Here is a 57671-nt window from a genome sequence, read left to right on the forward strand (position 1 = left end):
AGCGCAATTTTCGAAATCCTTTGTATGACGACAAGCGTGCATCGTGCAATATCTATCTCGACAACAAGTCCGGCTGCTACCGAATGAAGGATTTTGGCAATGAAGCCTATTCGGGGGACTGTTTTTGGTTTGCAGCCACAATGCTCGGACTGGACGTGAGGAAAGACTTTGTTAAGGTGCTTGAAACCATAAATCGGGACTTGCAGCTGAATATTTGCATTGAAAGGAAAGAACATAGTAATCCCCACACAATGATGATGAAGCCTTGTAAACCAACCTTAGTACAACCACCTAACCAGCTCAAGAAGATGGAAGGTAAAAAGTGGTACAAGCTAATTGAGCAATCTTTCAATGTCAAAGAACTAGACTATTGGGAGCAATATGGTATTGATACTAAGACTCTGCAACGTTTTTATGTAAAGTCGCTTGCTCGCTATGAATCTGTCTCCAATCAGGGTAAGCCGTTTACACTTGGTTCAACACATGAAGATCCGATGTTTGCATACAGTATGGGGAAGTTTGTAAAAGTCTATCGCCCTAAGAGTAAGCTGCGCTTTCTTTATGGGGGTGAGAAAGTGAACGACTATGTTTTTGGCTTCCAGCAGCTGCCCAGCAAAGGGGATGTTGTTTTCATCACAGGTGGGGAGAAAGACGTGCTTTCACTTTCGGCTCATGGTTTCAACGCCATCAGTTTCAACAGTGAGACGGCACAGATTCCTGAGAATATCATCGAAGGATTGCAGCTCCGCTTTCGCCACATTATTATATTGTACGACTCTGATGAGACAGGCATAAGAGAAGCTAAACGGCAGACAGATGCACTTGCTCAATACAAGGTGTTGAGTCTGACCTTACCATTGCAAGGGGGTAAGTCGGAGAAGGATATATCGGATTTCTTTGCCTTGGGCAATGAAGCAAAGGACTTGAAAGTGCTTCTTAATGATATGTTCACCAATATGTATGCACAGACGATGATGATATTGCAATCTTGTGAGATAGACTACGATAATCCGCCAGACGCTTCAAAGTCGGTGGTGGCAGTAAATGGTGTTCCTCTTGGAACGCAGGACAATCTGTTTTGTATCACAGGTGGAGAAGGAACAGGCAAAAGCAACTACATTGCCGCCATCCTTGCCGGCACTCTTGGGAGAGAACGATTAAAGGCAGAGCAAACCTTGGGATTGGAAGTAACTGCCAACCCCAAAGGATTGGCTGTACTTCACTACGATACAGAGCAATCGGAGGCACAACTCTATAAGAACTTGGAGAAGACACTTCGCAGGGCTGGTATCAAGTCCGTGCCAGAGTTTTATCATTCCCTCTATCTAGCATCGCTATCACGCAAGGACAGACTGAAAATCATTCGTGAGAGTATGGACTTGTTTCATCACAAACACAGTGGAATTCATCTTGTGGTCATTGACGGTATAGCAGACCTGATACGCTCCGCCAACGACGAAACAGAGAGTATAGCCATCGTGGACGAACTCTATCGATTGGCAGGAATTTACAATACTTGTATCATTTGCGTACTCCATTTTGTACCCAACGGCATCAAACTCAGAGGACATATAGGGTCTGAACTGCAACGCAAGGCTGCGGGCATTCTCTCCATCGAGAAAGATGACAATCCCGAATACTCGGTCGTCAAGGCATTGAAAGTGCGTGATGGAAGCCCGCTAGATGTGCCGATAATGCTTTTTGGATGGGACAAGGAAGCCGATATGCACGTTTATCGTGGAGAAAAGTCGAAAGAGGATAAGGAAAAACGCAAGACCGATGAACTGTTGGCTGTCGTAAAGTCTGCATTCCGTGCCAAACTAAAGCTATCATATCAAGAGTTGTGCGATGTGTTGATGCGTGAAATGGAAATCAAGGATCGAACGGCAAAGAAGTACATTGCCTATATGAAAGAGCAGCGTATCTTGTCGCAAGACACAAGTGGTAACTATCAAAAAGGAGAATTATGCCATACATAGAACATACTTCAGAAAAGGATTGGTGCAAGCGATTGTTTGACAGATTGAAAACTGTCGAGAATAAACTCGATCAACTGCTTGTACTGAAAGAGCAGTCTGTTGATACAACTACCCATCCGCCTCTTAAACCAGAGTATCTTGACATCATCGACGTATCGAAAATTCTCAAAGTGGAGCAAAAAACCATCTACAACTGGGTTTGGGCCCATAAGATACCATACCTAAAAGCTAACGGAAGACTTCTTTTTCTTCGTGAAGAGATAGACGAAATGCTACGCAAGCGTGATGAATGGTAATCATCTTTCACGATATGAATATGTATTTTGTTATGTAAATGCTTGCGTTTACATAACAAAATGTGTATCTTTGCACAAAGATTGAATTGTATGACAAGCAAGGGTATTAAGAAGAAAATATCAGAATTCGAAATGGGAAAAGTCTTTAAGTTAGAAGACTTAGGGCTTTTGCACACCGAGCATCAAGCAGCAGTGATGACTTTACGAAGACTTGTGGAAAAAGGAGAAATAGAGCGGCTCAGTCCGGGTCTCTACTATAAACCTAAAATAACACCTTTCGGAGAAGTCGGACCTACTATGGAAGAAAGATTTCGGGATTTATTATACAAAGATAACCGCCCTGTAGGTTATCTGACAGGATTCTACGCTTTCAACTTATTGGGACTTACCACACAGCAATCTACCACCCTCGAAATTGGGACAAACTTCCCTCGTCGAAATAGAAAACGAGGTATGTATGCAGTTCGGTTTGTAATACAAAAGAATGAGATAAACAAGGAGGTTATTGATATGCTACGCCTGTTGGATTGCCTTAAATGGATAAAAAAGATACCCGATACGACTGTTGACCAATCCTATTCTCGTTTGAAGAATTTAATAAATGCCTATTCTAAAAAAGAACAGGAGCGGATAGTGGAACTTTCGATGAAATACTCTCCTTTAACTCGTGCCCTGCTGGGTTCGATGCTTTCTGACAAATCATTGACAGATAAATTATATCAATCGCTTAGTCCGCTAACGCAATTTAGGATTGGACTTTCACCATCACTCGCAAAAAAACAATGGAACATACAATAGCCAAACAACTGCATTTGGAAAAAGAAAATTTCAGAGACCTGCTTCATGCCGCTTCTGAGGAGCTCACCATCCCTATCCAACTGGTAGAGAAGGATTACTACATATCGTCCATACTTCGTGCTCTTTCTGAAAGTAGTTATACCGAACAGATAGTATTCAAAGGTGGTACGTCCTTGTCTAAGGCTTATCAACTGATAAACAGATTTTCCGAAGATGTAGATTTTGCCGTCATAAGCGAACACATGAGTGGTAATCAAGTAAAAATGCTACTTTCGCACCTCATGAAAGAAGTTACAGCTAATTTTAAAGAGGATTTAGATTTCAGCGATATTTCCAAAGGATCAAAATATAGAAAACAAGCTTTTCTCTATAATACTCAAGTAGGATTGGATGAATTATCCAACCCTGTACCAGCAAGAATTATAGTGGAAATCAGTGCATTTGCCAATCCATTTCCCCATGAAATACGAATAATTGAGCCATTTGTAACTACATTTCTAAGAAAGAAGGGAATGAGTTCCTTTATAGAACTGTATAATCTTACACCCTTTGAGTTAAATGTGTTGTCACTCAGACAAACTTTATGTGAGAAAGTCGTATCGCTTATTCGTTTTTCAATGAGCGACACTCCATTGGCATCATTGACATCCAAAGTACGTCACTTCTATGATTTGGATGCACTCCTAAGCATAGAACAATTACAAAACTATATTTCCAGCGATGCGTTTGTGTCAGATTTGACAACACTGATAAAACACGATCAGCAAGCCTTTGATGAGCCAAGAGGCTGGAAACTTTTGGATAACCTAAATCAATCTCCCTTGATAAAAGACTTTGAAAATATATGGAGTTCTCTGACACCGAAATATATTGAGAATTTATCTAAAATCGCATACCGTAAGATACCATCACCAGACAATATAAAATCCTCTTTCACCAAGATTCTCCACTCGATAGAAAATATTGATTTAGGACGGCAAGAGAATTAAACATTTAGGAAAGAACGAATATTCATAAAGAAAATCTCTTTTGTTTTACAGAAAGACCCCAAAAGTTAGAAACAAAACTTTTGGGGTACATTATTTCGGAATTAGATGTTTTAATGCCGCCATTTCGGACGAAAACTCTGTGAGCGATTATCTGCTTCTTGTGTCTGTTCATTGCCTATTTTTATTGATATAGAAGTCTCATTTTCGGACAGACTATTTCCCTGTTCTTCTTTATCTTCTTTGTCCGCTGAAAGCGTTAATGCAATCTTCCTATCCAACTCTGCCACCTGCCCTTTGAGCGAGCGAAGTTCGTCCTCTTTCTTCCACGTCCCATTAGCAATAGCAGTATAGATTTCCTTATTGGCTGCAACCTTTTCTTTCTCCTTCTCATGCGATTCTATCACCTTGGGGATACGCCCCAGCGCACCCAAGAAGTTCTCACACGCAAGTTTCGGGTCGGTAGCCAACTTACCATTATTATAGGTATAGTAGATACTCTCCTGCCCTTTGACAAAGAAACGATTCATGGAGCAGTCAAACAAATCCTTTGAGGTACTTTCCGTTTTCACCATGATTGAAAAACCATAAATCTCACCGATTTTATTGTACTCGCCTTTGGTACGTGCCTTGTCGTTAATTTCTTTCAGGCGTGCGGCAATGACCTTGATGTCTGTGCTGTCTTCCACGCCCTTTATGACCAGTTTGTTGATAGGATTGCCGTCCTTATCACGCTCCACACGCTTCTCAAAGCACGCCAAGTCTGCCTTGGCTTCCTTGATCTTGTCTGAATGGAAAGACACGGAGCTGTCAATCTCTGCCAACTTTCCCGTTGCGGCATCACGTTCACGGAGGAAGTTCTTACGCTCGGATTCCAGCGTGGCAATCTTCTTGTCGAGTTTGGCTTTCTCTAACAAGTCCGTATTACCAGATAGCACGGCAACATACTCTGAAAAGTTCATACCGCTATCCTCGTCCATCGAACCCTCGTCAATGGTACGACTACCGAGCGTATTGGTCTTCAACTGATTGATAAACAATTGCTTGTTATGTAGTAGGTTGAACTTGTAACTGTCCAACGACCGCTCCACGGCATAGATAATCACATCAACTTTATTGTCCGCAAATTCTTTGGCAACCATATTGCCTTTACGGATTGCCCGACCATTGCGCTGTTCTAAATCTGAGGGTCGCCAGGGTGTATCAAGTTGATGCACCGCCACCGCACGCTGCTGGGCGTTGACACCCGTTCCAAGCATAGAAGTAGAACCGAAGATGATACGGATGTCTCCACGATTCATCGCTTCTACCATCGCTTTCTTGGCTTTCTCGTTCTTGCACTCCTGAATAAAGCGTATCTCGTAGGACGGGATATGATAATCTTCCACCAATTTACGCTTTACCTCCGAATAGATATTGAAATCTCCACCGGGCTTATACGTACCCAAATCGGAGAATACAAACTGGGTACCTTTCTGTGCATCATACTTCTGATAGTAGTCATTGAGTAATTTCGCACAATGGCTTGCCTTGTTGTCGATATGGTCTGAGTACCCATTTTCGTCTATCATGCGTAGATCCAAGCTCATCTTGCGGGCGTAGTCAGTTGCAATCAGCATCTTTGCCTTTTCCTCACTCTCGCTCAGTGGCGCACGCCCTAAAAGGGTGGCATCACCGTTTTTGGCAAACTCCATCAACTTGCCGATAAACTCCTCCTGTTCAGGTGTCGGCGGAATGTTATGGAGTATCTCGTTTTTTTCGGGACGATCGATGCCTATATCCTTTGCTGTGCGGAAATCGCAAATCTCCGCATAAAAGTAATGGGGGTGTGCTGCGTACCAATTGGGACAGGCGAAGAATACCCTGACGCATGTCCACAGGAGTGCAACAAACCCGAAAAACATTTGTTTCATTGAGTACAAACATAAGTTTTTCGGGCAAAGGTAGTAAAGCAAGAATGTTACACAAAGGCGGCTAATATTGGATGCTTACAATATTTCGGTTTCGTCTGTAAATATTATAGTCAATCAAGCAGCAACGAAAGGACACCAAAAGCGAAGTAAGGCAAATACTGCTAAGATAATGTCAGAGACGAGAATCCGTCTTATAAAACGAGAACGTGCAAAGGCTATTTTTGGTCTTAGTCAGGAAACAAAGATCAAAGTATTCCCTAATAAGCAGAAATATAGAGTACGAGATCGGCTGAAACGATGTCGATATGATGTTGAACGTAATAGCATAGATGTGTTTATTGATGATGAGACTCGTCGTCATAACAATATTGAGACTGAGGCACAGAAGTTAGGTTTTAACATTCTAACCCAAGTTTAACACCTATCATCGTAGAATCTTGCTATTATTATACTTTTTCAGTTTTGGCTATGGACTCTGTGTCCTACAAATTTTTATTTTTCTGAATGGTGCATATTTCAGTTTTAATTTATCGTATATAGCAGTTGCCTGCTTTGAGGGATTGCTGCATTGTCGCATCTGTACGATGTCTCCTAACGGGTTCCTACCTTCCGTGGTTACAAGTTTCTGGGTGCTCATCCTCCGCACGATTTCGGTCCAATAGCAGGATTCGCCTTCTCGCTTCAATTGGCAGCGGATGGTATTTACCACCCAGTAGGCAAGCAGACCGAAGAAAAGATGCGCATCGCTCCGGTCATCGGTCTGATGATATATAGGACGGAGGTTCAGGTCGGTCTTCAACTGCCTGTTGGTACATTCGATTTCTCGTATGAGGTTGTAATAGTCCCATGTGGTACGCTCGTCGAGTGTTTCTACATTGGTCCGTAGGAAGTATACGCCGTGTCCGGACTCGATGGCTGAGAGGTCTTTGAGCTTCCAGTCTACACGTAGCATTTCCTTTGGTTTTTCTTCGTTTCTAATGTAGTCTATCGCATAGTATCTTGCGATAGAAGGATATTTCTGTATGGCTCGTCCCGTACGCTCTACAACCTTCTCGTAGAGTTTCGTTCCACCTTTCTTTGCAATACCATCATTTATCTTCTTCAGCTCTGTCTCAAATCTTTCACGCCAAAGTTTGTTCATTGACGATTCGGTCATAGCCTTAGATGGAGAGGTTATCTCAAGATAGTAGTCCTCACCTTCGGTGTGTACCTTGTTGAGCGTTATCGTTTGCTTTCGGGCGTCTTTTACCATCACACTCTTATGGTCCTCACTGAGCGTGTAATCTTTCAGCTTGGTGCGGGATACGCAGAGATAGTTGTAACCCTTTGCCTTAATAAGATTTAGATTCTCTTCGGTTGCAATACCTGCATCCATCACAATAAGCGATTTTTCTTTTTGTACAGGATTCCTGTCTGCCAGCGTATCTATCATATCAGGCAGTGATTTAGGGTCAGCCGTATTGCCTTCCAGGATAGAAGAATAGCGTATGAAGCCCTCCTTATTGATACACAGGGCCAGGACGAGAAGTTTACAATCAGATCGCTTCTCTTTCGACCTACCAAACTGTGCCTTCTTGCTTTCACGCTTACTACCCTCAAAGTAGAAGTTTGTCAAGTCAAAGAGCATCAGCTTGTTATCTATATTAAAAAGGTTATCTGTTACATTGCACAAGTGACGTTCTATCTTCTCTTTAAGTTCATAGAGTTTGTCCGTTACCTTGTACAGGGCATTGATACCCGGAGTCCAGTCTTGCGACCCAGTGTAAAGTTCGGCGGCAGCCGAATTATCCCTGAGATAATAATACGAGGAACGTTCAGATACGGCATACACAGTCCGGATGATGAGCGCAGAGAGTGCGGTGTGGATAGAATGGTTGCTCCATCCTTGGTCACGCAGGAACTCTTCCAGCCCCAGCTTATCAATGGTCTGCTTACAGAGCCATTCTGCACCAACATTCCTTGCGTCAGTATGTTCTGCCGTAGCAAGATCGATATAACGTTCAGACTCCTTTCTTGCCTTCTGTTCCTTCTTATCGAATCTATCAATTCCACCTTCCTCTTTCATCCGTTGCCACCACTCATCCGCCTTAGCCTGTTCCAGTTCAGTAAGCCCCTCCAAATGCTTGCCAAATAAAGAATTAGTTCCTCTGTTCTTAAAACGCTCTGTAAGTGCAAAAGCAATTCTTCTCACCTGCAAGGCTGTGAGAGAAGGTTCAAAACCAATATTGAGTAGGATGAGCGAATGTACGTGTCCAACCACGTCACGATACGACTCTTTAAGTCTATAATAAAGAGCCTTTTCACCAGTTGCCGGATTAAAACGTGTCTGTACATTTGCGTGCATAGGTGCAAAGTAACAAAAAAAAATTGATATGCTAGTGTCCTACAAATCAGATTTAGCCCGTATTCAGAAAACGCTACGGCTGATTATTAAGTACTTAGCAAACCTGAAACCCTCAAAACACACTGAAAATTTATGAAAAATAATTATGCCCGTTAAACTTGGGCTAAAGCCCATTCAGAAGTTACCTATCCTTCTGTTGGTATCAGAAGAGCGCAACACAGGTAAAAGTACCTTCCTCAACTTCCTTAAAGCCATCTTTAAGGACAATGTAACCTTTAATACGAATGAGGATTTTCGCAGTCAGTTCAATGCTGACTGGGCAGGAAAGCTCATTATCGTAGTAGATGAAGTGCTGCTTAACCGTAGGGAAGACAGTGAACGACTAAAGAATCTAAGTACCACACATACCTACAAGGTGGAAGCCAAAGGAAAAGACCGCTCTGAAATAGCCTTCTTTTCCAAGTTTGTGCTCTGTTCCAACAACGAGTACCTCCCTCTTATCATAGATATGGGAGAAACCCGCTATTGGGTAAGAAAAATAGAAAAACTGCAATCTGATGATACAGATTTCCTCAAGAAGCTCAAAGAAGAAATACCTGCCTTTCTATTTTTTCTCCAGCATCGCACACTAAGTACCCAAGAAGAAAGCCGTATGTGGTTCAATCCTAAACTCACGGAAACACCAGCTTTAAAACGAATTATTAGGAGCAATCGTAACAAGTTGGAGATTGAAATGGCAGAACTTGCCATTGACATTATGCAACAGATGAATATCAGGGAATATTCCTTCTGTCTGAATGATATTGTTTCACTACTCAACTTCACACAGGTGAAAGCCGAAAAAGGGCAAGTGCGTAAAGTAGTACAGGATATTTGGAAGCTACAACCAGCAAGTAATACGCTTTGCTATACCACTTACCAGATAGATTACAACCGCCCCAACTATTATTCTGATGTCAGGCGCATGGGAAGGTACTATACGGTCACCCTCGAACAACTTTTAGCGTTATAACCCTTATTATTTTGATGAATTGATGAAAAGAGAATATAACTCACTGAACATAAGGGAAATAAATACTCATCAAAAAGACATCATAAATAAATCATTGATGAAGAGGTTATTGCTATCCAAAAGAGAAATTATCATGTATATACATGGTTCCTCTTTTGGTCAGCAGTAAATCCCGAACAAGTGAAGTCGCGATAATCCTACTTCGTGAAGTAGGCAGCACTTTTGTCCGCACAAAAGTACAACTTGCTACTCTAAAAAATATACTCTTCTTCTATGAAAAGACAAAATATCGAGATTGTGAAATATAGAAGTCATGATTATATGATAAAAAGATAATGGCTTTATATGATAAAAAGATATAGCGATGAGGATAATATGAAATCATCATATCCTAATCATGTCGTAAGGATAACAAGATATTAACATCTGTTTTCTTCATAAACTTACTAAACTATAGCAATAGGATTGTTCCAATAGTTCCTCTTCATTTCCCTCATGATAAATACTTTGATGAATAAATGATGAGTGGTACATTCTCTGAATATCAATCACTTATCCCCAAATTCATCAAATCATCAATTTTCTAACAACATCTAAACTGTACGAATATGAATATCGAAACCGCAAAACAGATAAAACTACAAGACTTTCTACAAGCGATAGGGCATACTCCTATCAAAGTAAGTGGTGAAAAGCTCTATTACAAATCACCCTTTAGGAATGAAACAGTAGCATCGTTCAAAGTCAATACAAAACTTAATCTTTGGTATGACTTCGGACTAGGCAAAGGAGGTAGCATCATCGCACTTGCAGAAGAGTTATACCATTCAAGAGATATTTCCTATTTGCTTGCACAAATAGCAAAATTAACTCTAGGTATATCAGCTATGAGCTATCATTCCTATCAACCTACAAAGACAGCGGTACCAGAAGAGTCTGCTTTTAAGGATATAAAAGTGTATGAACTATCTCACCCTGCTTTACTTCGTTATCTCTCTGAGCGCAAAGTGGATTTAGAGATCGCTCAAAAGGAATGTGTAGAACTTCATTTTACCCATAAAGATAAAACCTACTTCGCTATAGGTTTTGCTAACAAGGCTGGTGGCTACGAACTTCGCAACTCATTCTTCAAAGGCTGCATAGCACCTAAATCATTTACGATTATCAAATCGAAAGACCAAGCCAATAGCTGTCTGATATTTGAGGGATTTATGGACTATCTATCTTATATGGCCTTGCAAAAGCAAGGTAAGGGTATCTTAACCCTTAGTGATGACAAGTCAGTGGGAGTTTCGGATTATATCATCCTTAACTCCGTCACCAACTTGCAAAAGGCAAAGAGCCTTTTAACCTCCTACGGACACATCGTTTGTCTTTTCGACAACGATAGATCAGGCTGGACAGCTTATGTAGAACTCTCAAAAGAGTTAGGGTATAAGGTTAAAGATGGCGCACGAGCTTACTCAAAATATAAGGATATTAACGACCTACTTTGTGATAAACCTATCATCATTCAACAACAAAAGGGAAAAGGAAAGGGGCTATAAATCATCGCTTACTCCCCTATGGATATTTCATAAAGCGAAATACCATAGCTCATTAGGGCATTTTCTTTACGCAGCCGTTACACTCCTATGCTAAAAATGCCCAATGAGCAAAGGGGAATCCCCTTTTGAAACCCCGAAGAGAATCATCAACCTAAACGTAAAAACAAATAATGTAAGAGGACTATGGGATACGCAGTATTACATTTAGAGAAAGCAAAAGGAGCCGACACGGGTATGTCTGCTCATATCGAACGCACCATTCATCCTAAGAATGCAGATGAAAATCGCACTCACTTAAACAAAGAACTCATTGAGTTCCCTGATGGAATCCACTCCCGAAGTGAAGCAATAAGCCATCGCATCAATACGGCTGGTATCACTCGCAAGATTGGTAAGAATCAAGTACGAGCAATCCGGGTATTGCTCACAGGAACGCACGAGGAAATGAAGCAGGTAGAAGAAAGTGGACAACTTGGTAACTGGTGTCAAGATAACATTCAATGGTTACAAGAAACCTACGGCAAAGAGAACGTAGTGTCGGCTATTCTGCACATGGACGAACACACACCACATATCCATGCGACGATTATACCTATTGTTACCTGTGAGCAAAGGAAAGCAAAGAAAGAAGAAGAGAATGGTAAAAGGAAGTACCGAAAGAAGAAATCTGGTATAGTCAGACTATGTGCAGATGATGTCATGGCACGCAATAAGCTAAAGCATTATCAAGATAGCTATGCCCAACTTATGAACAAGTATGGATTACAACGTGGTATTGAGGGATCTGAAGCGAAACATATCTCTACTTCAGACTATTATAAGTCTCTCATTGGAGCAACAGAGAACTTACAAAGTGAGTTGCAAACACTTGAAACAAACAAGGAGCAACTACAGTCAGAACTCAGAGAAGTAAATCAAGACATTAAGATGGAGAAACTCAAAAACTCTGCCGTAAATGCAACAATAGCCATTACTGATAGTGTATCTTCTCTTTTCGGAAATAATAAGGTAAAGCGATTAGAAGAAGAAAACAAGCAGCTTAATGCAGACAAGGCTACTTTGGAGGGGAATATCTCTACGCTCAAAAGGCAAATGGAGACTTCTGAAATGATGTATCAGCAGCAAGTGGAAACAATAAAAGATGAGTTCACCCAATACTCGATTAGCAAACAAGAAGAGGAAAGAAAGTTGGACGAACTTATTCCTTATCTTGCCGATATTAAGGCTATCGTGTGTGAATGCTTGCAAATGGGCTTTACTCCTAATTTAATAAAGGCTATTGCATGCTTCAAGAAAGTTAACTTCCGTGGTTCGCTTTATTCTAAGCAGCATAATCGTAAGTTTGACACGGAGCAATCTGTTGCATACATTAAAAATGTTGTTCGACCTGAACAGAAAAACAAGTGGCAATTGTTTATTGATGATTTGCCTGTAGTTGAGTGGTTTAAGATGAAATATGAACAGTGGAGGGCGAAAAATGAGTATAAGATTTCTCAAAATAGAATTGGGAGAATGAAAATATAATATTACAACGAAAGCAACATTTTTACGTGGAAAAAGTGTTGTTATCAATATTTTTGCTTATATTTGCCAAATAATGACAAATCACAATGTGACAACTATGGTTTTTTCTGAAAGACTTAAAGAGTTGCGGGAACAAAAAGGATTACTTCAACGGCAATTAGCGTCTGCTTTGGAGATAGATACTCCTATGTATAGTCGAATTGAGCGAGGAGAGCGTAAAGCCAAGAGGGAACAAGTAATTTTACTTGCAAAACTTCTTGAAACAGATGAAAGAGAGTTAATCCAACTTTGGCTCGCAGATAAGGTTTATGATGTGCTTGCAGAAGAAGATTGTGCAAGTGGAGTGTTGAATATGGTTGCTGAAAGTATAAGAGAATATGGAAAATAACATTCAAGATTTTGTTAATAAGGTTATTGAAGATGATTGTCTGAAGGTTATGCCTAATATTCCAGACAAATCAGTAGATATGATTTTGTGCGATTTACCCTACGGAACAACACAAAATAAGTGGGATTCCGTCATTGACTTAGATAAGCTTTGGCAACAATATATGCGTATTATAAAAGATAATGGTGCTATTGTTCTAACTGCGCAAGGTCTTTTCACGGCAAAGCTGATTTTAAGCAATGAAGATTGGTTCAAATACAAAATAGTTTGGATAAAATCAAAATCAACAAATTTCTTAAATGCTAAGAAGCAACCTTTGAGAAAGCATGAAGATATTTGTGTGTTTTATAAACAGCAACCCACATACAATCCCCAAATGACAAAGGGAGAGAGCTATGATAAAGGTATTCGCAAAAATCAATATACAGGAAGTTATGGAGATTTCAAGCCACGACATGTTCAGAGTAACGGCATGCGTTATCCAAATGATGTCCTATGTATGGATGATAATGAAATTCCAATAGAAGATTTTTTATATGTAAAAACGGCAGAGTCAGAAGGAACTGTATATCATCCAACTCAAAAACCTGTTGAGCTTGGGCGATACTTAATAAGAACATTCTCTAACCCTGGCGATATTATTCTTGATAATGCTTGTGGCAGTGGTAGTTTCTTAGTTGCTGCTGCTATGGAGCATAGAAAGTATATCGGAATTGAGAAAAATCAGAATGTAATGCTACATAAGGTCAAAGAAATAGATTATATACAAGTATGTGCAGATCGCCTTGCAGAGGTTACTGCTAAGCAGCACAATGATAAAATGGAACCTGTCATACAAGGTCTTTTTGACAACAAAGTATATACCTCCGCTGCAAAGTAATAGTTATGGCAAAACTTGATATAAAGAGAAACGAACGAGATTGGGCTGGTCAACTTATTAGTTGGATAAAATCAGCTATTGACAGAAAGACTACTGTTTTTCAAGATGCAACTAATGATACAGGAGTAAAAATGAAATCGGGAAGAACTAAATTTCCTGATATTCTTCTTTTCGTTGATAAGACTTCTGGTGTAATATTCAATGGATGGGAATTGAAGTTTCCAGATACTGCCGTTGACGATACCGTTATGTTGGAGAATGCGCTGGAAAAGGCACATAAACTACTCTCTGATTCCTTTGTTACATGGAACGGTGCAGAAGCTATCATTTGGCATATAGACGATGAAGAATATACACTTGACAGCCTATCAAAGTTAAAAGTCTACCCAAAGGTTTCAACTATCAACAATCGTGAGGATTTAGCTGATCCTGTAAAGTTTGCACAGCACGAACCATTATTGAAAGAACGTACAGAGGAAATTCTGCATGATTTAGATTCTTTGTATCATAATGGAACTTTGAAACCTGCACTTGATATTTCAGGGAACATAATTGAAGCTGTACAACAAGCATCAGCAATTATTATCCCTCAATTTAAAGAAGCCATTATTAAGGAAAAGGGCAGTAATCGTGCGTTTAGAGATGAGTTTAATAAATGGAAAATTTATGAAAGTTCCACTTTGAGGATTTTAGAATCCTCATCAAGAAAGAGAGAATATGTCATACCAGAACAGGTTTTGGCGAAGTTTACGTTCTACAATTTAATAGGAAAAATAATTTTCTATTTGACCCTCTGTGAGAATTTAAGTGGAGAATTGGAACCAATTACTTTTGATGAAAGTGAGTCTGCTAAAGATTTGTTGAATAGCTATTTTGACGAAGCAAAGAAGATAGATTATCAAGCTATCTTTCAACCGTATTTTACAGATAGTATAGAATATTCTGATTTGACCGATAAAGCGATTTATGCCCTATTGAAAGTGCTTACTTCTTTCGATCTTAAGGTTTTACCAACGGAAGTTATTGGTCATATATTGGAGAATCTTGTACCTGATGATGAGAAGCAAAAGTTTGGTCAATATTTCACTAATGAATTATTGGCAAACCTTGTGGCATTCCCTGTTGTTAAAACTAATAAGGACGTATTGTTCGACCCTACTTGTGGGACTGGTACTTTTCTAAATTCTTTTTATGAGATTTTACGAGCTTTAGGTACAAAGGAGCATGGAGAACTACTAAAGCAGATTTGGGGCAATGATGTTTCCCACTTCCCTGCTATTTTATCTGTTATCAACCTATATAAGCAAGATGTGGTTGCAACCGATAATTTTCCTCGTGTTATGCGTGATGACTTCTTTAATTTGAAAGTTGGAAAAAAGGTCGTTTTCCCCGATTCGCATGATCACACAAAGCATATTGAGGTCTCAATACCTACTTTTGACGGTATTGCAAGTAATTTTCCGTTTATACAGCAAGAGGATATTCTAAACGAGAAGCTATCAGCTTTCTTTAGAGAACAATTTCAAAGCGAGCAGCAAGCATTTTTGAAAGATAATACTTTCAAAATCAACGAACGCTCAGATTATTTCACATATTGTGTTTACAATGCAGACCGATTCCTTAAACCCGACGGTTGCTTGTCTGCGATAACATCAAATGCATGGTTAGGTAAAGAGTATGGCTTCCAATTTAAAAAGTTCTTGTTAGACAATTTTCATATACGATATGTCGTAAAGAGCAATGCAGAACATTGGTTTAAGGATTCTCAGGTATCTACTATTTATTTTGTGTTGGATAAAACACAGAGTGACGAGCCTACAAGGTTTATCACTCTTAACCGCAAGCTTAATGAACTATTTGTTGCGGACTCTATTAGCGAGCAAATAAAGCAGATTGAAGACTTTTATAGCGACATTGATAATTGTAGCGACCCTTGTAATGATTTGTGGGAGAAGGACAACTTCTTTAATGACCTATATAAGCGTAAGGATGGAAGATTGTCAGTATGTTTAGCATCTAAAGAATGTTTATTGGGCAGTCTTGATAGTAAGACTAATTGGGGACAATTCTTCTTTTCTACCAACTTGTTTGGCAGCTTTGAAAATTGTTTGACTCAATATCATCCAAGCATAGTAAAAGTGTTCAGAGGTGAGCGAACAGGATGGAACCAAATGTTTGTTATCAAAGAAGAAAATGTAAGGACTTCACACATTGACGAAAAGTATTTGGTTCCGTATGTAAAGTCATCATCAGAACTCCAACAGATAGAGTTTGATGAAAAATACAAGTTCTGGCTATTTGTCTGTCAAGAAGAGAAAAAGGCAATAGATGAAGGGACAAAATCGTGGATTGATAAATTTGTGAATGTGCCAAACAGAAATGGCAGCCAAACCGTGTCAGAGGCGTGCGCAGGACACCGTCCTTTTTGGTATTCTCTAAATCCCAAAAGAGGACACATAATCACGGCAATTAATCCCTACGAACGCTTCTTCTTTACTTTTTCCAAAGAACCATTTGCTATTGATCAACGCTTGATAGCAATGCAGGTACAGGAAGGCTATGATGTGGAGCTAATAGCAGCTTTACTCAATTCTGTTATTACATTCTTAATACTTGAAATGCGTGGTACTTCACGTAATTTGGGTGCTTTAGATTTAAACGCTGACTTCCTTAAGCAGATTAAGATGCTAAATCCTAACTTATTGAGCAAAAAAGATGTAGATGCAATAATCGCAGCATTTCAACCATTAAAGAATCGATCTATTAATTCTGTGGTTGATGAAGTTACTCGCACGGATAGGCGTAATTTTGATGCGACAGTATTAAGATGTTTTGGCTTAGACGAGCAGCTGCTTGACAGTCTGTATAATATCCTTATTGGTGCAGTAAATGATAGAATATCTATGTCAAAAAGATAGTTCAAAATTTATTCTACAATTAATATATCAATTAGAGCAAAGATATAAAACACTATGGAGATGAACGAGTTTAAGCAAGTGCTTAAAAATAATGTTAGTGAGTTAATCGCATTACAAGAACAGTGTCAAAATACAGATGTTAAGTGTGCTCAAAGCATTCTTAACACTATCTTATGGATGAAAGAAATCAATGAAGATATAGAAGGGGGGATAATACCATCTTCTTATGATAATATACTAATAAATAGCTTTGACATTCTTTCTCCAATGATGGATGTAATAAGACAAAATATAAGTAATAACGCGATAGAGAATATTGCAAATCTTGATAATTTTTTTTTATCTCAAATAACTGCAAATATAGATAGTTACCACTTCTATAAGAGTTTAGGATTTGCACAAGAAAACACCGTGGTTGTAGGGGCTAATGGTTGTGGTAAAACAACCTTAGCTAATACGTTGCAGAAATCCTTAAATGTTAAAGATGGTATCGTTATCCCTGCTCAAAAACTACTTATCATACCAACATTTAGCAGTACACCTAATTATGCTGCTACTGCAGAGAGATATAATCAATACCAAAGAGAAATATTAGATGATAAGCAAACATTTAATGCTTCTAAAGATGATGATCTCCCATGGAATGTAACAAAACAATATGGATCGGAATTTAGATACGTTTTAGCTGCATTATATTCAGAAAGAATGGCGCGCAGAAATAAGTTTTGTGATGCCTATGAAAGAGGCGAAAGACCTTCGGAGCAACAATTACACAGCGTGTTAGATCGAACTGCCGGCATTTGGAATTTCTTAATTGAACACAGGACTTTACAATGTGACGATAGTAATAATTTGATTTTAACTGATGATACGGTAAAAGAGGCTTATCCTGCTTTTCAAATGAGTGATGGAGAACGTATTATTTTATATCTTGCCTTAATTCCGCAGTATTTTTTCTTGTGAGAAAATTTTATATGTTGAGATGTCTTTTTGGGGCTCTATATGTTGATATGAGGTGCTTCGGTGTTTTTGGGGTCTTTTCTAAGCATAAAATCCCCCACCCAAACCAATGGGGAAGTATGAAAAACCACAAAAAATGATGTTTATTCAATAAAGACCTCAGCGTAGTAGTTTTTATTTGTATATAGGTTCAGAACGTTCTGCCTTCCAGTGCGCACCCATTTTGCTGGTACGTTGACAAAATGGAGGATAAAGGCTTTCAGCCTGCTTGTCTTTTTCAACGGCTTGACCTTATCGCTGATATGACGGACGAGATAGAGATAGAAGTTCTTCAGCATGGCGGTAACCATCATAAAAACCATATTCTCAGCCATAAAGGAAAAGGGCAGATGTGACCATCCGAAGTCATTGTTCTGTATGTCGAAGTTCTTTTCGCTTGCTCCACGCTCATTATAAAATGTAATGATGTCTTTCTCGGTAGACATCCAGTTATTGGTGAGGATACAGCGGTATGTGTATATTACTCCGAACATATCTGTCTGTTGCTTGCCATCCTTGTCTTTCAAAGGACTACGCTGTACGACAAGCCTGTATGACTTTCCTTCTATTAAGTTGTCTATGCTGACGGAGGTGACATCGCATCTCTCATAATCAACCTCAACACTCTTCCATTCTTTCAGCTGGCGGAAGTCCTCGTGTCGGCTGCCGCAGTTGGCAGCACGTATATAGAACGTGTTGCAGCGCTGCTCTACGGTTTGGATAATTTCCTTTGAGAACGATCCGCAATCAGCACGGAAACGCTCTATTACCACACCAAGTTCTGAGGTTACACGGTCCATAATGCGACGGAGCGTGTCTTCTTGATGGAATCTCACATTGGTGTTTCCGTCACGATTCTCACCTCCGACTATGATTCCCCCAATGGAAGCCCAACCAGGGAAATAGCCAAAATCCTGCTTGTAAGAATATTTTGCATCGAACTTGTGGGCTGGAATAAACTGGTGATCAAAGTCTAAGTCAACATGACTGCCCACCTTTATAAGCCCCATTCTTCGTATCATCCGTAAAAGTAAGGTATTCAACTTTTCTGCTGTGTTGAAACTATACGACTTGTCGGAGGTCTTGCTCTTATAGACAATATTTTTCTCGGTAAGCTCCTTTAGTCCGCGCCCCACAGTGTCGGCACCGGGTAACAGCGTATCAGGTCTTTGCTTGAACTGCCCAATAAGCGCATTGATGTCCTCAAGGCATTCTCCACCACAAAGGTAACTGAAGAAGAGAGATCCAAAAATACTTCCATAACAGAATGCTTTGCCGCTACTTCCACGTTTGCCCAATACAGATTCGGTAAGTTTTTCAAAGCCCAACTTTGAGAAAACGTCCATAATATGATAAATTCCACCGAAAGAAGTGATATTCTCGTTTTTAATTGCTACCTTTGCCATATCAGTTTTTTTTGCTTACTTGTTATGTTTACAGCACCAAGATAGGTGAAATTTCTGACATATCCAAGTGTTTTGAGAACTTTGTTTCTCAGGCACTTGGAGTTCTTACAAGAATTTATGCTGCGGAATTAAGGTCTTGTAGGGAGGGTGTTATTAGCTCCAAAGAATTCTCTTATTATAATTGATGAGCCAGAAATGTATTTACACAAGACTATAGTTGATAAATTATGGAATAAATTAGAGTTGGAAAGACAGGATTGCACTTTTCTATATCTAACACATGATTTACAATTTGCAGCGAACCGTGATGCTCGAAAGGCTTGGATACGTTCCTTTGAATATCCTTCAAAATGGACTATAGATAACATTGAGGGAAATGAAATTCCTGAAGAATTATTATTAAAACTCTTAGGTAGCAGAAAGAAGATTCTATTTTGCGAAGGAAAGAGAAATAGTTTAGATTCGAAGATATTTGAATTATTGTTTGAGAATTATACTATAACCCCTGTTGAAACATGTAAAGATGTGATAAACTTTACAAAATCTTTTAATAAAATACCCAATACAGTTGCAAAAGCCTATGGAATAATTGATCATGACTTTCGTTCAAAAGAACAACTTGCAAAATTAGAGGAACAAAATGTATTTTCTTATGATGTGGCAGAAGTAGAAAATCTATTCTTATTGCCGGACATTATCATAGGATTTGCTAAGTACAAAAATGAAGAGTGTGATATTGATGAAATTAAAACACGTATTTTAAACCAGTTTGAAAAAGATAAGCAAGCGCAGGTATCTCAGTTTGTTTCATCTGCTATCAATGCTTATTTTAAATCATCCCATATCTCAGTTGGTAATAAGAAAGAAGAAGTAGAACAGAATTTTCAAAAGTTTATATCAGAAGTTGATATTAACAAGTTATTTAATGAACGAGAATCTTGTATAAATGGTGTAATAGCCAACAAAGAGTATGAAAGAGCTATCATGTTATACAATAATAAGGGGCTACATACTGTAATAGAGAAATATTTTAATATGGGAGATTATAGACATAAGGCTTTGGATTATTTGAGAAGAACAAAGGAAATAGAACCTATAAAAAGAGTTTTCCCTGACCAGTTATGGAATGGTGATTAATGCTGGTTGGGAACAATTTGGGAACATTTACAAAATAAGAAAAAGCTAAGTGTTGAATAATCAACCACTTAGCTTTTTGCTTGGTACCCAGACCCGGGCTCGAACCGGGATGGATTGCTCCACTGGTGTTTGAGACCAGCGCGTCTACCTATTCCGCCATCTGGGCTTTTAATTTGAGAATGTATAATTCTTTAAAAGCGGTGCAAAGGTATGAATATTTTTTGAGATGAGCAAATTTTTTGCTTAAAATATAACGAATATATTTCAAATATATTTCAAATATAATGTTTGATAGGCCCAGTACATAGCATTTCAAATGCAAAACATATATGTATGGGAGGCAACTAATCAAAGAAAAGGAGGAAAAATCGAAGTTGATGTAAATCGACTGATAATGAGGAGGAAACGGAACGGTTTGCATAAGACTGCACTGTTCGTAAAGGGCAGGAATATGCAGATTTAGGCAGAAGTTCAGTTACCAAACCGTTACCCAATTTTGCCATAGGTAACGATGGAGTAATATTTGGTAACTGAATTATTTTCGCACGTGTGAATGTTGCTACGGTCGGCAGTTTTCTGCATAAGTGATGAACGCTTTGAATTTGGTAATTTTGCCACAAAACATCAAAGCGTATGAAAACAGAAAAGATCACAAGTTCAACATAGAACTGCAATTTCAGGTGTAGGTTTAGCTTAATAATCTATACCAGAAAACACCGAGGGGTTTGGGGGCGAGCAGCCCCCATGAGTGGAAAATCAACAAGCAATGCTTAAAAAATAAAAAAGGGAGACCTCTGTCTCCCAAAGATTAATTAATTTTGCATTGTTATGTACAAACAATTAACCTCGGAGCAAAGGTACACAATTTCTGTGCTACTCCAAAATGGAATTAAATTAAAAGATATTGCGAAAGCGATAAAAGTATGTCCAAGTACAGTATCTCGTGAAATAAAACGTAATAGTGGGACCAAAGGACAGTATAATTGGGAAACTGCCCAAGCAAATGCAGCTCTCACAAAGCGAAAAAAGCCAGGCAATCATTCAATCAAAAAGGATGTTATGGATGAAGCGATACGTCTTCTTATTACAGAACAATGGTCTCCTGAACAAATATCTGGCGTGTTGGCTAAGGAAGGTAAACGTATTAGCCATGAAACCATATATCGTACGATACGTAAGGACAAGGCAAAAGGTGGAACACTATATAAACACTGTCGTCACAAGCTAAAGCATCGTGCCAAGCCTGTTGGTAGCAGACGTATATCCATACCCAATAGAACAAGTATCAGCGAGAGACCTACTGAAGTTGACGGAAAACGCTTTGGGGACTTCGAGATGGATACAATTGTTGGAAGAGGAAATCATGGTGCTATTGTGACACTGATAGAACGCAGTACAAATATGCTATTTATGAGAAAACTTAAAAAGGGAAAGAATGCCAAGGAGTTAGCACGCACTGTAATACATTTGCTATCTCCATTCAAAGAGTATGTCAAGTCTATTACAACGGACAACGGCACAGAATTCGCTTGCCATGAAATGATAAGCAAAAGCCTTGGTGTCACCGTCTATTTTGCTGACCCATACGCTTCATGGCAGAAAGGGGCTATAGAAAATGCTAACGGACTGATTAGACAATACGTGCCAAAAAAAGAAACGTTTGAACATGTCAGTCATCAACAAATAACAAAGTATTCAAAGAAAATTAACATGAGACCAAGAAAGAAATTAGAATTTAGAACACCATATGAGTGCTTTTACGAACTAATTAAGTAAATTTGCACTTGCTTGTTGAATTCACGCTTGAAGGTGTTGCTCTACCTCAAAAAGAGCGATCTGGACAAGTCGGGCAAGGCTCCGATTATGGGACGCATTACCATTGGGCGTTCTATCGCACAGTTCAGTTGCAAGCTCTCTTGCAATCCCGACTTGTGGAATCCTCGTGAGAGCAGAATGGGCGGCAAGAGTCGTGAGGCGGTGGAAGTGAATGACAGGTTGGAGAATTTGCTGCTGTTCATTCAGTCAGCCTATCAGTCTTTGCTTACAAGAGGTTGCCCATTTGACGCAACCGACGTGAAGGAACTGTTTCAAGGCAGTGTGCAGACGTAGTGTATGCTCATCGAGAGGCTTGATATGGTCATAAACCCAAATCGGGCATTAGCCCGCAAAGGCTTTTTAACGCATTTAGATGTTATGCTTTTTTCGTCTTTGCACCTTATTTTGGCTCTTTTCGTTTGTTTTTTCAGTTGTTTAGCTCGCTAAACGTCTTCAAAAACAACGTAAGCATCCAATATTAGCCGACTTTCACACCAACAAATAACCCTTATATGTCTGGCAGCATATAAGGGTTATTTGTTATTTGAAGTTTGAAGGTAGCATTTTAATGAGTTCCTCCTCCGTCATGTCCGGCAGGGGTCTTGAAAGAACTTCCTTCATCCATTTGTATGGCTCTNAAAACAACTATTGGTGTCCGCTAAAAACTGATTGAAAGTTCTACAAGCCTTTGTTTTTCGGCAATACAGGCACATTTAACCAGTGGGGGCTTACTTTTTGTTTCAAATAGTAACCGTTACTAAAAACTATTATTTGCATGAAATTTAGCCGGATATCAGAGAAAAATACCCCAAATGATACTTTTATAAGCATTCTTTATTACAACGAAGTGGAGAGGAAAGTTTTACCGGACAGCAATAAAAAACAACCAAAAATAGCTCAAAATAAGCTCGCAAATCTCGAAGAAGTCTAACGACTGATTTTGGTTGAATCGATTAACAAAGACTTTACAATTAAAAGTGCTGTATAGTAAAAACTAAACTTGAGTAAGAGTAGATGTAAAATATCCTATACGCTACGTATTAAATATTTAGCGTATAGGATATTGAGCTGATATACAAGGGCATTGTTGAGCAATTTATTTTGCTGCAATATATTCGTTTACTATATTGATGAATAGTTGATGAATATGGGTATCTTCGTTAAGTTCGGGGTGGAATGCTGTGACAAACTGATTGTTTTGGCGTGCAGCAACAATATGTCCTTTCACTTCAGCCAATACCTCTACACCTTCGCCTACCTTATTTATATAAGGGGCACGAATAAAGGTCATTGGAACTTTAGGTTCGATGCCTTTGAGTTGCTCTTCTATATAGAAACTTCCTAATTGGCGGCCGTATGCGTTGCGACAAGTGTCTATATCCATTGTACCGATACGGCTGAATGGGCTACGTGGGTCGTCCACCTTGCTTGAAAGGATAATAAGTCCTGCGCAAGTACCAAAAACAGGGAGCCCTGTCTCAATGTCTTTTTTTATTTTGTCGAATAAGTTTAGTTCGTGAAGGAGCTTTAGCATTACGGTGCTTTCTCCTCCTGGGATTATTACGCCGTCTTTTTCTTTTTCCCAATCAGCTTCTTGGCGTATTTCAAAACTTTCTACTCCCAATTTATCAAGCATTTGTTTGTGTTCAGCAAATGCTCCTTGAAGTGCTAAAATAGCAATTTTCATATAATGTTATGGTGTTTAAGAAGCCCCTTCATAGGCTATGAAGGGGCTTTTCTTTATATTAAATACGTTGTATATGGCTTGGTTTACTTACCTCTTTCAGCCATCAACAATGCGATTTCGCTTTCGTTGATACCTACCATAGCTTCGCCAAGGTCTTCGCTCAATTCTGCAAGTACCTTAGGATCGTTGTAGTTTGTAACAGCCTGAACGATAGCACGAGCACGCTTTTCAGGGTTGCCAGACTTGAAGATACCTGAACCTACGAATACACCTTCAGCACCCAACTGCATCATCAATGCAGCGTCAGCAGGAGTTGCTACACCACCAGCAGCGAAGTTTACTACAGGGAGCTTGCCGTTGTCGTGAACATACTTAACGAGTTCGTATGGTGAGCGGAGTTGCTTAGCTGCTTCGTAGAGTTCGTCTTCGTTGAGCGACTGTATGCGACGCATTTCAGACTGAATCATACGCATGTGGCGTACAGCCTGAATGATGTCACCTGTACCTGGCTCACCCTTTGTACGAATCATTGTTGCACCTTCAGAGATACGACGCAAAGCCTCGCCCAAGTCCTTAGCACCACATACGAAAGGTACTTCAAACTCGTTCTTGTCGATGTGGTAAATGTCGTCAGCAGGAGAAAGAACTTCGCTCTCGTCGATGTAGTCGATTTCGATTGCCTGAAGAATTTGTGCTTCAGCGAAGTGACCGATACGCACCTTTGCCATAACAGGAATACTTACAGCTTCCTGAATACCACGTATCATCTTCGGATCGCTCATACGAGATACACCGCCAGCAGCACGAATATCAGCAGGGATACGCTCCAATGCCATTACTGCACAAGCACCAGCTGCTTCAGCTATACGAGCTTGTTCTGGAGTTGTAACGTCCATAATCACACCACCTTTAAGCATCTGTGCAAGGTTGCGGTTTAGTTCTTTTCTATTCTCTTTCATAGTGTTATGTTTTTTATTTTTTAAATGTTCAACTTGTTTTATGATGTTATTAGAATGACTTCATAAATCGTTGGCAAAGGTATAATTTCTCTATAAATTATCCAAATGTTAGTTCGTTATTAGTAAACAATTGCGTACAAATAGTTAATCGAAGTTTGCAAAAAGGGGCTGCCACCTTTCTCGTATTATATAATATAAACTACAATAAAAAAGAGCCGGCTATCACAGCCAGCTCTTTTTGCCTTATGAGAGAGAAAGGTGGTAATTCTTGAATTTTAGATATTTTCTATGATTAATTAAAAAATGATTACCACCTTAAGTATTCACCTATTCTATGGTTATTGTCTTACAACTTTTCGTCTGTCAATGCACCATTGAAGTCCTTTTCGTTTTGTGGAATAACCCACGTCCACTTGTTCACTTCGTCAGGATTGATGGTTACAGCCACTGCAGGGTGAGCGTTTCCACCTTGTGCAAATGTTTTGCGAACGATAGGAAGGTTCCAGCGTTTGTAGTCGCTCCAACCAAAGCCTTCGCCCCAGAGTTCCACTTCACGATAGTCTTTTATTTCGTTAAAGAGGTCTTTGCCTGTCTTTGTGCAAGTGTAACTTTCGTTACGACCTGTACCAGCGTTTAGGTCTACCAATGCTTGTTGTGCAGCAGCTTCATTGCCGAGGAAGTAGTTGGCTTCAGCTTCAATGAGTTTCATTTCGCTTGTACGTATGAATGGCACGTAGCAAACACCTGGTTGAGCTGTTGTCCAGAACTTCATCTGACCATCAAGGTAGAACACGCCTGCTTGGTAAGGAGCTTCCAATCCCGGTAGGCTATGTGCCTTTACGATAGAGTCGGCTTGTGCATACACATTGTCGTCACCCATACCTAATATACCATAAGTTTGGTTCACTTGATCTTTGTTTGTGATGTCGATGTTTCTAAACTTATCGGCTGTGATAAACATCTGTTTGCGTGCATCGTTGTTAGGAATACGTGTAATGAGTTCATGGCCAATAGTTCCCGCACCACAGTCGGTATTGTTAGCATAGTAGCCATTGCAAGCATCTTGCACACCAAATGCCCAGTACCAGTTTTGTTCCTTATCGCTACCATAGCTACCCAATAGCCACTCTGATGAAGGCTTATAGAAACCTGCTGCATAGTCAGCACCGCTTACCATAGGATAGCCTTCCTCTGCCAACTTAGCCTGTGCAAGTGCTGTAGCATAGTCTTGCTTGTTGAGTGCCGCACGAGCGTGTACAGCGTGTGCCACGTTAGCTGTAGGAATCCATACTTCTGCCTCGTTACGCTTTACGCCACTCTCTGTAAATAGTTTTACAGCCTCTTCGCAGTCCTTATATATTTGAGCGTATGTTTCAGCCAAGGTCGATATTTTGAGGTCGCCATTGCTTGTGTCCAAGCGCAACGGCATACCACGTGTAGCACCATTGTTGCTGTCTTGCCAACGATAGCAATAGTAGCGAATGAGCTTTTCGTACGAATAAGCACGGAAGGTTAGTGCTGCCGCCTTGATAAACTTCTTCTGTTTTTCGTCCCCTGTTGCCTTGTCTATGGTTTCGATGATGCCGTTTGCACCTGTAATAACCTGATAGTAGTAAGCCCATGCGTACGAGTCGTACTTACGTGTGTTATCGGTGTGCAACATCTGGTTGTGTACCTGTGCCCATCCAGCTGCATAACGATTGTAGTTATAGTTTTGGCTTGGCATACTTTCGTATATTCTGTAAATAGCGTTTTCGCCCGAATATCCTTGTCCGTAAGGTGCTTGTTGTGTAGTCATACACTTTGCCACACCGTTGAGGGTGTTGTATGCATTTGTCACTGTTCCTACAGCATTTTCAGATTCTACCGACTCTGAAGGCGATGTGTTAAGATAATCTTCGCTGCACGATGCCAAGAGTGCTGAGGCTGCAACAAAGGTTCCTGCCATTATATAATTTATTATTCTTTTCATATCTGTCTTAGTTTAAAAGGTTTTACGATTAGAAATCTACTGCCAAACCGAAGTTGAATACACGTGCCGAAACGTATGTATCGTCGCTACCACCTGTGAAGCTGAACTGTGGGTTCAAGCCCTTGCGAGAGGTAAGTGTAAACAAGTTTTCAACACCAGCTCTTAGAGAAATGTTGGCAAGTCCGAGCTTGCTAACCCAAGTCTTAGGCAAGCGATAGCCTAAAGTGATGTTCTTAAAGATGAGGTACGAACCACTTGTGAGCCAACGGTCGCTTGTAGCATTGTTATAGTTGCTTCTGTTGAAGTCGATTACAGGAATTCCATTAGGATCGATGCGGTTTGCTGATGTTTCGGTCATACCTTCAGGTGCGCCTTCCCAAGAGTTGAGCACGTCTGTGTGCAATGCTGAAGCTGAAGAAGCTGAAGGAGTAGCCATCAATCTCATATAACCGCCATCAAAAATCTTACCACCAAGGCTGTAAGTGAACAGCATATTCAAGGTCAAGTCCTTCCAACGGAGGTTAGAACCGAACGAACCATAAACAGATGGGAGTGCTGTGCCTGCCCATTCTCGCTTAGCGTTTGCAGTAGCTGTGGTGTACTTGGTGCCGTTAATCTCAACCAATTGACCAGCTTGTGCAGCCAATTCTTCCTTTTCAGGGTCGAGTGTGTAGAGCGAGTTACCTGTCATTTGGTCAACACCTACAAAGTGGTATGTGTACCATTCGTAAGCCGAGTGACCTTCAGAGTATTGCTGTTGTCCGTGCAAGATGTCCTTACCGCCAGGGAGCTTAATTACTTTGTTCTTCAATGTTGTAGCATCGAAAGCAAGATTCCAAGTCCAATCCTTTGTGCGAACTACATCGCCATTCAATGAGATTTCGAGACCTCTGTTAGAGATTGTACCAATGTTTTGCCACTGTGCAAGGTTAGCCAAGTCGTCTTCAGGGAACGAACCAGCTGACAATGGTAGACGTACTTGGAACAACAAGTCCTTAGAACGCTTGTCGAAGTAGCCAATGCTGAAGTTCAATCGGTCGAACAAAGTACCTTCTACACCGAAGTCGATAGTCTGTGTGGTTTCCCACTTAATGTCCTTAGCAGCCAACTTTTGACGTATCAAAGCTGGGTTGCCACCATTCTTTGTGATGTAGTAAAGTGCCTGATAGCCATAGTAGTCAACAGCTGCGTCGTTACCTACTTCACCGTATGACAAGCGAGCACGCAAAGCGTCAACCCACTTTACATCCTTCAAGAAGTTTTCTTTCTTAACGTTCCAGTTCAAACCTGCAGAGAAGAAGTTACCCCAGCGGCTATCCTTGTGGAACTTAGAAGAACCATCGCGACGGAATGAGAGGTCAGCAAAATACTTTTCGTCAAAGTTGTAACGAGCACGTGCCAAGTAAGACTCGGTCTTGTAATCGTTGTTGTAACCCAATGTATAAGAGTTAGAGATAAAGTTGCTCAATACCAACAAGTCGTCAATAGCAGAAGTAGTGTTCATCAAGCTGCTGTAATAACGCTTCCAACTGTAATTTTCGTGACCGAGAAGAAGGTCGATGTGGTGAACTCCGAAGTTGCGATCCCAGTTCAAAAGTTCTTGACCAGTGTATGCTATATACTGATTTGTATGTTCGGTTAAGCGACCCTTATTTGTTGCACCGTCACCAATCAATGGGTTGTTGTAAGTCATGCGGTTAGAGTTAGCGTGGTTCACGTTAGCCTTTGCAGTCAATGTGAAGCCGTATGGCAACTTAATGTTGGTGTAAATCAAACCGTCCAATACGTTGCGGCGATTTTTATCCTTATCGGCTGTAATTTCGAAACAGATGTTACGGTTGCTGAGGTAAGGAGACTTTGTATCGTAAACACGTTGTCCGTTTTGGTCAAGTACGAACGAGCCATCAGCATTGTGCATATAGATGGGATATACAGGCGCCATATAACGAGCTGTATAGAAAGGATTTGCGAAGAGATTACCTGTAGCGTTTTCGTTGAAGCTATTGATAGATGATGTACCAGAAATATTCATTCCCAATTCCAACCACTTGTTGGCATTATAGCGAGTGTTGATACGACCTGTAAAGCGTTCGTAGCCAGAGTTTAGGGTGTAACCCTTTTCGTTCAAATAACCTGCAGAAGAGTAAATGTTGAACTTATCGCCAGAGATGGCAGCACTAACGTTGTACTCCTGACGATGACCAGTGCGCTCTACAGCGTCTTGCCAGTTAAGGTCGGTATAGTTAGGATTGATAGTTCCGATGAGCTTGCCATTAGCATCAAAGAGCTTGTCTTCAGGCTCATTATAAATGTTGCGTTGGACAAAGTCGGGCACTAAGTGTTCGGTTGCGTATGCAGCAGCTTCTGCAGCACTTAGACCTAACTTACCACTCATAGCAAAGTTGCGCATTGCTTTCCACGATGCTTCCATCCATTGGTTTGCACCCAAGCGGTCGTATTCAGGGATACCACGCTTGTAGAAACCTTGGTCTATTTTTACAGAGATATTAGGCTTTGATGCATACTTAGCACGCTTTGTGGTGATAAGAACTACACCATTAGCAGCACGGTTACCATAGAGTGCAGCCGAAGAAGCGTCCTTCAATACCGACATATTGTCAATATCGTTAGGGTTGAGCTCAGCAATGTTACCTTCAAATGGTGTACCATCAACGATGTAAAGAGGTTGGTCAGCACCGCTTACCAATGTTCCTACACCACGAATGTGAATTTTAGGAGCAGCACCAGGTTCACCATACGAGTTGTTAACCTGTACACCAGGAGCAGAACCTTCCAAAGCACCAGTTACTGAACTACCGATGCGGTCTGAAATTTTCTTAGAGTCTACTACTGCTACCGAACCTGTGATAGACTGTCGTTTTGCTGTACCATAAGCTACAACTACTACTTCGTCCATAGTTTTGTTGTCAGGGTCGAGGACAATTTTCATACTCCTTGATGCCTTAACAACTTTGGTTAACATACCTATTGATGAGATTTCAAGTTTGGCATTACTTGATACGGTAAGCGTAAAATTACCTTCAATGTCGGTAGCGGTACCATTTTTTGTACCTACTTCCTTTACAGATGCGCCAATAACGGGCAATCCATCTTCCGAAGAAGTGATTGTTCCGCTAACTTGTTGTTGTGCTAATGCCATTCCTAAACTTAGGAATAAGCACGCAAAAAGCATTGTTAGTCTTCTTTTCATAAATTCTTATTTTAGGTTATACTATTATAAAACTTTATCTTGTTCTATGTCTCTCAATTGGTAACAGCTTTTGCTTTTCTATGTGATGAACCAATATAAGATGCGTTATGTTAACTAATCGCAAATATAGTGTATCTTTTTTAACAGCAATCAAAGAATGTATAAAAAAAGTGTATATTTTGCTTTTATTAACGCATAAAGATGCTCTTATGTTTGTTTTATACATAAATTAACATTAAATGTGTGAAAATAAATTGATGTGAGGTTATATTCTTGATTTTCTGAAAAATGATTATAATTTTACTTATTTTACTGATTATGTGTAATTAACTGATTTTTAATATATGTTAAATATGCTCTTTGTATTGCCATTTTGTTAGCTTTGTTGCTTGTTTTTGCTGCTTAAATATGCATAAAAGTTACTTTTTGAATATGTATAGTGGTCGAAACAATAAATAAGTGTTAATCGTTTTGCTTTTTATAGGTATAAAGCCGAAAATTCGTGAAATAACAATAGATGGGTATTCGGCTTGATTTTTATCTTGTTCCGAAATAGACGAATCATTTATTTTGTTTAGGGTTATGTCTGTTGGCTTGTAACTGTTTGATAATTAAGGTTTTGTATTGGGGTTGTGAAACATATATGTTTTACAATGCAAAACATATATGTTTGAGCCCCCTCAAAGTTGAACTTTGACAACGTCAAACATATATGTTTTGAATATGAAAGATAGATGTTATGCTTTTCTTCGTCTTTGCACCTTATTTTGGCTCTTTTCGTTTGTTTTTTCAGTTGTTTAGCTCGCTAAACGTCTTCAAAAACAACCAAAAATAGCTCAAAATAAGCTCGCAAATCTCGAAGAAGTCTAACGACAGATTTGGGATAAAAAAGAAAGAGCACGATGTGGCATCGTACTCTTTCAAGGTAAGGTGATTAAAAAGTTCAATTATTGAGGTGCCTTTCTATTGTGGCAACCTCTCTGTGTTAAAACAACAATATATAGAATGAATGATGTTAGTCTTATTTCACTACTACCTTTTTGTTGTTGTGGATATACACACCACCCTTAACAGGCTTCTCTATGCGTATGCCAGAGAGGGTGTAATAAGGTGCATTATCGGTAGCCGAAATTTCTACTTCTTCGATAGCTGTAGGGCCAGAGAATACGTTCACCTTACCTTCAACGTATTCGAACTCGTAGTTTTGTGCCTCTGCTCCCGATGCTGTAATGGTGTAAACACCCACCTTGTCTAAGGCTGTTACCACGTTGCCTTGTCCGTCCTTATAGACAAATGTAGGCTGCTTGGTTAGCACGCTTGCAGTTTCGTTGTTCTTGAGTTGGGTTACAGTGAAGGTTGGGGTGTAGGTGTCGCCTAAATTGATACCCTTTGTGTCGACTGTGATGGTAGCCTTTGCTGGGAAAATTGTAAGCGTACCCTTTACCAATTGTAACATATCCGATACCACATTGCCACGTTCGATGTTGATGTCGTATGTACCTACAGGCGATGTCTTTGTGGCTGCACAAGTGATGAGAGGTGTGCCAACAAAGTCGTCACCTTCAGTTTTCCAACCGAATTTCTCGTTTTCGTCGCCGTAAGCTCTTGAAGCATTGCGTACAATAATGTCTGTTCCGAAAGGCTTAATATTGTCGAAACCAATATAGAAGTCGCTCCATTGCGCAGTTTTCATATATGTTTTTTCGCTGTGGAGAGGCACTTCAAGCGGCGTAATACCCTTGTTGATGTCGGCAAATACCTCCTTACCTAATTTGCAAGGTGTCTTAGCATACATACGGATAGCCTTGTAAGCAAAGCTGCCTTCGAAAGCCTTGTCGCCTATTTCTTGGATTGTTTCAGGGAATACGATGCTTGTTATGCGCTGACAACCTGCCAATCCGTAAGCGTGAACCTTCTTGATGGTCTTTGCTACTTCAAGTTTGCCTTCTTTCATAGGCAATACTGCAATGATTTCGCTTCCATCTTTGGTGTAAAGAATGTTGTCTTCATACTTGTATTGCTTGTCTGCCCCCATTGGGATTTCAATGGTTTCGAGCGTGCTGATACCACCAAATGCACCATCACCAATCTTTGTAATAGAGGTAGGAAGTACAATTTTGGTAATGCCTTGGCAGCCATAGAAAGCGCGTTCGGGTATCTCGTTGTTAGCTGTGTTGAGCTTCTTGTCGTTATCAACGAGGAAGTCTTCGCCACCTGCAACGATGGTTGCACCGCTAAGGTCGATGGTTTCGATAGTTCCATCAATAAGTTCGCCCTTCTCGTTGCGACCTGCCAATGAGCGGAGGTACTTAATGTCGGTAGAGTTGATTGTACCTTTCACTACCAATTGTTGGAGGGTCTCAATCTCTGAGGTTGTAATCTGGTTCTTTAGATTACCTGCTTGAGTCACTGTCTTTTCTACGGTTTGATCCTTTGCAGGACGATTGGGCACGATGCCAATAATCATTGATTGACCTTCAGAGAATTGATATGAAGGAGGGTTGAGCAAACTGATGTCATAGAAACCATTGCTCTTGCCGTCCCAACCCCAGTTTACATACACCTTACCTTCTTCGTTGTAACCTGTAAGTACGAAGGCGTGGCCTGCTTGAGGACGAGTCTTGTCGCTTGCACCATAAAATATTGGGTGTTTGGCATTAAGTTCGGTGAAGATTTTCTCCATCCATTCCTTGTTTTTGCCAAAGTAGTCGGACTTGAAAATTAGCTCTACTTTGTCGTAACCAAAGTACTTGCGAAGTCCTATTTCGGCATTCTTGTTCACAGCACCTGAAGCGTCAATGTGGTATTCCATACCTGCTGCAAATCCACAATCGCGCATAAGAACAGCTACAGCCTTAGCTTCTTCGGGCTTATACTGACCTATCTTATACTCGTTCTTCATATTCTTCCAATCGTAAGTGTGGTCTTCAAAGTTCACGACAAACACTTTCTTGGTCTTGTCGGGCTGCTCTACAGGCAATTTCACTGTACCCGTACCATTTGCAGGCCATTTGTAGTGATGCAGAATTTGAGCCATCGCAGTTGCCACACAACCTGTTACAGCGTTTTTGCTGGTAGTGTAGCCTTGCCAAGTAGTTCCTGAAGCCGAAGCAGTTGGACACTCGTCATTGAAAGGTTTGGTCTGTCCCCACTTTGCAGTTACAAAGTTGTCAACCTTTTGGCTAAACTTCTTTGTGTCGGGCTTGATAGAGTTAACCATCTGACCAGTAGCTATAATCTCTTTTACTGAGGCTTCTGCTGTTTGAAGAAACCAACGGAAGTTGTCGTTGAGGTCATCTTCGTTGAATGGTTGGTCAGAGTAGCCAATTACTTCGGGCACCAAATCATCGTTGCTGATGATTGCAAAGCCGCCATTAGCTGAACCAATGATGGTGAAAGCATCGTTCTTTTTCAACACTTTCATCTGTTTTGCCGTTGCGATACGAGCCTTTGGAGTGGTAGCACTACTATTTGACAACAGTGCGCGTTTAGCTGCAGCCATAATATCGGCCTTGCTTCTTGGTGCAGCATTTGCAGGTAGCGAGAGCGCAAGAAGTAGCGCAACGCTTGCTATATTTCGTATTTTGTTATACATAGTTTCGATCGTTTGATTTAGGTTGTTGGAGCAAGGCGAGCTTAAAGGCTCACCTTGCTTTGCCAACGATTTAATTATTAATCATTACTTTCTTTCCGTTCACAATGTAAACGCCACGCTTCAAGTTTTTAAGGCTTGTAGCATCTTTGAGTACTTGTACACCGTCAAGTGTGTAAACATTGAACTTGTCAGCGTTCAAAGCTTCGATAGCGATGATGTCGGTTACAACTTCTACGTCTACAGGGTCAGAAACTGAACCGTCTGCATAGACTGCTGCCACGCTATACTTGTGGTTGCCGTCTGCTCCAGGCTTACCATCGGTATAGTCTAAGGTCTTGGTTGTGCCGATAAAGATACCATCGCGATAGATGTTGTAACAATATGGAAGATTACCCTTGACAAAGTGGATGTCGTCAATCATAAACATCCAAGTTTGCATTGCAGTGGTGTTATGATGGATAGCGAAGTAGCGAGCACCTTCAGGAACTTCAAACTTCACTTCTTGCCAACCGCTCTTGTCTATAACATAGGTATCGCCAATCTTAACGAACTTACGGATTTTTAAAGGGTTGCTCTCGGTAGAATAAAGCATATCAAACGATTCTTTACCGATGAGATTTCCCTTTTTGCTTTGGCCTAATAAGCATTTCACCCACATTGTAACGGTCTGAGCCTTGCCAGGAAGTATAGGACTAATCATCCAGTTGTCTGCATTAGCAAGTTTAGGTTTCTTGCCTGGTTCTACAATAGCTTGGTAGACAGCTGTTGCATACTTGTTGCCTGAGTGTGGATAGATAGCCTTACCCATTGAATTGTCTGGGTAATCGGCAGGTTGACACACGGTAAATGCAAACTCTGCACCACGTTGTGGGAAATCAAAATTATCAGGCTTTGGGTCTGGAGACAATGCCAATCCGTGGTCTCTATCTATAAGTGTCCAATCGCCCATCTTGGTGTCCCAAGGCGTGTAAGACTCAAAGTCTTCCATCACTGTTGGAGTTTCTATTGTAGGTGCGTTCCAAGTCAATCCTACTACAGGTGTGTTGTTGCCTGTTGCACGTACATTTTCAGGTTTAGGCATATCGGTCTTGTTGAACGCAATTGCTGCTTCTGCAATGTCGTTGCGCTTATCTACATCGTTTGGAGCAACAACTTCTGCCTTCACATTGAGTGTAGTAGCGTTGTCTTGCAATGAGGTTTGATAGGTTACAGGAACGATTTCAAAGTCGGTTGTTGTCAACTTTTTGGTCAGTTTCTTTTGGCCTATTTCGTTACCATTCATATAAACTTTCACAATGGTATTTGCGTCCAAATCCTGTTTACCCATATTGGTAACCTTTGCATTGACGGTTACTTTGTGTCCCTTTTGTGCTGTTTCAGGTGCGTTCAGTTCCACTTGGGCATCTATAGCAAGTGGGTCGATGAAGTGAATGTTGTCAACACCGATGGCAGCTTCGTTGCCAACAGGTTTTCCTGCTACAGCCATAAGTTTGAGGTCGATGTATCCACACTCTGTAAGAGATGGGTCGATGGCTACTGTAGCTCTGTGCCAACCTTCGTCTTCGGTACTTGTTGCGAAGTCTTTCTTGAAGAGTGCAACAGGTTTTCCATTAGTTGGAGTTGCCATAACGATGAGTTTACGATTTGCCTTAGGTGTGCACTTGTAGTCGAAAATGAGCTGTGGCTTCACTGCACCACGGAGCGAAATCTTGCCTAACATAAGGATGTCAGCAGCTCCGTCTTGTGTAGGGTTGAAGCGAACACAACCTCCATCACCATCAGAGGCGTCAAGTTTAGATAATACCCATGCATCTTGTCCAGATTTAGCAATACTTGCGAGGAACTGGTCGCCCTGTGTTCCATTAGGGAAACTGCGTGTATAAGGCATTTGGTATGGTTTTCCTACCAATACAGCCTTGATAGCGTATTCAGCACTGCCCGATGCGTTGCGTGGGATAACTGCCCAATACTTAATATCTTGTGGACCTTCGTTGGTCTTGAAGTCAGGTATTACAAACTCGGTAACGCCCTTAGCAGTAGTACCAATTTCGTCGGTAAGTCCTTCTGTAAGCGATACATTGTAAACTTGATATTCAATACCTGCAGGGTTCAGAATACCTCCATTAGCTGCTTCTGGTGCTTTCCAAGTGAGCTTGAGTGAAGGAATTTCATCGATAGCCGTGATGTCTTTAATCTTGCCAGGCTTATCTTGTCCCACGTTTACCTTAACAGATGCTCTTTGCCCGATACCATTTTGGTTGTAAGCTACGATGGTATAGCTATTGTTTCCGTGCTCTGCTGCGAGGTCGGTTACGGTATATGCCTTGCCCACTTCTGGTTTTTCTAATTTGCCTACACGACGTTCGCCACTCATTACTACAATGCTATCGAGCTGAGTAATAGGCTCTCCCTTACGATTGACTGAAGGAGCATTGAACGAAATGATAGCTTGGTCGAGTCCGCTTGGTTCTGCTTCAGCCTTCAAGTTGGTAACTACGTTAGGTGCGGTAGGCAATGGACCGAGTTCTACCTTGAAGTTATCAACCGCTACATAGTAAGAACCTAAAGCCGAAAGTGCGTGGAAACCAAAGCTATAGTTACCATCAGGACCTACTGTAATTTCCTGTTCGTAGGTCTTTGTAGTATTGCTTTTCTCCTTATAAGTTGTAACAGGAAGCAATTGGTTGGTGAGCTTTTCGTCGTCACTATTTACATCTTTACCCCATTTCACTTCAAGTTTTTCCTCTGTACCTGCAGGAACTGTAACATCATACTTTATAAAATAGGTGTAGCCTGCTGTGAGATGGATAGGAGGAGATATAAGCCAGCTATCGCTTCTGCCAGTAAGGCTTGCGCACTTCATACGTTGTCTATCGGCATCCCATTCCCAAATGTTATATCCGTTGGCTATCTTATTGATTTTTGCAAATGGAGCTGCATTATTTTCGGTATCGAAAGTTTCTACATAGTTAGGCTCGTATGCTTTACCAAAGAAGAAGCTTTCAGATAGTGCGTAGTTGCCAATGAAATTGCCATTTACAGCCTCAACGACATATTGGTATTGGCTATACTCGCTTACTTCTAATGTTTCTTCAAAGCTGAGACCACTCTGCCCCATACTTACAGCCTCTTCGTTTTCATTCTTGACTCTAAATACATTATAAGTAATGGTGCCGATGTAGCCTCCGTTCTCTCCTTTTGTAGGAGCTGTCCATGTAAGTTTTACGTGACCAGCATTGTCTTTGGTGAGGAGGAGGTTGCTTGGTTCAGCCAACTTATCGAAACCAATCCAATGATTTTCAGTAAACTTTACGCCCTCGCCCACCTCGTTTGAGGTAACAATCTTGAAGGTTGTCATACCGTTTTCAGATACTGTAACGTTTGCTTCTGCAACAGCACCTGGCAATACTTTGCCTTCTGCTACCTTTTTGCCGTTAGCATATATGGTGTACTTGAGTGGTTTATCGGTAGCTAATTTATCTCCGCTATAAGTAGTGCTTGGTGCGGTGAAGCTAATTTTACCTGTCAACGACTCGTTTACGAAGTTGTACGCCACATTGGTAACCTGACTTGGTGCGCCATCGGGTGCAGCTGCGCCAGGAATAGCCATACCTGTAATAGCGTTCGAAAGTTGGCTTATTTCGGTAGCCACACCTGTTTCAAGGTTAACGGTATAGAGCTTTGATGCCTCATTCGCATCAGTAGTCGCCCAATAGAATACGCCTGAAACAGGGTCTATTTCACCACTTTGTTCATAGTATTCGCCCGTTGCTTTAGCCACCTTTACACCCGTTGCACCCACGAGTGTTTCCTCGCCATTGTCAGGGTTCACCTTGTAAAGGTTGCCGTCTGTAGCTACACCATATACTACATTTCCTTTGGCATAACCAAGTGCAACGTAGCGATGTGACGAAGCCTTAATGGCTGTACGTGTAAGGGTGGTGTAGTCGATGAAACCCCATTCTAAGCCCTTCATATCTTCTGTGAAGAACTGTCCGAACACCTTATTAGATGTAGGGTCTTTGGCTGTTTCTGTGGCCAAAAGCTTGTTTGTGTAAATAGGAGTACCATCTTCTTTCTCTGCTGTCCACGTGTTGGTGTCGATGATGTAAAGGTCTTTCATCTTTATTCCAGCCATTGTTTTAGCACTCATACCATAGAGTTTTTCGCCAATGAGTGCGCTACCACCATTGAACGCAACCTGATAGCCCAACTCCTTTAATAGGTTAAACGAGATGGGGGCAGCAGGTGCAAACGAAACCAAATTGCCATATATATCGTTTATATATGTTCCCCATAGCTCTGCTGGGCGAGCTGTTAGTATGGTCGATTTGGGATAAGCAGGTGCACCATACGATGTCATAACCTGTTTGAATGGTGAAGTTAAATCTTTTGTTTTAGGAATCATTTTGTCGAACAACGAATAGTCGACATAGCATTCAGCCTTGTGTTGGGAAACTCGATTTTGAATTTCTTGTTTGCGTAACATATATCCGCTTTGCTGCTTCTGTGCAGATGCAGGCATAGCAATACATGTGGCAATCATACAGGCATAAAAATTGATGAATCTTTTCATGTCATTTGATTTTTGTTAACAATTATAAATAGTATGTTAATACTTTATCTTGATGAGTTGATGAAATTGTGTGGGCAAATATAGGAAAATGTTTTTGAAAATCCTAAAAGATATGCCAAATAATTTGAAATAAATTGTAGAACTTGTTGATTTTCCGTAGTCTGATAAGCGAAAGGAGATTTTTGTAATGTCTATTTTTTATTTTTTATGGTCTTAAAGTATAGTTTACTTTTTTTTAATAATAACATATTTTTTACCTTTTATGCCTTATTTTCTTATATTTATGCTTTATCTTTGGTTTGGACAGCTTCAGCTTACGCTAATCACTATTTCTATAGGCTGGTTCTATAAATTAGCTTTGTTAGATTTTGAGCTTACATTTTGAACCAAAAACGGAGCAAGCCGAATGCAATCAAACTTGTTTGAATTGTTGAGGCGCAACCTATTTTATATAAAAAGAAGCCAAAAGATAACAAAACGTATTTCATAAAAATTTAATGACTATATGCGGTGGTAATTTATAGAACCAACCTATATAATAAGGTGTAAACGAAATGCCTAAAGCGGATAGGGATATAAGGGGCAGTGGGGAAGAATAGAACAATGCGAAGTGAGTGATAAAGTGTTCTGATGGGCTCTTTTAATGTGTTGATTTACAGGTATTTATATTTGTGTTGTGAAACATATATGTTTGGGAAGGTAAAACATATATGTCTTAGCCTCCCAAAGTTCAACTTTGACACTGCCAAACATATATGTTTGGTGTAGTCAAGGTTTAAGTCTTGTTTTTCGATATGTGGATAGTGGAAGAATAGAACATATTGTTATGATACGAAAAAAGCAGATAAGCTCTCGCTCATCTGCTCATTACTAAAAACAATACTTCTGTCTATATAAACTTACCTAAAGCTTTTTTGTAATTAGCCTTAATACTATATTTCTTGCCAATTGCATCATAGTAATCCAACCTTTCGGTGTTTTTTATGTAGCTAAATTAATCATCTATTCTTAAATGTGCAAGTTTTTCTATTCTTTTTTGAAGAAATAGTCTTTTTTCTTTTATTCTTATGTTTTTTCGCCTTGTTTGTGTATTTGTATTCATTCGAACTATTTGTTAAGATGGGTTTAACGGTTGAATACAAAAAAGCAGACCATAACACAATATATGCTTATGGTCTGCTTTGTCGGGATGAGACGATTCGAACGCCCGACCCCTACGTCCCGAACGTAGTGCGCTACCAACTGCGCTACATCCCGTTATAGTTTTCTGTGCGTTTACTCGTAAGTTATCTCCTCGTTTTCAAGATATTGGCGCAATTGTGTACCATCATCGAGCGATGGAGCATAGGCGGTGAGCACTTTAAACATCTTTTTGTCGTATTTCGAAATTAAGTCTTTGAGGGTATTGAGCACACAGATGTCGCCTGCTAAGCCACAGAGATGAATTTCGTTGATGCTGTTCTCGGTTATGATATTATGGAGTAGGGCTGCTGACTGTTCGTTAGCGAGGATTGAGTATTCCTCTTTCGTTGCATCGTTTCCCTTTCTTAGTACAGTGAATGGTGCTGTGTTGGTGTTGCAAGCCACGAGTAGAAGAGGGTGAAGGGCTGCGCCAATAGCGTTTTGCACACAATGGGTTGGCCATATTCCGCCATTGTCTTTGAACGAAAGATGGTTGTAAGGGTGCCAATCGGTTGTGGCTACTATCTGTTGATAGGTGTTTTGATGGTTTGCCACATAGTCGGCTAAGGCTGTCATTGCTTCTTCTGCATTGGGTACAGGCAATGTGCCGCTGATGAAGTCTACCTGTGGGTCGATGATGAGTAAGAGCTTTCTTGTCTCCATATCTTGGTTGTCTATATTATATAAGGTGTGTTTTTGAAAAACACACATACACATTGGCTGACGTGTATGTCTATTCTTGATCTTTTATGCTGCTATTAGTTGGCCATTTCGGATACAAATTTGATGCGAACAAGTCGAATTTCTTCTTCTGTATATTCATCCTCCAATTCGTCTAAAGCTGCATCTATGCTGTCGGTTTCGCTATTCATAAAGTAGTCGTAGATGTCGTCAATCTTGTCGTCATCGTACACATCTTCGAGGAAATAGTCGATGTTGAGCTTTGTTCCGCTGTACACTATTTCTTCAATCTTCGAGAGTAGGTCGCCAAAGTCTAAACCTTCTGCAGCCGCAATATCGTCTAATGGCAACTGACGGTCTATGCCTTGAATGATTTTCACCTTCTGCATAGACTTCTTGGCTACGGTTCTTACGCGCAATTCTTCGGGGCGTTCTATGTCCTTATCTTCACAATAACGCTTGATGAGTTTGCAAAATTCCTCGCCATAACGCTTCGCCTTGCCTGCTCCCACACCTTGTATGTTTTGCAATTCTTGCTCGTTGATGGGGTACATTGTAGCCATCTGCTCTAACGAAGGGTCTTGGAAGATAACCCACGCTGCAATGTTCTGCTTGTGTGCTATCTTCTTTCTAAGGTCTTTCAACATAGAGAAGAGCTCTGGGTCGAGTACCGACGATGTGCTCAACATCTCTTCGTCATCGTCTTCGGCTTTAAATTCGGTGTCCATAACAATCATAAAAGTTGATGGATTTTTGATGAATTTCTTGCCAGCAGCTGTGAGTTTGAGCAGTCCATAGTTCTCTACGTCCTTCTTTAGATAGCCGTCTAAGAGGGCTTGGCGTATGGTTGGGTTCCACAACTTTGGATTTTCGTCTTCGCCTGCACCAAACTCTTCCAGCTCATCGTGCTTGTGATCCTTTATGTCGTCTGTGCCTCTACCCTTTACAAAGTCGATCACATACTCTTGTTTGAACTTCTCGTTAAGAGCCTTTACCGCTTGTAGCACTATCAGAAGTTGATTGGTAGCCTCCACTTTGGTCTTTGGGTGGCGACAGTTGTCACACATTTCGCAATTCTCCTTTGGATATTCTTCGCCAAAATAATGCAACAAGAGCTTGCGACGGCAGACCGATGACTCGGCATAGACCTCAGTTTCTTGCAACAGCTGTCTACCTATGTCTTGTTCTGCTACCGACTTTCCTTCCATAAACTTTTCCAACTTCTGAAGGTCTTTCTTCGAGTAGAACACCAAGCAGATGCCTTCTTCGCCATCACGACCTGCACGCCCAGTTTCCTGATAATAACCTTCGAGGCTCTTGGGTATGTCGTAATGAATAACAAAGCGTACATCTGGCTTGTCGATACCCATACCGAAAGCGATTGTAGCTACAATGACGTCAATCTCTTCCATAAGGAAGTCGTCCTGTGTTTTCGATCTTGTCTCCGAGTCCAACCCAGCGTGATAGGCTGCGGCTTTAATTTCGTTGGCTCTTAGTACGGCTGCAAGCTCTTCTACCTTCTTTCTTGACAGACAATAGATAATGCCACTCTTGCCTTGATGGTGCTTTATGAACTTAATAATCTGCTTGTTGGTATCGTCTTCGTTCTTCTTTGGGCGTACTTCGTAGTAGAGATTAGGGCGGTTGAACGAACTTTTAAACTCTTTGCACGCCTCTATGCCCAAGCTCTTTATAATGTCTGTACGCACTTTGTCGGTTGCTGTGGCAGTCAAAGCTATGATTGGGGCTTTGCCAATTTGTTCTATCGCCTGTCTTATTTTACGGTATTCGGGTCGGAAGTCGTGTCCCCATTCCGAAATACAGTGTGCTTCGTCTATGGCATAGAAACTTACGTTGGCCGATTTGAAAAACTCTATGCTCTCTTCCTTGTTCAGTGACTCGGGAGCAACGTAGAGTAGCTTTGTCTTACCACATTGTATATCCTTTTTGACGTGGTCAATCTCAGTCTTTTTGAGCGATGAATTAAGGTAGTGGGCTACACCATCTTCCTCGCTAAGCCCATTGATAACGTCCACTTGGTTCTTCATCAATGCGATGAGCGGTGAAATTACGATAGCTGTTCCCTCCATTATGAGTGATGGAAGTTGGTAGCAAAGGCTTTTCCCTCCGCCCGTTGGCATAAGTACAAATGTGTCGTTACCATTCAAAAGATTCTTAATGATGGCTTCTTGTTCGCCTTTGAACTTGTCAAAGCCGAAATAATGTTTCAGTTTGTCTGTGAGATTAACCGTTTCTGTCATGTTAATAGTGCGTATATACAGTCTTTGTATAGTCTTTGCTTATTATCTATTGCCCTCCGTGGGTATGCCTGCGGAGGGCAACAGATGGGAATATATTTATGCCGTTTCTAACTTTTGTAGATGTGCTTTGTCCAATTGTTGGTGCACATAGTTGGCAGTTACTTCAAACTTCTTTTTCCTTGTTGAAGGCATATCGAACATTGTATCCATCATCACGGCTTCAACGATAGAACGCAAACCACGAGCACCGAGCTTGTATTCCACAGCCTTGTCCACAATACTGTCCAATGCTTCCTCTGTAAAGGTTAGCGCAATGCCGTCCATATCGAAAAGTTTGATGTATTGTTTGATGATAGAGTTTTTAGGTTCAACCAATATTCTTCGCAATGCAGCACGATCCAATGGGTTGAGATAGGTGAGCACTGGCAATCGGCCTATGATTTCAGGAATAAGACCAAATGAACGTAAATCCTGTGGAAGTACATATTTCATAAGGTCGCTCTTGTCGATTTTTGCCACATTCTGTACAGAGTTGTAGCCTACCACGTGGGTGTTGAGTCGCTGTGCTATCTTGCGTTCGATACCATCGAATGCACCACCGCAGATAAAAAGAATATTGCGTGTGTCTACGTGAATATAGTCTTGGTCGGGGTGCTTGCGACCTCCCTTTGGTGGAACATTGACGATAGTTCCCTCTAAAAGTTTGAGCAAACCTTGCTGAACGCCTTCTCCGCTCACATCACGTGTGATGCTTGGGTTGTCGCTCTTGCGTGCCACTTTGTCTATTTCGTCTATAAACACAATGCCACGTTCTGCCGCTTCAAGGTTGTAGTCAGCCACTTGAAGTAGTCGAGATAGAATACTCTCTACGTCTTCGCCCACATATCCAGCCTCGGTAAGTACCGTTGCATCGACAATGGTAAAGGGAACGTTGAGCATCTTTGCAATAGTGCGAGCCAAAAGCGTTTTGCCCGTACCTGTAGAGCCCACCATAATGATGTTGCTCTTCTCTATTTCCACGCCATCGTTGGTGTCTGCTTGTTGCAAACGCTTGTAATGGTTGTACACCGATACAGCGAGGAAGCGTTTGGCTTCGTCTTGTCCAATGATGTATTCATCGAGAAAGGCCTTAATCTCCGTAGGTTTTGGAACCGACTTCATATCAATATCCGCAACCTTCTTAGACTTCTTGCCCTTTGTCGAACCTAATACGCCCGACTCCATCACGATGTTATAAGCCTGTTGGGCACAATCTTCGCAGATGTACCCATTCAAGCCTGTGATAAGCAGACTCACTTCGTTTTCGTTTCTACCGCAGAAACTACATTTGTTTTGAGGCATTCTTTTACTGCTTACGTGTTAATACTTGGTCTATCATGCCGTACTCTTTTGCCTCTTCGGCTGTCATCCAGTAGTTACGGTCGCTATCGTTCCACACCTTTTCGTAGTCTTGGTGAGAGTGATTGCTAATGATAGTGTACAATTCTTTCTTGAATTTCATTATCTCTTTCGCTTCGATTTCGATGTCCGAAGCTTGGCCTTGCACACCTCCCAATGGCTGATGTATCATAACACGGCTGTGAGGGAGGGCCGAACGCTTGCCTTCCTGACCTGCTACAAGCAACACTGCACCCATCGATGCTGCCATACCTGTACAGATAGTAGCCACATCGCTTGAGATGAACTGCATTGTATCATAGATGCCCAAACCAGCTGTAACGCTTCCACCAGGCGAATTGATATAGATAGAAATATCCTTACCTGGGTCAACCGAGTCGAGATAGAGCAATTGTGCCTGCAATGTATTGGCTGTATAGTCGTCAATCTGTGTGCCAAGGAAGATGATGCGATCCATCATAAGGCGTGAGAATACGTCCATTTGGGTTACATTGAGTTGGCGTTCTTCCAAAATGTACGGGTTAAGGTATTGATTTTGTGCGCTCACTACATCGTCGAGCACCATACCATTGATACCTAAATGCTTGGTTGCAAATTTTCTAAAATCGTTCATTCTTTTCTTTTCTTAAAATAATTAGACAAATCTTGTAGCTGTTTCACTACCACTTTTATTGTCTTTAATAAAAATTGTATGCCATTCTTGAAATAAGCCCTACAATTGTATCGTAACACAAAGATATACAAAAAAAATGATAATTCACCTATAATATGCCAACTTTTTTATTCATATCGTGTGGGTTGATAGTTTTTTATTCTTATTTTTCCATTGCTTTTTTCAATGTTTCACCTATTTATATATAAAGGGGGCTGATGAGGTGGGGGGATATTGTGTTTTTTATCAATGTAGCTGTGGTTAGGCAAATTTCATTATTTGGTAATGGAACGTTTGGCAAGAGCGGCGCAACGTATAGCTACAAAAGAACGGAAGCGAATGTTTGACTGTGGAAAAATAGGACAATGCAAAGAAAAGAATATATCTTGGAAAATGGATTGGTAATCTGTTGATAGTCAAGCGGTTATTTTCCCGTTCTAAAACATATATGTTTTGCAGTGTGAAACATATATGTTTTACCCTCCCAAAGTTCAACTTTGACCACCTCAAACATATATGTTTTGCTCTCAATAGATTGATGTTTTGTTTTTCAGAGATGGAGTGGGGAAGAATAGAACAATATGTTCTTAGCGATACGCATAGATAGCTGGTGATGGAAAGCGTGAAATGTGGCATAAAAAAGTGTATGTGTTGTGAAAGAATTTGCAAAAAATTGTTACTTCTTTTATAAATGTTTGTTGGTCTAAAATTAAAATAATAACTTTACATAAGCTTAGCTGCACTTAGCAAGGTGTAGGGGCTCGATTTATCGAGTTCCGAATACTGAAAATTGTAGTGTGGAACGTAATAACTCACGCCCCTACATTTAAGGCGTGCGTTCGTTGGCATCATCATTGAATAAAACATATAGGCGGAAGGTATTAAACCCCGCTCTAAATCTATACTTAAAAACTCTATAATGACAAATACAGCAAACAACTATTGTGTGATATTGGCAGGAGGAAAGGGGAAACGTTTGTGGCCTGTAAGTCGTGAGGAATACCCTAAGCAGTTTTTAGACTTCTTTAGCGAGGGACACACGCAGTTGCAACAAACTTATGATAGGTTTTTGCAATTTATTCCTAAAGAGAATATTTTTGTTACTTCAAGCAAACAATATTTAGAATTGGTGCGTGAGCAGCTACCTGATGTGTGTGAGGATAACTTGCTTGTAGAACCTATCCATAGAAACACTGCCCCTTGTGTGGCTTGGGCGGCTTATCGCATTAGCAAAATTAACCCTAAAGCAAACATTATTGTTACCCCTTCCGACCAAAGCATTACAAAGATAGATGCTTTTGAGGAAGATATGCAGATAGGATTGCGCTTTGTGGCAAATCACGATGCACTTCTTACATTTGGTATTCAGCCTACACGCCCCGAACAAGCTTATGGATATATTCAGGAAGGCGATGTGTCGGACTATGAAAACATTCGTCAGGTGAGAGCATTCACGGAGAAACCCGACAGAACGTTTGCAGAGATGTTTGTAGAGAGTGGCGAATGGCTGTGGAATACAGGGCTTTATCTGTCTAATGTTGACTATTTGATACAGTCATCGTGCAATTTCTTGCCTGTGGTATTGCGCAATTTCGAACAAGATTTGACCGCATATAGCATAGCTGCGGAGAACGATTATGTGAAGCAAAACTATATTTCTTACCCCAATATGTCGATTGATTTTGGCATATTCGAGAAGTCGGAAAATGTGTATGTTATGAAAGGCAACTTTGGTTGGGCAGACCTTGGCACGTGGCACGGCATCTATGAGGCCAAAGCTCGTAGTGTAGACGATAATGTGATTATAGATTCTGAAGTCTTTATCGATAACGCTAAAAATAATATCGTAAAACTTCCAAAGGGCAAACTTGCTATTATTGAAGGACTTGAAGGTTTTATTGTGGCTGAAAACGATGGGGTTTTAGTAATTTGTAAGAAAGATAATTCGTCGTCAACCATTCGCAAGTACGTGAACGAGGTGCAACTAAAGTATGGCATTGATAAGGTGTAATGCCTTTCAATAGTAGGGATATAAAAAGATGAAGCGAAAGTTCTCGGTGTGAGACTTTCGCTTCGGTGTTCAATAAAATAATACAGATGAAAAGAAAACTCCTCACTTGTATGCGTTAGGATGTATTATCCAAGTTTTTGGAAGGTTGCTAAGATGCGTGCTGCTATCTCCTTTTGTTCTTCTGGAGCTACTTCAATATGTTTTCTGAAGTTAACATCAGCCTCGCTATTCATCGGAATAAGATGAATATGAGCGTGAGGTACTTCAAGTCCGAGTACTATTTGTGCCACCTTTTTGCAAGGAAATTCGCTCTTAATAGCTTGTGCCACTTTCTTTGCAAACAGTTGGAACTCGGCTAAATCCTCATCTTCCATATCGAAAATATAGTCTACTTCCTTTCTTGGGATAACGAGTGTGTGCGCCTTACCTACAGGGTTGATGTCTAAGAATGCGTAAAACTTGTCGTTTTCGGCACACTTATAGCTTGGTATTTCTCCAGCTGCAATCTTCGAAAATATTGTCATAGCCTTGGTTCTCCTTATCTTTTATAGGTCGATAGTTATCTTATCAACTCTTAATTTAATCTTTCCACGAGGTATTTCAATCTCAACTACATCGCCCACCTTTTTGTTCAACAAACCTTGTGCAATAGGCGTTTTGATAGAAATCTTTCCTTGTTTAAGGTTTGCTTCTGTCTCGCTGACGATGGTATATTTCATTTTTGTGTTATTGCTCACATTGGTCATTTCCACTGTCGACATAATCTGCACAGCCTCATCACTCAATCGTGACAAGTCTACAATTTTAGCTTGAGCAATGGTAAGCTTCATTTCGCTTATCTTTGCTTCCAAGTGTGCCTGCGCTTCTTTTGCAGCATCATACTCTGAGTTTTCGCTCAAGTCGCCCTTATCTGCAGCCTCTGCAATAGCTGCTGAAGCCTTTGGACGTTCTACTGACTCTAAATGTTGTAGTTCAGCCACGAGCTTGTCGTAGCCCTCTTGTGACATATAAGACATAATTGTTCTGTATTTATTGTTTTTAAGTTTTCGAATGAGATATAAAAAGATAGAATTCTAACATCATCGTGTCAGAATTCCATTCCCTTTTTCTTTATCTATATTTATTGCAAAGGTATTGCCAACGAAGGCAAATCCTAATATGTAGGGGCTCGATTTATTCGAAGCTCATCAGTACGTTCTCGAGTTCCAAATATCTATCTTTCAGTATGAGGAACTCGATAAATCGAGCCCCTACACGTGCAAATGTATTGCTATATCTTATGCAAAGGTAGCCCTTATTTCCGAACTACCCAACTTCTTGGGGTTAAAAATGGTTATTCACATTTTATTGCAATGCTTTCTGCTTGTTATTGCTATGCGTATTACTTGTTATTGCTATATGTTCTGTTTGTTATTGCTATGTGTATTGCTTGTGTTTAACCCATTGCAAACATGTGAGATATTATATTTTCAACTTGTCACTACCAGCTGCTTTGAAGCTCATATCCAATCCTTTTGCGCTGTGCGTGAGTGCTCCGAAAGAGATGAAGTCGACCCCTGCCTTTGCGTAGGGCAACATTGTATCGAATGTAATGCCACCGCTCGACTCTGTTTCGCAACGTCCTGCAACTATTTTTACAGCCTTTGCCGTGTCTTCGGGTGTGAAATTGTCGAACATAATGCGGTCGCAACCCTCTTGTAAAGCCTCGTCCAACTCCTTAAAATTGCGTACCTCACACTCTATCTTTAAGTCTTTTCCGTTGTCTTTGCAATACTTTTTAGCCCTTGAAATAGCATTGTGTATGCCTCCACAGAAGTCTATGTGGTTGTCTTTGAGCAGTATCATATCAAACAAACCTATACGATGGTTCATTCCACCACCTATCTTTACCGCTTCTTTTTCCAACATTCTCATTCCAGGGGTGGTTTTGCGAGTGTCCAAAATGCGGGTCTTTGTGCCTGCATCGATAAGTGTTTGTTGGTATTTATGTGCCATTGTGGCAATTCCACTCATTCGCTGCAACACGTTAAGCATCAGTCTTTCGGTTTGCAACAAGCTCTGTTCTCTACCCTTTACACTCATTACGATGTCGCCAGGTCGCACCTTATCACCATCTTTCACGTAAGTTTCTACCTCCAACTCAGGGTCGAAGCGGTGGAATATCTCCTTGGCAATCTCTACACCAGCAAAGATTCCTTCTTCTTTAATGAGCAGTTTGCTTTCGCCCATTGCATCTTTTGGAATACAACAGAGCGTTGTATGGTCGCCATCGCCTATATCTTCGCTGAATGCGAGGTCGATGAGTTTGCTATTTAATTCGTTTACTGAAATCATTGTTCTTTCAATTTTACAATCCCATTTGTTTTGATATTTCCAGCATTCTATTGATTGGACGAACAGCTTTCTTTGCTATTTCTTCGTCCACCTCTATAGTTGGGAACTCGTATTTTAAGCAGTTGTACACCTTTTCGAGCGTGATTAGCTTCATATACTCACACTCATTGCACCCACATTTGCCCTCTTCGGGAGCAGGAATGAAGGTCTTTTGCGGCGCACCTTTCTCCATTTCGTAAAGAATACCACTCTCTGTTGCGACAATAAACTCGTGTGCTTCGTCGTCAAGGCAAAACTTTAAGAGCGCAGCCGTGCTACCTACTTTGTCTGCAATGCTCAACACTTCGTCTTTACACTCTGGGTGAGCCAATACTTTAGCATTAGGGTGTTCGGCTTTGAGCTTGAGGATACCCGATACCGAGAAGCGAGAATGAACGTGGCAAGCTCCGTCCCAAAGAATCATATTTCTGCCCGTAATCTTGTTGATATATCCTCCGAGGTTTTTATCAGGTCCAAATATCATTGGCGTATCTTGAGGGAACGAACCCACAATCAGCTTCGCATTGCTGCTTGTTACCACAACATCGGTTACAGCCTTTGTAGCCGCAGAGGTGTTGACATAGCTTATGACCGTATGACCTGGGTGCGCTTTGACAAACTCGGCAAACTTATCAGCAGGACAACTTTCTGCCAACGAGCACGAAGCATTGGTGTCAGGGATAAGAATAGTTTTTTCGGGACAAAGTATTTTATTGGTTTCGCCCATAAAATGCACCCCACACATCACGATGATGTCTGCATCTGTCTGCGCTGCTTTTTGTGCCAATGCGAGACTATCGCCCACGAAATCAGCCACGTCTTGTACGTCGCCAACGGTGTAATAATGTGCCATAAGGACAGCATTCTTTTCTTTACACATTCTTCTGATTTCGGTTTTCAGGTCTATGTTTTTGTCCACAGGTTGATCAATATATCCCTGTTCTTTCCATTTTTTGTCAATCGTTTCCATAATGTTTATTTACGTTCGTTAGCGTGTTTTATATAGTCTACGGTGTAATGAAGGCCTCTACTCTCTTTGCGCTCTATGGCTTGTCGAGTGATAAGATACCCCACGTTTATCATATTTCTAAGTTCGCAGATGTTGCGTGTAGCTTTCACACTCTTAAAGAGCTGTTCTGTTTCCTCGTAAAGCAAGTCGAGTCTGCTCCACGCACGTCGCAATCGGAGGTTGCTGCGTACAATTCCTACATAGTTGCTCATCACCTCGCCCACCTCTTTTGCACTGTGTGTGATAAGCACTTTTTCCTCGTTGGTCATTGTACCCTCGTCGTTCCATTCGGGCAAAGTTCGGTTAATGGCATATTGGTCTATCATCTCCAAGGAATGTTGTGCAGCCGCTTTGGCATACACTACAGCCTCGATAAGCGAATTGCTTGCCAATCGGTTGCCACCGTGAAGCCCAGTACAAGCACATTCGCCCACAGCGTAAAGCCTATGAATAGAACTCTCTCCGTGTAAATCCACCTTAATCCCACCACACATATAATGCGCACTCGGACACACGGGGATAAAGTCTTTGGTGATGTCGATACCTATTTGTTTGCATTTCTCATAAATGTTAGGGAAATGGCGTTTGGTTTCTGCGGCATCTTTATGCGTTACATCGAGGCAAACGTGCGAAAGACCGTTGATCTTCATTTCGTGGTCGATGGCACGAGCCACAATGTCGCGAGGGGCAAGCGACAAACGTTCGTCATACTTGTGCATAAACGCTTCGCCTGTAGGAAGACGTAAGATGCCCCCATACCCACGCATAGCCTCTGTGATAAGGAAAGCAGGGTGGGTTTCGGCAGGATTGTAAAGCACTGTAGGGTGAAACTGTACAAACTCCATATTCTCAACCGTACCTTTGGCACGATACACCATTGCGATGCCATCGCCTGTGGCTATGTTGGGATTAGATGTAGTAGCGTAAACCGCCCCTGTACCTCCTGTTGCCATCAGTGTAACCTTGCTGAGAAACGTGTCCACCTTTTGGGTACGAGGATTGAGTACGTATGCCCCATAACATTCTATGTCTGCCGTGCGTCGAGTTACCTGCATACCAAGGTGATGTTGGGTGATAATCTCTACTGCGAAATGATTTTCGAGTACAGTAATATTAGCGTGATGGCTTACGGCTTCAATCAAAGCACGTTGAATTTCGGCACCCGTATCGTCAGCGTGATGCAAGATGCGAAACTCGCTATGCCCTCCTTCACGATGCAAGTCGTACACACCATTGCCATTCTTTTGAAAGTTTACCCCCCAATCTACCAAGTCTTTGATAGCTTCGGGCGCATTTTCTACCACAAATCTCACCACATCAGGGTCGGAGATGTAGTCGCCAGCAACAATAGTATCTTTGATATGCTTGTCAAAAGTATCTTTCTCAAAGTTAGTAACAGCAGCTATACCCCCTTGCGCCTTAGCCGTATTGGCTTCGTCGAGCGTGGTTTTGCATATCAGTGCTACTTTTCCTTTCCCGCTATTGGCTACCTTGAGTGCGTACGCCATACCTGCCACGCCAGCTCCAATAACAAGGAAGTCATATTCATAAATCATAATATGAGTTTATTAGGTTGGTGCAAAATTAATAAAAAAAGAATAAACTGCCATATTTTCAGCTATTTATTATTTGATGGAGATTGAATTTTGAGTAGGAATGAAGCTTATAAAATGTAAAAGATAGACGATAGGATGAGGTAATGTGAAAGATATTAACACTTGTTTACGATTGATGCTTGAAATGTTAAAACACAGACGAATTAAGGCGATTAAAATGAACGAACGAGAAGTTGATGGCGTATGAATGATATATGAGAGGGTAAATGTAAGTATTTGATATATAACGTTTTAGTTCGTATGCCTGCTTGTTTGCTCCGTCTTTTAATAATGTTTTTGAGGTGTTTTGGAACGTTTTACGTATTAAATCGTGCAATTTTTACCCATCTTAGACCTAAAAACACGTTGTCAAAGTTGAACTTTAGCACCCTCAAAGTTGAACTTTGACCCTCTAAAACATATATGTTTGACAATTCCAAAGTTGAACTTTGGCACGAATACCCCTTGTTTCCCACTTTTTTAGACTTCTATTTGTAGATTTCAAATGTTAAAATGCTACTTCTGAAACATTTTTAAGTGAAACCGCTAAAATAGATTTCTGTACCCTACACCTCCCCCGATATGCTGTTGTGCGATGAATAGAAATGTGTGAAAAGACTACCTAAAAATAGGTAATTTGTATATTAATATTCGTTTTTTCATCTTCTTTCTCAGATATTATCCTTATATTTGCGAGAAGAAATATTTAATAACAAAATCTAAAGATATGAAGAAAAATAAAGCAATAGTAAGCAATCTCCCATCAGAGTGTACAACAATAATTGTTGGTCAGGATATGACAGCCGACGGCTCAATGCTCGTGGCACGCTCTGAAGACTGGGACGCTATGGAAGCAAAGAACTACGAAATTTACGAAGACACAAAGAACGGAGCTACCGAATATGTAGCCAAAGACAGCCCATTCCGCTGCGAACTGCCTGCTGAGGCTCTTGGTTATAGCGCATTAGCTCCATACTGTCTGCCTAACCATTGGGGTAGTGCAGGCTTCAACACTGCTGGTGTGGGTATGAGTGCTACGGAAAGCATTTTCAGCAATGATGCCGTGTTGACCTTCGACCCATTGGTAGAGACGGGTATTGCCGAAAATGCTGTGTTCAATGTGGTGTTGCCTTACGTCAAAACCGCACGCGAAGGTGTAGAACGATTGGGTATGCTCATCGAAAAGCACGGTATAGCCGAAGGCTTTGGTATCGGTTTTGTGGACAATAAGGAAATATGGTATTTGGAAACAGCCTGCGGACATCGTTGGTTGGCTTGCAAGATGCCTAAAGACCAATACTTTGTAACGGGCAATCAGAGCCGCTTCCGTAAGTACAACCCATTGGATACAGAAAACTATATGGCATCTGCCGACCTCTTAGAGTTTGCAGAAAAGAACGGATTGTACGACCCTAAGAAGGGTGAGTTCGATTTCCACGAAGTGTATGCACGCGACATCAAGCTTGATACCACTTACAATTATCCACGTGTGTGGGGCTTGCAAGGAATGTTCTCGCCAAGCATCAAGAACGATGTAACCAAGAACACCTTCCCTGTGTATGCAAAGGCAGAACAACCTATAAGCATTACCGATATGCGCAAGGCTTTCCGCTTTCACTACGACAATACCGACCACGACCCATATTTGCACAGCAATCCTAAGGAAGTGTATCGCCCTGTATCTATTTTCCGTACCACGCAGACCCACATTCTTCAGGTTCGTCCCGAATTGCCACAAGCTATTGGCTGTGTCAACTATGTAGCTATGGGTATGGCAGACTTAGGACTCTTCCTCCCATTGTATCAAGGTATTACCTCTTATCCTGAAGCCTATACCAAGGGAACAAACGTGGCAAGTGTAGACTCGGCTTATTGGAAGTTCCGCAAGGTGATGACCCTCGGAATGGTAAACTACAACAAGTATGCACCTATTATTAAGGAGGCTTACCTCAAGTTTGAAGCTGAAACCGACCAGCGTCAGCGTGAAATGGAGGAAGAATATTTGCGCATATACAAGACACAACCCTTGCACGCAAAGGATATGTTGCAAGCATTCTCAGACAATATCCTGACCAAGGCATTAGAACTTGCTGACCGCTTGCAAGAACAGCTCTTTACCGAACTGACAAAGGATATTCAAGCAGAGTATCTGTTCCACGGCGCATAAGTTCTTAACTAAGTATTATATGTTATAGCCATCGAAGGAATGAAAGCCTTCGATGGTATTGTTATAAGGCTGGTTCTATAAATTACCACCGCATATCGTCATTAAACCCAAAACGGCCATTAGACCAGTCGGACTTGTCTGATACGTCCGACTGGTCTAACGTCCGATTTGGGTTAAAAAGGTTGAAAGAAGAGTGATTGGCAAGCAAAAGAAAAAATGAGAGAAATGCTGTCTTTATAAAAGATTATCGAGTTATGTATATATAAATAAGGTGTAATTGCAACCATTAGGATTGAGCAAAAGGATAGTAAAGAAATATTCTGAGAAAAAAATAACTCAATGCTAATGTGCTACTTTTTTTGATTTAATTTGCTTATAATCAGAAAAATATTAGTAACTTTGCACACCGATTATGGACTTGGATACCCTTAAAATAGATTTGAAGGGTCTGAAAGAAGGCTTAAATAGCTTTGAGTTCGACCTCGATGATGCTTACTTTAAGGCAGTTAACGCTCCTGAAGTGAGTTGTGGAAGTGTGCACGTGTCGTTGGATATAGTGCGCACTGAAAGCGATTATTTCACATTAGATTTCCACGAAGAAGGTACGGTAATCGTTCCGTGCGACCTCTGTTTGGAAGATATGGAGCAACCTTTTGAGACTTCACAACGTCTCGAAGCTAAGTTTGGAATTGAATACTCAGAGGAAGACGACCTTGTAACGGTGGCCGAGAACGAAGGAATACTCGATGTTACGTGGTTCGTTTACGAGTTTATAGTCCTCTCACTTCCTATCAAGCATGTGCATGCACCTGGAAAATGCAACCCTGCTATGATAAAAGCTCTTGAAGAGCACTCTGCTACCCGAATCAGTGAGGAAGATGAGCGTAAACCTATAGACCCCCGCTGGGAAGCTCTATTAAAATTAAAAAAATAAAATATTAAACGATTAAAAAATTATGGCACATCCTAAAAGAAGACAGTCAAAGACTCGTACACTCAAAAGAAGAACTCACGATAAGGCAGTAGCTCCTACATTGGCATTATGTCCTAACTGTGGTGCTTATCACGTGTACCACACAGTTTGCCCAACTTGTGGATATTACCGCGGTAAGATTGCTATCGTTAAGGAAACAGCCGAATAATGAACAAAATCAACGCAATCATCACAGGCGTCGCAGGGTATGTGCCCGACTATGTCCTCAATAATGAGGAATTGTCAAGAATGGTAGATACTAACGACGAATGGATAACTGCTCGTACTGGTATCAAAGAACGCCGCATCTTAACAGAAGAGGGCTTGGGTACCAGTTATATGGCTCGAAAGGCAGCAAAACTGCTCCTTGAGAAGACGGGCGTTGATCCTGATAGTGTTGATGCTGTTATTGTTGCAACCACAACCCCTGACTACGTTCACCCATCTACAGCGTCCATCGTTTTAGGTAAGTTGGGACTCAAGAATGCTTTTGCTTTTGATTTCTCAGCGGCGTGCTGTGGGTTTATGTATGCTTTTGATGTCGCAGCGAATATGATTCAAAGCGGTAGGCATAAGCGTATCATCGTGATTGGTGCTGACAAGATGTCTGCCATCACCGACTATAAAGACCGTGCTACGTGCGCCTTGTTTGGCGATGGAGCGGGTGCTGTAATGGTTGAAGGTACAGAAGAAGAGGGCATAGGACTGATGGACTCTTATCATCGCACTGATGGTAAAGGACTTCCATTCTTACATATCAAGGCTGGTGGTTCGGTTTGCCCATCTTCACAATTTACAGTTGACCATCGCTTACACTACACCTATCAAGAAGGACGTACTGTGTTCAAGTATGCAGTTACTGCAATGGCTGACGATTGTAAATTGGTAGCTGAAAAAAATAACCTCACCGCTGATGATATTGATTACGTTGTAAGCCATCAAGCAAATCTACGTATCATTGAAGCAGTTGCAAAACGTGTGGGCGTACCAATGGATAAGGTGCTTGTAAACATTCAGCGTTATGGTAATACCAGTGCTGCTTGTATGCCTTTAGTGCTCTGGGACTTCGAGTCAAAGCTCAAGAAAGGCGATACAATGATGTTTACTGCATTTGCAGCAGGTTTTGCTCACGGTGCTTTGTATTATAAGTGGGCATACGATGGAGCAACAGCAGCAACAAAGAAATAAGAACTCTAAGTATTTCAGATACTCAATACGCATCTTTCTTTAACCATAAAGATAGGTGCGTTTTTTAGGTTAAAAGCAAATAACAATATGCATAAAGCAGGATTTGTAAACATCGTAGGTAATCCCAATGTGGGCAAAAGCACATTGATGAACCAGCTTGTGGGCGAGAAAATAAGCATTGCCACATTCAAAGCGCAGACAACACGTCATCGCATTATGGGCATTGTCAATACGGAGGATATGCAGATAGTATTCTCTGATACCCCTGGAGTATTGAAGCCAAACTACAAAATGCAAGAGATGATGTTGCATTTCTCAGAGTCTGCACTTGCCGATGCTGATATTTTGCTCTATGTAACAGATGTTATTGAGAAGCCAGAAAAGAATATCGACTTCTTAGAAAAGGTAGCTAAGATGACTATTCCTGTTATCTTGCTTATCAACAAGATTGATGAAAGCAATCAAAAAACATTGGTTGAATTGGTTGAAAGATGGCATACTCTACTCCCAAAGGCAGAGATTTTGCCTATTTCGGCTACAAATAAGTTTGGCACAGATGCACTGATGAAGCGCATACAGGAACTTTTGCCTGAAAGCCCTGCATATTTTGACAAAGACCAATTGACAGATAAGCCTGCACGATTTTTTGTCACAGAGATAATACGTGAAAAGATTTTACGTTATTACGACAAGGAAGTGCCTTATTCGGTTGAGGTTGTAGTGGAACGTTTCAAAGAGGACGAAAAGCAAATACACATCAATGCAGTTATCTATGTAGAACGTGACAGTCAGAAAGGTATCATCATCGGGCATCAAGGACAAGCTTTAAAGAAAGTATCAACCGAGGCTCGCAAAAGCTTAGAGAAGTTCTTTGATAAGAAAATATTCCTTGAAACCTTTGTAAAGGTGGACAAAGATTGGCGCAACTCGCAAAAGGAATTGAGCAACTTTGGATATAACCCAGAGTAAAAACAAGTCGTTCAATACACTTAGCTTGACTTACAAGTTGACAATAGTTGTTCAGACGGATGTACAACTTAGTTTCTCAGCTTAAAGAATTATGCGTGTTGCATTTACGACTTGACTTCTAAACAAAGAGAATTACGTTAGGCGTATTTACAACTTTGTCTTGCAAGCTTAGTAATCATAAATAATCAATTGCCCTGATTAGAAGGAGGGCATACTCTCGCACGTGGCGAGGGCTGGAGACATTGGTCATCTTCGGCAAATATTCATTAAGGTGCGTGACCACACCTTAGACTCTCTTTACATCTTTATTCGAAGAGAGAAAAGACCGTTATAAATGGCAAATTTAGTAGCAATCGTAGGTCGCCCAAATGTGGGTAAATCTACACTTTTCAATCGTTTAACACAAAGTCGTCGTGCTATCGTTAGTGATACGGCAGGAACAACTCGCGACCGCCAATATGGTAAATGTTCGTGGAACGGCAGAGAGTTCTCTGTTGTCGATACAGGCGGTTGGGTAGTCAATTCTGACGATATTTTTGAAGACGCTATACGCCGTCAAGTGCTTGTAGCGACCGAAGAAGCCGACTTTGTACTTTTCCTTGTAGACAACGAAACAGGTATTACCGATTGGGACGAGGACGTGGCGCAAATTCTTAGACGCAGCAAATTGCCCGTTATCCTTGTAGCAAACAAAGTTGATAACAGCGGCGAATACTATCAGTCGGCAGAGTTTTACCGCCTTGGATTAGGAGAGCCTGTATGTATTAGTGCGCAGACAGGTAGCGGTACGGGCGACCTTTTGGACCTCCTTTTGGAACGTTTGCAAAATCTTCCTGACGAGGTTGTCGAAGACGAGATACCACGCTTTGCAGTAGTAGGTCGTCCTAATGCAGGCAAATCGAGCCTTATCAATGCGTTTATAGGCGAGGATCGCAACATCGTAACCGAAATTGCAGGTACAACACGTGATAGTATTTACACACGATACAACAAGTTTGGTTTCGATTTCTACCTTGTTGACACCGCTGGTATTCGTCGTAAGAATAAAGTAACTGAAGATTTGGAATTTTATTCTGTGATGCGTTCTATCCGAAGTATCGAAAATTCGGACGTGTGTATCCTAATGATTGATGCTACCCGTGGCATTGAAGCACAGGATATGAACATCTTTCAGCTTATTCAGCGCAATAACAAGAGTCTTGTGGTTGTAGTGAACAAGTGGGATTTGGTGCAAGATAAGGACCAAAAGGTTATCAAAACATTCGAGAAC

The 57671-nt window shown here is 40.9% G+C and carries 37 protein-coding genes, 2 tRNA genes and 3 pseudogenes (2 of these 42 cut by a window edge); 21 read left to right on the forward strand and 21 right to left on the reverse strand.

Annotated features, from left to right (window positions below):
• The 4 genes from CZ367_RS01370 to CZ367_RS01385 all read left to right on the forward strand — a co-directional run.
• Positions 1 to 1979, forward strand: partial view of a bifunctional DNA primase/helicase gene (locus CZ367_RS01370; RefSeq protein ID WP_077195389.1) — the 3' portion only. 85 nt of this gene lie to the left of the window's left edge; 1979 of the gene's 2064 nt are visible here — the last part of the coding sequence; its start codon lies beyond the left edge, outside the window; the stop codon is at positions 1977 to 1979.
• Complete coding sequence (locus CZ367_RS01375; protein WP_008449194.1) at positions 1967 to 2275, forward strand: helix-turn-helix domain-containing protein; 309 nt, start codon at positions 1967 to 1969, stop codon at positions 2273 to 2275. Before CZ367_RS01370 ends, CZ367_RS01375 begins: the two co-directional genes overlap by 13 nt.
• Before the next feature lie 90 nt (positions 2276 to 2365).
• Positions 2366 to 3073: a type IV toxin-antitoxin system AbiEi family antitoxin domain-containing protein gene (locus CZ367_RS01380; RefSeq protein WP_021668849.1), complete on the forward strand. Its 708-nt coding sequence runs from the start codon at positions 2366 to 2368 to the stop codon at positions 3071 to 3073.
• Positions 3058 to 4062 carry a nucleotidyl transferase AbiEii/AbiGii toxin family protein gene (locus tag CZ367_RS01385; protein WP_077195390.1) on the forward strand — a complete coding sequence of 335 codons (1005 nt, stop codon included), beginning with the start codon at positions 3058 to 3060 and terminating at the stop codon, positions 4060 to 4062. The genes CZ367_RS01380 and CZ367_RS01385 overlap by 16 nt, the downstream gene beginning before the upstream one ends.
• A gap of 110 nt (positions 4063 to 4172) precedes the next feature.
• Here CZ367_RS01385 and CZ367_RS01390 read toward each other — a convergent pair.
• Together CZ367_RS01390 and CZ367_RS01400 are read right to left on the reverse strand one after the other, a co-directional pair.
• Positions 4173 to 5876, reverse strand: a pseudogene (locus tag CZ367_RS01390) (helicase-related protein); the annotation flags it as partial.
• A gap of 562 nt (positions 5877 to 6438) precedes the next feature.
• Entirely contained in the window at positions 6439 to 8316 is a 1878-nt protein-coding gene (locus CZ367_RS01400) for an IS1634 family transposase (RefSeq protein ID WP_077195391.1), read from the reverse strand.
• Between the two features lie 157 nt (positions 8317 to 8473).
• On the opposite strand from CZ367_RS01400, the pseudogene CZ367_RS01405 reads away from it, so the two are divergent.
• From CZ367_RS01405 to CZ367_RS01435, 7 genes and pseudogenes are all read left to right on the forward strand, one after another.
• Positions 8474 to 9328 (forward strand): annotated as a pseudogene (locus CZ367_RS01405) (primase-helicase family protein); the annotation flags it as partial.
• 608 nt (positions 9329 to 9936) lie between these two features.
• Complete coding sequence (locus CZ367_RS01410; RefSeq protein WP_077195392.1) at positions 9937 to 10875, forward strand: toprim domain-containing protein; 939 nt, start codon at positions 9937 to 9939, stop codon at positions 10873 to 10875.
• A 183-nt stretch (positions 10876 to 11058) separates the two neighbouring features.
• Complete coding sequence (gene mobV, locus CZ367_RS01415; RefSeq protein ID WP_077195393.1) at positions 11059 to 12399, forward strand: MobV family relaxase; 1341 nt, start codon at positions 11059 to 11061, stop codon at positions 12397 to 12399.
• A 97-nt stretch (positions 12400 to 12496) separates the two neighbouring features.
• Positions 12497 to 12787, forward strand: a complete 291-nt coding sequence (locus tag CZ367_RS01420) for a helix-turn-helix domain-containing protein (protein ID WP_077197327.1) — start codon at positions 12497 to 12499, stop codon at positions 12785 to 12787.
• Positions 12777 to 13667 (forward strand): DNA-methyltransferase, encoded by an 891-nt coding sequence (locus CZ367_RS01425; RefSeq protein ID WP_077195394.1) that lies wholly within the window; start codon positions 12777 to 12779, stop codon positions 13665 to 13667. The genes CZ367_RS01420 and CZ367_RS01425 overlap by 11 nt, the downstream gene beginning before the upstream one ends.
• A 5-nt stretch (positions 13668 to 13672) precedes the next feature.
• On the forward strand, positions 13673 to 16585 hold the full coding sequence (locus tag CZ367_RS01430) for an N-6 DNA methylase (protein ID WP_077195395.1): 2913 nt from the start codon (positions 13673 to 13675) through the stop codon (positions 16583 to 16585).
• A gap of 54 nt (positions 16586 to 16639) precedes the next feature.
• Positions 16640 to 17548, forward strand: coding sequence for an ATP-binding cassette domain-containing protein (locus tag CZ367_RS01435; protein WP_077195396.1), 909 nt, complete (start codon positions 16640 to 16642; stop codon positions 17546 to 17548).
• A gap of 140 nt (positions 17549 to 17688) precedes the next feature.
• Here the strand turns inward: CZ367_RS01435 and CZ367_RS01445 are convergent, their stop codons facing one another.
• Positions 17689 to 18990 (reverse strand): IS1380 family transposase, encoded by a 1302-nt coding sequence (locus CZ367_RS01445; RefSeq protein WP_077195397.1) that lies wholly within the window; start codon positions 18988 to 18990, stop codon positions 17689 to 17691.
• 147 nt (positions 18991 to 19137) lie between these two features.
• Between CZ367_RS01445 and CZ367_RS01450 the strand changes: the two genes are divergently transcribed.
• Positions 19138 to 20127 (forward strand): DUF4435 domain-containing protein, encoded by a 990-nt coding sequence (locus tag CZ367_RS01450; RefSeq protein ID WP_154669284.1) that lies wholly within the window; start codon positions 19138 to 19140, stop codon positions 20125 to 20127.
• Positions 20128 to 20208: 81 nt separating this feature from the next.
• On the opposite strand, the gene CZ367_RS01455 is transcribed toward CZ367_RS01450, so the two are convergent.
• A tRNA-Leu gene (locus CZ367_RS01455) sits at positions 20209 to 20293 on the reverse strand.
• Between the two features lie 320 nt (positions 20294 to 20613).
• Entirely contained in the window at positions 20614 to 20745 is a 132-nt protein-coding gene (locus CZ367_RS16395; protein ID WP_262500749.1) for a hypothetical protein, read from the reverse strand.
• A gap of 210 nt (positions 20746 to 20955) precedes the next feature.
• Between CZ367_RS16395 and CZ367_RS01460 the strand changes: the two genes are divergently transcribed.
• Together CZ367_RS01460 and CZ367_RS01465 are read left to right on the forward strand one after the other, a co-directional pair.
• A complete protein-coding gene (locus CZ367_RS01460; RefSeq protein ID WP_077195399.1) occupies positions 20956 to 21903 on the forward strand; it encodes an IS30 family transposase in 948 nt (315 codons plus the stop codon).
• A gap of 27 nt (positions 21904 to 21930) precedes the next feature.
• Positions 21931 to 22233: pseudogene (locus CZ367_RS01465) on the forward strand (Arm DNA-binding domain-containing protein); the annotation flags it as partial.
• Between the two features lie 805 nt (positions 22234 to 23038).
• Here CZ367_RS01465 and pdxT read toward each other — a convergent pair.
• The 11 genes from pdxT to clpP form a co-directional block, all read right to left on the reverse strand.
• A complete protein-coding gene (gene pdxT / locus CZ367_RS01470) occupies positions 23039 to 23629 on the reverse strand; it encodes a pyridoxal 5'-phosphate synthase glutaminase subunit PdxT (RefSeq protein WP_077195400.1) in 591 nt (196 codons plus the stop codon).
• Between the two features lie 83 nt (positions 23630 to 23712).
• Positions 23713 to 24588 (reverse strand): pyridoxal 5'-phosphate synthase lyase subunit PdxS, encoded by an 876-nt coding sequence (gene pdxS, locus CZ367_RS01475; RefSeq protein WP_077195401.1) that lies wholly within the window; start codon positions 24586 to 24588, stop codon positions 23713 to 23715.
• A 346-nt stretch (positions 24589 to 24934) separates the two neighbouring features.
• Positions 24935 to 26560, reverse strand: coding sequence for a RagB/SusD family nutrient uptake outer membrane protein (locus CZ367_RS01480; RefSeq protein ID WP_077195402.1), 1626 nt, complete (start codon positions 26558 to 26560; stop codon positions 24935 to 24937).
• Positions 26561 to 26588: 28 nt separating this feature from the next.
• Positions 26589 to 29771 (reverse strand): SusC/RagA family TonB-linked outer membrane protein, encoded by a 3183-nt coding sequence (locus CZ367_RS01485; protein WP_077195403.1) that lies wholly within the window; start codon positions 29769 to 29771, stop codon positions 26589 to 26591.
• Between the two features lie 1021 nt (positions 29772 to 30792).
• On the reverse strand, positions 30793 to 33366 hold the full coding sequence (locus CZ367_RS01490; RefSeq protein WP_077195404.1) for a C10 family peptidase: 2574 nt from the start codon (positions 33364 to 33366) through the stop codon (positions 30793 to 30795).
• Positions 33367 to 33436: 70 nt separating this feature from the next.
• Positions 33437 to 37942 (reverse strand): choice-of-anchor J domain-containing protein, encoded by a 4506-nt coding sequence (locus CZ367_RS01495; protein ID WP_077195405.1) that lies wholly within the window; start codon positions 37940 to 37942, stop codon positions 33437 to 33439.
• 1184 nt (positions 37943 to 39126) lie between these two features.
• Positions 39127 to 39199: transfer RNA gene (locus CZ367_RS01500), tRNA-Pro, on the reverse strand.
• An 18-nt stretch (positions 39200 to 39217) separates the two neighbouring features.
• The gene (locus tag CZ367_RS01505; protein WP_077195406.1) at positions 39218 to 39787 is read right to left on the reverse strand and encodes an isochorismatase family protein; all 570 of its coding nucleotides are present in this window, start codon (positions 39785 to 39787) and stop codon (positions 39218 to 39220) included.
• A gap of 95 nt (positions 39788 to 39882) precedes the next feature.
• Positions 39883 to 42066, reverse strand: a complete 2184-nt coding sequence (gene recQ, locus CZ367_RS01510; protein ID WP_077195407.1) for a DNA helicase RecQ — start codon at positions 42064 to 42066, stop codon at positions 39883 to 39885.
• A 96-nt stretch (positions 42067 to 42162) separates the two neighbouring features.
• A complete protein-coding gene (gene clpX / locus CZ367_RS01515) occupies positions 42163 to 43407 on the reverse strand; it encodes an ATP-dependent Clp protease ATP-binding subunit ClpX (RefSeq protein ID WP_077195408.1) in 1245 nt (414 codons plus the stop codon).
• A gap of 4 nt (positions 43408 to 43411) precedes the next feature.
• Positions 43412 to 44077, reverse strand: a complete 666-nt coding sequence (gene clpP, locus CZ367_RS01520; RefSeq protein ID WP_077195409.1) for an ATP-dependent Clp endopeptidase proteolytic subunit ClpP — start codon at positions 44075 to 44077, stop codon at positions 43412 to 43414.
• 958 nt (positions 44078 to 45035) lie between these two features.
• On the opposite strand from clpP, the gene CZ367_RS01525 reads away from it, so the two are divergent.
• Positions 45036 to 46127: a mannose-1-phosphate guanylyltransferase gene (locus tag CZ367_RS01525; protein ID WP_077195410.1), complete on the forward strand. Its 1092-nt coding sequence runs from the start codon at positions 45036 to 45038 to the stop codon at positions 46125 to 46127.
• Between the two features lie 125 nt (positions 46128 to 46252).
• Here the strand turns inward: CZ367_RS01525 and CZ367_RS01530 are convergent, their stop codons facing one another.
• The 5 genes from CZ367_RS01530 to nadB all read right to left on the reverse strand — a co-directional run bounded on the left by CZ367_RS01530 (position 46253) and on the right by nadB (position 51065).
• Positions 46253 to 46651, reverse strand: coding sequence for an HIT family protein (locus CZ367_RS01530; protein ID WP_077195411.1), 399 nt, complete (start codon positions 46649 to 46651; stop codon positions 46253 to 46255).
• Between the two features lie 21 nt (positions 46652 to 46672).
• A complete protein-coding gene (gene greA / locus CZ367_RS01535) occupies positions 46673 to 47143 on the reverse strand; it encodes a transcription elongation factor GreA (protein WP_077195412.1) in 471 nt (156 codons plus the stop codon).
• A gap of 445 nt (positions 47144 to 47588) precedes the next feature.
• On the reverse strand, positions 47589 to 48461 hold the full coding sequence (nadC, locus tag CZ367_RS01540) for a carboxylating nicotinate-nucleotide diphosphorylase (protein ID WP_077195413.1): 873 nt from the start codon (positions 48459 to 48461) through the stop codon (positions 47589 to 47591).
• A 13-nt stretch (positions 48462 to 48474) separates the two neighbouring features.
• Positions 48475 to 49470 carry a quinolinate synthase NadA gene (gene nadA / locus CZ367_RS01545; protein WP_077195414.1) on the reverse strand — a complete coding sequence of 332 codons (996 nt, stop codon included), beginning with the start codon at positions 49468 to 49470 and terminating at the stop codon, positions 48475 to 48477.
• Between the two features lie 5 nt (positions 49471 to 49475).
• The gene (nadB, locus tag CZ367_RS01550) at positions 49476 to 51065 is read right to left on the reverse strand and encodes an L-aspartate oxidase (RefSeq protein WP_077195415.1); all 1590 of its coding nucleotides are present in this window, start codon (positions 51063 to 51065) and stop codon (positions 49476 to 49478) included.
• Between the two features lie 766 nt (positions 51066 to 51831).
• Here nadB and CZ367_RS01555 point away from each other — a divergent pair.
• From CZ367_RS01555 to der, 6 genes are all read left to right on the forward strand, one after another.
• Positions 51832 to 53271, forward strand: coding sequence for a C69 family dipeptidase (locus tag CZ367_RS01555; protein WP_077195416.1), 1440 nt, complete (start codon positions 51832 to 51834; stop codon positions 53269 to 53271).
• 412 nt (positions 53272 to 53683) lie between these two features.
• Positions 53684 to 54205, forward strand: a complete 522-nt coding sequence (locus tag CZ367_RS01560; protein WP_077195417.1) for a YceD family protein — start codon at positions 53684 to 53686, stop codon at positions 54203 to 54205.
• Positions 54206 to 54227: 22 nt separating this feature from the next.
• Positions 54228 to 54413: a 50S ribosomal protein L32 gene (gene rpmF, locus CZ367_RS01565; RefSeq protein ID WP_077195418.1), complete on the forward strand. Its 186-nt coding sequence runs from the start codon at positions 54228 to 54230 to the stop codon at positions 54411 to 54413.
• Positions 54413 to 55432 carry a beta-ketoacyl-ACP synthase III gene (locus CZ367_RS01570; RefSeq protein ID WP_077195419.1) on the forward strand — a complete coding sequence of 340 codons (1020 nt, stop codon included), beginning with the start codon at positions 54413 to 54415 and terminating at the stop codon, positions 55430 to 55432. Before rpmF ends, CZ367_RS01570 begins: the two co-directional genes overlap by 1 nt.
• An 87-nt stretch (positions 55433 to 55519) precedes the next feature.
• Positions 55520 to 56401 carry a GTPase Era gene (era, locus tag CZ367_RS01575; protein WP_077195420.1) on the forward strand — a complete coding sequence of 294 codons (882 nt, stop codon included), beginning with the start codon at positions 55520 to 55522 and terminating at the stop codon, positions 56399 to 56401.
• Between the two features lie 334 nt (positions 56402 to 56735).
• On the forward strand, positions 56736 to 57671 hold the 5' portion of the coding sequence (gene der / locus CZ367_RS01580) for a ribosome biogenesis GTPase Der (protein ID WP_077195421.1). Its footprint extends 378 nt past the window's final position; 936 of the gene's 1314 nt are visible here — the first part of the coding sequence; it begins with the start codon at positions 56736 to 56738; the stop codon falls past the right edge of the window.

Source organism: Prevotella ihumii, assembly GCF_900155655.1.
Classification (GTDB): Bacteria; Bacteroidota; Bacteroidia; order Bacteroidales; family Bacteroidaceae; genus Prevotella; species Prevotella ihumii.

Bases quoted from the DNA above. Each gene is read 5' to 3' on its own strand.
- CZ367_RS01375 (WP_008449194.1), top strand. From the start codon at position 1,967: ATGCCATACATAGAACATACTTCAGAAAAGGATTGGTGCAAGCGATTG.
- CZ367_RS01380 (WP_021668849.1), top strand. From the start codon at position 2,366: ATGACAAGCAAGGGTATTAAGAAGAAAATATCAGAATTCGAAATGGGA.
- CZ367_RS01385 (WP_077195390.1), top strand. From the start codon at position 3,058: ATGGAACATACAATAGCCAAACAACTGCATTTGGAAAAAGAAAATTTC.
- CZ367_RS01400 (WP_077195391.1), bottom strand. From the start codon at position 8,316: ATGCACGCAAATGTACAGACACGTTTTAATCCGGCAACTGGTGAAAAG.
- CZ367_RS01410 (WP_077195392.1), top strand. From the start codon at position 9,937: ATGAATATCGAAACCGCAAAACAGATAAAACTACAAGACTTTCTACAA.
- mobV (WP_077195393.1), top strand. From the start codon at position 11,059: ATGGGATACGCAGTATTACATTTAGAGAAAGCAAAAGGAGCCGACACG.
- CZ367_RS01420 (WP_077197327.1), top strand. From the start codon at position 12,497: ATGGTTTTTTCTGAAAGACTTAAAGAGTTGCGGGAACAAAAAGGATTA.
- CZ367_RS01425 (WP_077195394.1), top strand. From the start codon at position 12,777: ATGGAAAATAACATTCAAGATTTTGTTAATAAGGTTATTGAAGATGAT.
- CZ367_RS01430 (WP_077195395.1), top strand. From the start codon at position 13,673: ATGGCAAAACTTGATATAAAGAGAAACGAACGAGATTGGGCTGGTCAA.
- CZ367_RS01435 (WP_077195396.1), top strand. From the start codon at position 16,640: ATGGAGATGAACGAGTTTAAGCAAGTGCTTAAAAATAATGTTAGTGAG.
- CZ367_RS01445 (WP_077195397.1), bottom strand. From the start codon at position 18,990: ATGGCAAAGGTAGCAATTAAAAACGAGAATATCACTTCTTTCGGTGGA.
- CZ367_RS01460 (WP_077195399.1), top strand. From the start codon at position 20,956: ATGTACAAACAATTAACCTCGGAGCAAAGGTACACAATTTCTGTGCTA.
- pdxT (WP_077195400.1), bottom strand. From the start codon at position 23,629: ATGAAAATTGCTATTTTAGCACTTCAAGGAGCATTTGCTGAACACAAA.
- pdxS (WP_077195401.1), bottom strand. From the start codon at position 24,588: ATGAAAGAGAATAGAAAAGAACTAAACCGCAACCTTGCACAGATGCTT.
- CZ367_RS01480 (WP_077195402.1), bottom strand. From the start codon at position 26,560: ATGAAAAGAATAATAAATTATATAATGGCAGGAACCTTTGTTGCAGCC.
- CZ367_RS01485 (WP_077195403.1), bottom strand. From the start codon at position 29,771: ATGAAAAGAAGACTAACAATGCTTTTTGCGTGCTTATTCCTAAGTTTA.
- CZ367_RS01490 (WP_077195404.1), bottom strand. From the start codon at position 33,366: ATGTATAACAAAATACGAAATATAGCAAGCGTTGCGCTACTTCTTGCG.
- CZ367_RS01495 (WP_077195405.1), bottom strand. From the start codon at position 37,942: ATGAAAAGATTCATCAATTTTTATGCCTGTATGATTGCCACATGTATT.
- CZ367_RS01505 (WP_077195406.1), bottom strand. From the start codon at position 39,787: ATGGAGACAAGAAAGCTCTTACTCATCATCGACCCACAGGTAGACTTC.
- recQ (WP_077195407.1), bottom strand. From the start codon at position 42,066: ATGACAGAAACGGTTAATCTCACAGACAAACTGAAACATTATTTCGGC.
- clpX (WP_077195408.1), bottom strand. From the start codon at position 43,407: ATGCCTCAAAACAAATGTAGTTTCTGCGGTAGAAACGAAAACGAAGTG.
- clpP (WP_077195409.1), bottom strand. From the start codon at position 44,077: ATGAACGATTTTAGAAAATTTGCAACCAAGCATTTAGGTATCAATGGT.
- CZ367_RS01525 (WP_077195410.1), top strand. From the start codon at position 45,036: ATGACAAATACAGCAAACAACTATTGTGTGATATTGGCAGGAGGAAAG.
- CZ367_RS01530 (WP_077195411.1), bottom strand. From the start codon at position 46,651: ATGACAATATTTTCGAAGATTGCAGCTGGAGAAATACCAAGCTATAAG.
- greA (WP_077195412.1), bottom strand. From the start codon at position 47,143: ATGTCTTATATGTCACAAGAGGGCTACGACAAGCTCGTGGCTGAACTA.
- nadC (WP_077195413.1), bottom strand. From the start codon at position 48,461: ATGATTTCAGTAAACGAATTAAATAGCAAACTCATCGACCTCGCATTC.
- nadA (WP_077195414.1), bottom strand. From the start codon at position 49,470: ATGGAAACGATTGACAAAAAATGGAAAGAACAGGGATATATTGATCAA.
- nadB (WP_077195415.1), bottom strand. From the start codon at position 51,065: ATGATTTATGAATATGACTTCCTTGTTATTGGAGCTGGCGTGGCAGGT.
- CZ367_RS01555 (WP_077195416.1), top strand. From the start codon at position 51,832: ATGAAGAAAAATAAAGCAATAGTAAGCAATCTCCCATCAGAGTGTACA.
- CZ367_RS01560 (WP_077195417.1), top strand. From the start codon at position 53,684: ATGGACTTGGATACCCTTAAAATAGATTTGAAGGGTCTGAAAGAAGGC.
- rpmF (WP_077195418.1), top strand. From the start codon at position 54,228: ATGGCACATCCTAAAAGAAGACAGTCAAAGACTCGTACACTCAAAAGA.
- CZ367_RS01570 (WP_077195419.1), top strand. From the start codon at position 54,413: ATGAACAAAATCAACGCAATCATCACAGGCGTCGCAGGGTATGTGCCC.
- era (WP_077195420.1), top strand. From the start codon at position 55,520: ATGCATAAAGCAGGATTTGTAAACATCGTAGGTAATCCCAATGTGGGC.